This is a genomic window from Blastococcus sp. MG754426 (genome assembly GCF_021699055.1).
In the GTDB taxonomy this organism is placed as follows: domain Bacteria; phylum Actinomycetota; class Actinomycetes; order Mycobacteriales; family Geodermatophilaceae; genus Blastococcus.
This window is the reverse complement of the sequence record NZ_SSXC01000012.1, coordinates 1-54,282: the sequence shown is the minus strand read 5'-3', so window position 1 is coordinate 54,282 and position 54,282 is coordinate 1. Positions and strand designations below refer to the sequence as shown.

At 73.3% G+C, this 54,282-nt stretch carries 69 protein-coding genes and 2 pseudogenes; 60 read left to right on the top strand and 11 right to left on the bottom strand.

Annotated features, from left to right (window positions below; translation table 11 throughout):
- The first annotated feature begins 36 nt into the window (after positions 1-36).
- From fusA to truA, 35 genes and pseudogenes are all read left to right on the top strand, one after another.
- Positions 37-2,136: an elongation factor G gene (gene fusA, locus E9549_RS06950; RefSeq protein WP_236825801.1), complete on the top strand. Its 2,100-nt coding sequence runs from the start codon at positions 37-39 to the stop codon at positions 2,134-2,136.
- A gap of 93 nt (positions 2,137-2,229) precedes the next feature.
- On the top strand, positions 2,230-3,423 hold the full coding sequence (gene tuf, locus E9549_RS06945; protein ID WP_236825800.1) for an elongation factor Tu: 1,194 nt from the start codon (positions 2,230-2,232) through the stop codon (positions 3,421-3,423).
- A gap of 151 nt (positions 3,424-3,574) precedes the next feature.
- Entirely contained in the window at positions 3,575-3,880 is a 306-nt protein-coding gene (rpsJ, locus tag E9549_RS06940) for a 30S ribosomal protein S10 (protein ID WP_091929113.1), read from the top strand.
- A 15-nt stretch (positions 3,881-3,895) separates the two neighbouring features.
- Entirely contained in the window at positions 3,896-4,561 is a 666-nt protein-coding gene (gene rplC, locus E9549_RS06935) for a 50S ribosomal protein L3 (protein WP_236825799.1), read from the top strand.
- Positions 4,558-5,334, top strand: a complete 777-nt coding sequence (gene rplD / locus E9549_RS06930; RefSeq protein WP_236825798.1) for a 50S ribosomal protein L4 — start codon at positions 4,558-4,560, stop codon at positions 5,332-5,334. Before rplC ends, rplD begins: the two co-directional genes overlap by 4 nt.
- Complete coding sequence (gene rplW, locus E9549_RS06925) at positions 5,331-5,633, top strand: 50S ribosomal protein L23 (RefSeq protein WP_091929110.1); 303 nt, start codon at positions 5,331-5,333, stop codon at positions 5,631-5,633. The genes rplD and rplW overlap by 4 nt, the downstream gene beginning before the upstream one ends.
- Before the next feature lie 44 nt (positions 5,634-5,677).
- Complete coding sequence (gene rplB / locus E9549_RS06920; protein ID WP_236825797.1) at positions 5,678-6,511, top strand: 50S ribosomal protein L2; 834 nt, start codon at positions 5,678-5,680, stop codon at positions 6,509-6,511.
- A 23-nt stretch (positions 6,512-6,534) separates the two neighbouring features.
- On the top strand, positions 6,535-6,816 hold the full coding sequence (gene rpsS, locus E9549_RS06915) for a 30S ribosomal protein S19 (RefSeq protein WP_236825796.1): 282 nt from the start codon (positions 6,535-6,537) through the stop codon (positions 6,814-6,816).
- Positions 6,817-6,836: 20 nt separating this feature from the next.
- Positions 6,837-7,190, top strand: a pseudogene (gene rplV, locus E9549_RS06910) (50S ribosomal protein L22); the annotation flags it as partial.
- 113 nt (positions 7,191-7,303) lie between these two features.
- Positions 7,304-8,215, top strand: a complete 912-nt coding sequence (gene rpsC / locus E9549_RS06905) for a 30S ribosomal protein S3 (protein ID WP_236825795.1) — start codon at positions 7,304-7,306, stop codon at positions 8,213-8,215.
- A 3-nt stretch (positions 8,216-8,218) separates the two neighbouring features.
- Entirely contained in the window at positions 8,219-8,635 is a 417-nt protein-coding gene (gene rplP, locus E9549_RS06900) for a 50S ribosomal protein L16 (RefSeq protein WP_014377986.1), read from the top strand.
- Entirely contained in the window at positions 8,635-8,868 is a 234-nt protein-coding gene (rpmC, locus tag E9549_RS06895; RefSeq protein WP_236825794.1) for a 50S ribosomal protein L29, read from the top strand. The genes rplP and rpmC overlap by 1 nt, the downstream gene beginning before the upstream one ends.
- On the top strand, positions 8,865-9,155 hold the full coding sequence (rpsQ, locus tag E9549_RS06890) for a 30S ribosomal protein S17 (RefSeq protein WP_236825793.1): 291 nt from the start codon (positions 8,865-8,867) through the stop codon (positions 9,153-9,155). The genes rpmC and rpsQ overlap by 4 nt, the downstream gene beginning before the upstream one ends.
- Before the next feature lie 195 nt (positions 9,156-9,350).
- Positions 9,351-9,719, top strand: coding sequence for a 50S ribosomal protein L14 (gene rplN, locus E9549_RS06885; RefSeq protein ID WP_091929103.1), 369 nt, complete (start codon positions 9,351-9,353; stop codon positions 9,717-9,719).
- 35 nt (positions 9,720-9,754) lie between these two features.
- The gene (gene rplX / locus E9549_RS06880; protein ID WP_236825810.1) at positions 9,755-10,069 is read left to right on the top strand and encodes a 50S ribosomal protein L24; all 315 of its coding nucleotides are present in this window, start codon (positions 9,755-9,757) and stop codon (positions 10,067-10,069) included.
- A 35-nt stretch (positions 10,070-10,104) separates the two neighbouring features.
- The gene (gene rplE / locus E9549_RS06875) at positions 10,105-10,659 is read left to right on the top strand and encodes a 50S ribosomal protein L5 (protein WP_374201414.1); all 555 of its coding nucleotides are present in this window, start codon (positions 10,105-10,107) and stop codon (positions 10,657-10,659) included.
- A gap of 19 nt (positions 10,660-10,678) precedes the next feature.
- Positions 10,679-10,864, top strand: a complete 186-nt coding sequence (locus tag E9549_RS06870; RefSeq protein ID WP_091929101.1) for a type Z 30S ribosomal protein S14 — start codon at positions 10,679-10,681, stop codon at positions 10,862-10,864.
- A 167-nt stretch (positions 10,865-11,031) separates the two neighbouring features.
- Positions 11,032-11,442 (top strand): 30S ribosomal protein S8, encoded by a 411-nt coding sequence (gene rpsH / locus E9549_RS06865; protein ID WP_236825792.1) that lies wholly within the window; start codon positions 11,032-11,034, stop codon positions 11,440-11,442.
- A gap of 15 nt (positions 11,443-11,457) precedes the next feature.
- Positions 11,458-11,997, top strand: a complete 540-nt coding sequence (gene rplF, locus E9549_RS06860; RefSeq protein WP_236825791.1) for a 50S ribosomal protein L6 — start codon at positions 11,458-11,460, stop codon at positions 11,995-11,997.
- A complete protein-coding gene (gene rplR, locus E9549_RS06855; RefSeq protein WP_236825790.1) occupies positions 11,997-12,419 on the top strand; it encodes a 50S ribosomal protein L18 in 423 nt (140 codons plus the stop codon). Before rplF ends, rplR begins: the two co-directional genes overlap by 1 nt.
- 49 nt (positions 12,420-12,468) lie before the next feature.
- Positions 12,469-13,083: a 30S ribosomal protein S5 gene (rpsE, locus tag E9549_RS06850; protein ID WP_026857030.1), complete on the top strand. Its 615-nt coding sequence runs from the start codon at positions 12,469-12,471 to the stop codon at positions 13,081-13,083.
- 1 nt (position 13,084) lies between these two features.
- Positions 13,085-13,267, top strand: a complete 183-nt coding sequence (gene rpmD / locus E9549_RS06845; protein ID WP_236825789.1) for a 50S ribosomal protein L30 — start codon at positions 13,085-13,087, stop codon at positions 13,265-13,267.
- Between the two features lie 19 nt (positions 13,268-13,286).
- Complete coding sequence (gene rplO, locus E9549_RS06840; protein ID WP_374201415.1) at positions 13,287-13,724, top strand: 50S ribosomal protein L15; 438 nt, start codon at positions 13,287-13,289, stop codon at positions 13,722-13,724.
- Positions 13,725-13,854: 130 nt separating this feature from the next.
- Positions 13,855-15,165: a preprotein translocase subunit SecY gene (gene secY, locus E9549_RS06835; RefSeq protein ID WP_236825787.1), complete on the top strand. Its 1,311-nt coding sequence runs from the start codon at positions 13,855-13,857 to the stop codon at positions 15,163-15,165.
- Positions 15,165-15,779, top strand: a complete 615-nt coding sequence (locus E9549_RS06830) for an adenylate kinase (RefSeq protein WP_236825786.1) — start codon at positions 15,165-15,167, stop codon at positions 15,777-15,779. The genes secY and E9549_RS06830 overlap by 1 nt, the downstream gene beginning before the upstream one ends.
- A gap of 92 nt (positions 15,780-15,871) precedes the next feature.
- The gene (map, locus tag E9549_RS06825) at positions 15,872-16,675 is read left to right on the top strand and encodes a type I methionyl aminopeptidase (protein ID WP_236825785.1); all 804 of its coding nucleotides are present in this window, start codon (positions 15,872-15,874) and stop codon (positions 16,673-16,675) included.
- A 297-nt stretch (positions 16,676-16,972) separates the two neighbouring features.
- Positions 16,973-17,194, top strand: a complete 222-nt coding sequence (gene infA, locus E9549_RS06820) for a translation initiation factor IF-1 (protein WP_012950459.1) — start codon at positions 16,973-16,975, stop codon at positions 17,192-17,194.
- Between the two features lie 67 nt (positions 17,195-17,261).
- Positions 17,262-17,375, top strand: coding sequence for a 50S ribosomal protein L36 (rpmJ, locus tag E9549_RS06815; protein ID WP_012950458.1), 114 nt, complete (start codon positions 17,262-17,264; stop codon positions 17,373-17,375).
- 15 nt (positions 17,376-17,390) lie between these two features.
- Positions 17,391-17,771 carry a 30S ribosomal protein S13 gene (gene rpsM, locus E9549_RS06810; protein WP_091929092.1) on the top strand — a complete coding sequence of 127 codons (381 nt, stop codon included), beginning with the start codon at positions 17,391-17,393 and terminating at the stop codon, positions 17,769-17,771.
- A 99-nt stretch (positions 17,772-17,870) separates the two neighbouring features.
- Positions 17,871-18,278: a 30S ribosomal protein S11 gene (gene rpsK / locus E9549_RS06805; protein WP_012950456.1), complete on the top strand. Its 408-nt coding sequence runs from the start codon at positions 17,871-17,873 to the stop codon at positions 18,276-18,278.
- A 34-nt stretch (positions 18,279-18,312) separates the two neighbouring features.
- Positions 18,313-18,939 carry a 30S ribosomal protein S4 gene (gene rpsD, locus E9549_RS06800; RefSeq protein WP_236825784.1) on the top strand — a complete coding sequence of 209 codons (627 nt, stop codon included), beginning with the start codon at positions 18,313-18,315 and terminating at the stop codon, positions 18,937-18,939.
- Positions 18,940-19,082: 143 nt separating this feature from the next.
- Positions 19,083-20,159, top strand: a complete 1,077-nt coding sequence (locus E9549_RS06795; protein ID WP_236825783.1) for a DNA-directed RNA polymerase subunit alpha — start codon at positions 19,083-19,085, stop codon at positions 20,157-20,159.
- A gap of 140 nt (positions 20,160-20,299) precedes the next feature.
- Positions 20,300-20,647 (top strand): annotated as a pseudogene (gene rplQ, locus E9549_RS24455) (50S ribosomal protein L17); the annotation flags it as partial.
- A gap of 254 nt (positions 20,648-20,901) precedes the next feature.
- On the top strand, positions 20,902-21,276 hold the full coding sequence (locus tag E9549_RS06785) for a hypothetical protein (RefSeq protein ID WP_236825782.1): 375 nt from the start codon (positions 20,902-20,904) through the stop codon (positions 21,274-21,276).
- Positions 21,277-21,298: 22 nt separating this feature from the next.
- Complete coding sequence (gene truA / locus E9549_RS06780; RefSeq protein WP_255723792.1) at positions 21,299-22,165, top strand: tRNA pseudouridine(38-40) synthase TruA; 867 nt, start codon at positions 21,299-21,301, stop codon at positions 22,163-22,165.
- Between the two features lie 31 nt (positions 22,166-22,196).
- Here the strand turns inward: truA and E9549_RS06775 are convergent, their stop codons facing one another.
- Both E9549_RS06775 and E9549_RS06770 read right to left on the bottom strand, forming a co-directional pair.
- Positions 22,197-22,862 carry an NAD(P)-binding oxidoreductase gene (locus E9549_RS06775; RefSeq protein ID WP_236825780.1) on the bottom strand — a complete coding sequence of 222 codons (666 nt, stop codon included), beginning with the start codon at positions 22,860-22,862 and terminating at the stop codon, positions 22,197-22,199.
- Between the two features lie 10 nt (positions 22,863-22,872).
- A complete protein-coding gene (locus E9549_RS06770; protein ID WP_236825779.1) occupies positions 22,873-23,463 on the bottom strand; it encodes a molybdenum cofactor guanylyltransferase in 591 nt (196 codons plus the stop codon).
- Between the two features lie 40 nt (positions 23,464-23,503).
- Between E9549_RS06770 and fdhD the strand changes: the two genes are divergently transcribed.
- Both fdhD and E9549_RS06760 read left to right on the top strand, forming a co-directional pair.
- Positions 23,504-24,337, top strand: coding sequence for a formate dehydrogenase accessory sulfurtransferase FdhD (gene fdhD / locus E9549_RS06765; RefSeq protein ID WP_236825778.1), 834 nt, complete (start codon positions 23,504-23,506; stop codon positions 24,335-24,337).
- A gap of 105 nt (positions 24,338-24,442) precedes the next feature.
- Positions 24,443-24,889, top strand: coding sequence for an SRPBCC family protein (locus tag E9549_RS06760; protein WP_236825777.1), 447 nt, complete (start codon positions 24,443-24,445; stop codon positions 24,887-24,889).
- 151 nt (positions 24,890-25,040) lie between these two features.
- Here the strand turns inward: E9549_RS06760 and E9549_RS06755 are convergent, their stop codons facing one another.
- Genes E9549_RS06755 through glp form a run of 3 tightly spaced genes read right to left on the bottom strand, consistent with a single transcriptional unit; the run spans position 25,041 to position 27,216 of the window.
- Entirely contained in the window at positions 25,041-25,538 is a 498-nt protein-coding gene (locus E9549_RS06755) for a molybdenum cofactor biosynthesis protein B (protein ID WP_236825776.1), read from the bottom strand.
- Positions 25,535-26,008, bottom strand: a complete 474-nt coding sequence (gene moaC, locus E9549_RS06750) for a cyclic pyranopterin monophosphate synthase MoaC (RefSeq protein ID WP_308113090.1) — start codon at positions 26,006-26,008, stop codon at positions 25,535-25,537. Before moaC ends, E9549_RS06755 begins: the two co-directional genes overlap by 4 nt.
- A complete protein-coding gene (glp, locus tag E9549_RS06745) occupies positions 26,005-27,216 on the bottom strand; it encodes a gephyrin-like molybdotransferase Glp (protein ID WP_236825775.1) in 1,212 nt (403 codons plus the stop codon). Before glp ends, moaC begins: the two co-directional genes overlap by 4 nt.
- A gap of 51 nt (positions 27,217-27,267) precedes the next feature.
- Here glp and E9549_RS06740 point away from each other — a divergent pair, with 51 nt between their 5' ends.
- The 10 genes from E9549_RS06740 (at position 27,268) to E9549_RS06695 (ending at position 37,364) form a co-directional block, all read left to right on the top strand.
- On the top strand, positions 27,268-28,278 hold the full coding sequence (locus E9549_RS06740) for a PfkB family carbohydrate kinase (protein WP_236825774.1): 1,011 nt from the start codon (positions 27,268-27,270) through the stop codon (positions 28,276-28,278).
- Positions 28,271-28,756, top strand: a complete 486-nt coding sequence (locus E9549_RS06735) for a carbonic anhydrase (RefSeq protein ID WP_308113092.1) — start codon at positions 28,271-28,273, stop codon at positions 28,754-28,756. Before E9549_RS06740 ends, E9549_RS06735 begins: the two co-directional genes overlap by 8 nt.
- 146 nt (positions 28,757-28,902) lie before the next feature.
- Entirely contained in the window at positions 28,903-29,346 is a 444-nt protein-coding gene (gene rplM / locus E9549_RS06730) for a 50S ribosomal protein L13 (RefSeq protein ID WP_236825773.1), read from the top strand.
- Positions 29,343-29,762, top strand: a complete 420-nt coding sequence (gene rpsI, locus E9549_RS06725; RefSeq protein WP_374201291.1) for a 30S ribosomal protein S9 — start codon at positions 29,343-29,345, stop codon at positions 29,760-29,762. The genes rplM and rpsI overlap by 4 nt, the downstream gene beginning before the upstream one ends.
- 11 nt (positions 29,763-29,773) lie before the next feature.
- Positions 29,774-31,117 (top strand): phosphoglucosamine mutase, encoded by a 1,344-nt coding sequence (glmM, locus tag E9549_RS06720; protein ID WP_236825772.1) that lies wholly within the window; start codon positions 29,774-29,776, stop codon positions 31,115-31,117.
- Between the two features lie 79 nt (positions 31,118-31,196).
- Positions 31,197-33,074, top strand: coding sequence for a glutamine--fructose-6-phosphate transaminase (isomerizing) (gene glmS / locus E9549_RS06715; protein WP_236825771.1), 1,878 nt, complete (start codon positions 31,197-31,199; stop codon positions 33,072-33,074).
- A gap of 108 nt (positions 33,075-33,182) precedes the next feature.
- Positions 33,183-33,569, top strand: a complete 387-nt coding sequence (locus E9549_RS06710; RefSeq protein ID WP_236825770.1) for a holo-ACP synthase — start codon at positions 33,183-33,185, stop codon at positions 33,567-33,569.
- Positions 33,566-35,032, top strand: a complete 1,467-nt coding sequence (locus tag E9549_RS06705; RefSeq protein ID WP_236825769.1) for an NAD(P)H-hydrate dehydratase — start codon at positions 33,566-33,568, stop codon at positions 35,030-35,032. Before E9549_RS06710 ends, E9549_RS06705 begins: the two co-directional genes overlap by 4 nt.
- Positions 35,029-36,165, top strand: coding sequence for an alanine racemase (gene alr / locus E9549_RS06700; protein WP_236825768.1), 1,137 nt, complete (start codon positions 35,029-35,031; stop codon positions 36,163-36,165). The genes E9549_RS06705 and alr overlap by 4 nt, the downstream gene beginning before the upstream one ends.
- The gene (locus E9549_RS06695; RefSeq protein ID WP_236825767.1) at positions 36,165-37,364 is read left to right on the top strand and encodes an alpha/beta fold hydrolase; all 1,200 of its coding nucleotides are present in this window, start codon (positions 36,165-36,167) and stop codon (positions 37,362-37,364) included. Before alr ends, E9549_RS06695 begins: the two co-directional genes overlap by 1 nt.
- A 9-nt stretch (positions 37,365-37,373) precedes the next feature.
- Here the strand turns inward: E9549_RS06695 and E9549_RS06690 are convergent, their stop codons facing one another.
- Positions 37,374-38,060 carry a TIGR04222 domain-containing membrane protein gene (locus E9549_RS06690; RefSeq protein WP_308113094.1) on the bottom strand — a complete coding sequence of 229 codons (687 nt, stop codon included), beginning with the start codon at positions 38,058-38,060 and terminating at the stop codon, positions 37,374-37,376.
- A 45-nt stretch (positions 38,061-38,105) separates the two neighbouring features.
- Between E9549_RS06690 and E9549_RS06685 the strand changes: the two genes are divergently transcribed.
- From E9549_RS06685 to tsaD, 6 genes are read left to right on the top strand one after another with little or no spacing between them, the layout of a single operon-like run.
- The gene (locus E9549_RS06685; RefSeq protein WP_236825765.1) at positions 38,106-38,744 is read left to right on the top strand and encodes a uracil-DNA glycosylase; all 639 of its coding nucleotides are present in this window, start codon (positions 38,106-38,108) and stop codon (positions 38,742-38,744) included.
- Positions 38,741-39,193, top strand: coding sequence for a tRNA (adenosine(37)-N6)-threonylcarbamoyltransferase complex ATPase subunit type 1 TsaE (tsaE, locus tag E9549_RS06680; RefSeq protein ID WP_236825764.1), 453 nt, complete (start codon positions 38,741-38,743; stop codon positions 39,191-39,193). The genes E9549_RS06685 and tsaE overlap by 4 nt, the downstream gene beginning before the upstream one ends.
- A 44-nt stretch (positions 39,194-39,237) precedes the next feature.
- The gene (locus tag E9549_RS06675; protein ID WP_236825763.1) at positions 39,238-39,762 is read left to right on the top strand and encodes a GNAT family N-acetyltransferase; all 525 of its coding nucleotides are present in this window, start codon (positions 39,238-39,240) and stop codon (positions 39,760-39,762) included.
- Positions 39,763-39,768: 6 nt separating this feature from the next.
- Positions 39,769-40,404: a tRNA (adenosine(37)-N6)-threonylcarbamoyltransferase complex dimerization subunit type 1 TsaB gene (tsaB, locus tag E9549_RS06670; RefSeq protein WP_236825762.1), complete on the top strand. Its 636-nt coding sequence runs from the start codon at positions 39,769-39,771 to the stop codon at positions 40,402-40,404.
- The gene (gene rimI, locus E9549_RS06665; RefSeq protein WP_236825761.1) at positions 40,401-40,847 is read left to right on the top strand and encodes a ribosomal protein S18-alanine N-acetyltransferase; all 447 of its coding nucleotides are present in this window, start codon (positions 40,401-40,403) and stop codon (positions 40,845-40,847) included. The genes tsaB and rimI overlap by 4 nt, the downstream gene beginning before the upstream one ends.
- A complete protein-coding gene (gene tsaD / locus E9549_RS06660) occupies positions 40,844-41,878 on the top strand; it encodes a tRNA (adenosine(37)-N6)-threonylcarbamoyltransferase complex transferase subunit TsaD (RefSeq protein ID WP_236825760.1) in 1,035 nt (344 codons plus the stop codon). Before rimI ends, tsaD begins: the two co-directional genes overlap by 4 nt.
- 73 nt (positions 41,879-41,951) lie before the next feature.
- On the opposite strand, the gene E9549_RS06655 is transcribed toward tsaD, so the two are convergent.
- Complete coding sequence (locus tag E9549_RS06655; RefSeq protein ID WP_236825759.1) at positions 41,952-43,190, bottom strand: class I SAM-dependent methyltransferase; 1,239 nt, start codon at positions 43,188-43,190, stop codon at positions 41,952-41,954.
- A 195-nt stretch (positions 43,191-43,385) separates the two neighbouring features.
- Here E9549_RS06655 and groES point away from each other — a divergent pair, with 195 nt between their 5' ends.
- Together groES and groL are read left to right on the top strand one after the other, a co-directional pair.
- A complete protein-coding gene (gene groES, locus E9549_RS06650) occupies positions 43,386-43,694 on the top strand; it encodes a co-chaperone GroES (protein ID WP_014377938.1) in 309 nt (102 codons plus the stop codon).
- Between the two features lie 108 nt (positions 43,695-43,802).
- Positions 43,803-45,446 carry a chaperonin GroEL gene (gene groL / locus E9549_RS06645; RefSeq protein ID WP_236825758.1) on the top strand — a complete coding sequence of 548 codons (1,644 nt, stop codon included), beginning with the start codon at positions 43,803-43,805 and terminating at the stop codon, positions 45,444-45,446.
- A gap of 153 nt (positions 45,447-45,599) precedes the next feature.
- Here groL and E9549_RS06640 read toward each other — a convergent pair whose 3' ends face one another.
- Positions 45,600-45,899 carry a WhiB family transcriptional regulator gene (locus E9549_RS06640; RefSeq protein WP_236825757.1) on the bottom strand — a complete coding sequence of 100 codons (300 nt, stop codon included), beginning with the start codon at positions 45,897-45,899 and terminating at the stop codon, positions 45,600-45,602.
- 377 nt (positions 45,900-46,276) lie between these two features.
- Here E9549_RS06640 and E9549_RS06635 point away from each other — a divergent pair, with 377 nt between their 5' ends.
- Complete coding sequence (locus tag E9549_RS06635; protein ID WP_255714980.1) at positions 46,277-46,972, top strand: response regulator transcription factor; 696 nt, start codon at positions 46,277-46,279, stop codon at positions 46,970-46,972.
- A gap of 237 nt (positions 46,973-47,209) precedes the next feature.
- Here the strand turns inward: E9549_RS06635 and E9549_RS06630 are convergent, their stop codons facing one another.
- Positions 47,210-47,608: a DUF5319 family protein gene (locus E9549_RS06630; protein ID WP_236825755.1), complete on the bottom strand. Its 399-nt coding sequence runs from the start codon at positions 47,606-47,608 to the stop codon at positions 47,210-47,212.
- 137 nt (positions 47,609-47,745) lie between these two features.
- Here E9549_RS06630 and guaB point away from each other — a divergent pair, with 137 nt between their 5' ends.
- The 4 genes from guaB to E9549_RS06610 all read left to right on the top strand — a co-directional run bounded on the left by guaB (position 47,746) and on the right by E9549_RS06610 (position 53,146).
- Complete coding sequence (gene guaB, locus E9549_RS06625) at positions 47,746-49,260, top strand: IMP dehydrogenase (protein WP_236825754.1); 1,515 nt, start codon at positions 47,746-47,748, stop codon at positions 49,258-49,260.
- Between the two features lie 2 nt (positions 49,261-49,262).
- Entirely contained in the window at positions 49,263-50,390 is a 1,128-nt protein-coding gene (locus E9549_RS06620; RefSeq protein ID WP_236825753.1) for a GuaB3 family IMP dehydrogenase-related protein, read from the top strand.
- A 4-nt stretch (positions 50,391-50,394) separates the two neighbouring features.
- Entirely contained in the window at positions 50,395-51,957 is a 1,563-nt protein-coding gene (gene guaA, locus E9549_RS06615; RefSeq protein WP_236825752.1) for a glutamine-hydrolyzing GMP synthase, read from the top strand.
- A gap of 190 nt (positions 51,958-52,147) precedes the next feature.
- Complete coding sequence (locus tag E9549_RS06610) at positions 52,148-53,146, top strand: sodium:calcium antiporter (protein WP_236825751.1); 999 nt, start codon at positions 52,148-52,150, stop codon at positions 53,144-53,146.
- Between the two features lie 67 nt (positions 53,147-53,213).
- Here the strand turns inward: E9549_RS06610 and E9549_RS06605 are convergent, their stop codons facing one another.
- Together E9549_RS06605 and E9549_RS06600 are read right to left on the bottom strand one after the other, a co-directional pair.
- The gene (locus E9549_RS06605) at positions 53,214-53,507 is read right to left on the bottom strand and encodes a hypothetical protein (protein ID WP_236825750.1); all 294 of its coding nucleotides are present in this window, start codon (positions 53,505-53,507) and stop codon (positions 53,214-53,216) included.
- Positions 53,500-54,282: LiaF domain-containing protein (locus tag E9549_RS06600; protein ID WP_236825749.1), on the bottom strand; the 783-nt coding region annotated here is incomplete at its 5' end. The genes E9549_RS06600 and E9549_RS06605, both read right to left, overlap by 8 nt.

Sequence of the window (54,282 nt, the reverse complement as noted above, 5' to 3'; positions counted from 1 at the left end):
CACCCGCACACGGACAACCAGCAAGAGGGGTAAGGAATGGCCAGCAACGAGGCCCAGCTCGCCAAGACCCGCAACATCGGGATCATGGCGCACATCGACGCCGGTAAGACGACCACGACCGAGCGCATCCTCTTCTACACCGGTATCAACTACAAGATCGGTGAGGTCCACGACGGCGCGGCCACGATGGACTGGATGGAGCAGGAGCAGGAGCGCGGCATCACCATCACGTCCGCCGCGACGAAGTGCTCCTGGAACGGCTTCGACATCAACATCATCGACACCCCCGGGCACGTCGACTTCACCGTCGAGGTGGAGCGGTCGCTGCGGGTGCTCGACGGTGCCGTCGCCGTCTACGACGGTGTGGCCGGCGTGGAGCCGCAGACCGAGCAGGTCTGGCGCCAGGCGGAGAAGTACGGCGTCCCCCGCATGTGCTTCGTCAACAAGCTCGACCGCACCGGTGCCGACTTCTTCCGCTGCGTCGACATGATGGTCGAGCGCCTCGGGGCCAACCCGCTGGTGCTGCAGCTGCCCATCGGTGCCGAGGCCGACTTCATCGGCGTCGTCGACCTGGTCCAGATGCGCGCCCTCACCTGGCGCGGCGAGACCAAGATGGGTGAGGACTACGCGGTCGAGGAGATCCCCGCGGAGCTGGCCGACCAGGCCGCCGAGTACCGCGAGAAGCTCCTCGAGAACATCGCGGACTTCGACGACTCGCTCATGGAGGCCTACCTCGGTGGCGAGGAGATCTCGGTCGAGCGCCTGAAGGCGGCCATCCGCAAGGCGACCATCGCCGCGCAGGTCAACCCGGTGCTGACCGGTACCGCCTTCAAGAACAAGGGCGTCCAGCCCCTGCTCGACGCGGTGACCGACTACCTGCCCAGCCCGCTGGACGTCGAGGCGATCGTCGGCACGGCCATGGACGGCGAGACCGAGGTCCTCCGCCACGCCGACGAGGACGAGCCGTTCTCCGCGCTGGCGTTCAAGATCCAGACCGACCAGCACCTCGGCAAGCTGACCTACATCCGGGTCTACTCGGGCCGGCTGGACGCCGGGTCCCCGGTGCTCAACAGCACCAAGGACCGCAAGGAGCGGGTCGGCAAGATCTACCAGATGCACGCCAACAAGCGCGAGGAGCGCGAGGGCGTGGGCGCCGGCCAGATCGTCGCGGTCAACGGCCTCAAGCAGACGACGACGGGTGACACCCTCTGCGACCCGCAGAAGCCGGTGATCCTCGAGTCGATGACCTTCCCCGCTCCGGTCATCTCGGTCGCCATCGAGCCGAAGACCAAGAGCGACCAGGAGAAGCTCGGCACCGCGATCCAGAAGCTCGCCGAGGAGGACCCGACCTTCCAGGTCAAGCTCGACGAGGAGACCGGTCAGACCGTCATCTCCGGCATGGGCGAGCTCCACCTCGAGATCCTCGTGGACCGCATGCGCCGCGAGTTCAACGTCGAGGCCAACGTCGGCAAGCCGCAGGTGGCCTACCGCGAGACGATCCGCAAGGCCGTCGAGCGGTACGACTACACCCACAAGAAGCAGACCGGTGGTTCGGGCCAGTTCGCGAAGGTCCAGATCGCGATCGAGCCGCTCCCCATGGGTTCGGACTCCGCGACCTACGAGTTCGAGAACAAGGTCACCGGTGGCCGGGTGCCGAAGGAGTACATCCCCTCGGTCGACCAGGGCATGCAGGACGCCATGCAGTACGGCGTGCTGGCCGGCTACCCGATGGTGGGCGTCAAGGCGCTCCTCCTCGACGGCCAGTACCACGAGGTCGACTCCTCGGAGATGGCCTTCAAGATCGCTGGATCGATCGCCTTCAAGGAGGCCGCGCGCAAGGCCGACCCGGCCCTGCTCGAGCCGCTGATGGCGGTCGAGGTCACGACGCCCGAGGACAACATGGGCGACGTCATCGGCGACCTGAACTCCCGCCGCGGGATCATCCAGGCGATGGAGGAGCGCTCCGGCGCCCGCGTCGTCCGGGCCCTGGTCCCGCTGTCGGAGATGTTCGGCTACGTGGGCGACCTGCGCAGCCGCACCCAGGGACGGGCGAGCTACTCGATGGTGTTCGACTCGTACGCCGAGGTCCCGGCCAACGTCGCCAAGGAGATCATCGCCAAGGCGACCGGCGAGTAACCGGAATGCGGGCGGCTCCGCCCGCGCTCCCCGAGCACAGCCCGCAACCCCCAGAGCACGCACCACCTGCGTAACCACGAGGAGAGGAACCCAGTGGCCAAGGCCAAGTTCGAGCGGACCAAGCCGCACGTCAACATCGGCACCATCGGGCACATCGACCACGGGAAGACGACGCTGACCGCGGCGATCACCAAGGTCCTGCACGACAAGTACCCGGACCTCAACGAGGCGTCCGCCTTCGACCAGATCGACAAGGCGCCCGAGGAGAAGGCCCGCGGCATCACGATCTCGATCGCGCACGTCGAGTACCAGACGGAGAACCGTCACTACGCGCACGTCGACTGCCCCGGGCACGCCGACTACATCAAGAACATGATCACCGGTGCGGCCCAGATGGACGGCGCGATCCTCGTCGTCGCCGCCACCGACGGCCCGATGCCGCAGACCAAGGAGCACGTCCTCCTGGCCCGCCAGGTCGGCGTCCCCTACATCGTCGTCGCGCTGAACAAGGCCGACATGGTCGACGACGAGGAGATCCTGGAGCTCGTCGAGCTCGAGGTTCGCGAGCTGCTCTCCGAGTACGAGTTCCCCGGCGACGACGTCCCGGTGGTCCGCGTCTCGGCGCTCAAGGCGCTCGAGGGCGACGCCGAGTGGGGCGACAAGCTCATGGAGCTGATGAACGCCGTCGACACCGCGATCCCCGAGCCGGAGCGCGACATCGACAAGCCGTTCCTCATGCCCGTCGAGGACGTCTTCACGATCACCGGTCGTGGCACCGTCGTCACCGGTCGCGTCGAGCGCGGCATCGTCAAGGTGAACGAGGAGGTCGAGATCGTCGGTATCCGCGAGGGTTCGACCAAGACCACCGTCACCGGCGTCGAGATGTTCCGCAAGCTGCTCGACCAGGGCCAGGCCGGCGACAACGTGGGTCTTCTCCTCCGCGGCATCAAGCGCGAGGACGTGGAGCGCGGCCAGGTCGTCGTGAAGCCCGGCTCGATCACCCCGCACACCAACTTCGAGGGTTCGGTCTACATCCTCTCGAAGGACGAGGGTGGCCGTCACACGCCGTTCTTCAACAACTACCGTCCCCAGTTCTACTTCCGGACGACGGACGTGACCGGCGTCGTGACCCTGCCCGCCGGCACCGAGATGGTCATGCCGGGCGACAACACCGAGATGACGGTGGAGCTCATCCAGCCCATCGCCATGGAGGAGGGTCTCCGGTTCGCCATCCGCGAGGGTGGCCGTACCGTGGGCGCCGGGCGCGTCACCAAGATCATCAAGTAACACCCTGACGGGCGGCGGCCGGGGATCCGGCCGCCGCCCGGCCATGGGCTCCGGGCGCGCGACGCCGGAGCCACCCCCGGGTCGCCAGACCCACCGGGTCAGCAGACCCACTTGATCTTTCACAACCGATCGGCAGGAGCGAGAACAGGCGATGGCGGGACAGAAGATCCGCATCCGGCTGAAGGCCTACGACCACGAGGCCATCGACGCCTCGGCGCGGCGCATCGTGGACACGGTGACGAAGACCGGAGCGCGCGTCGTCGGCCCGGTGCCGCTGCCGACGGAGAAGAACGTGTACGCCGTGATCCGGTCTCCGCACAAGTACAAGGACTCCTTCGAGCACTTCGAGATGCGGACCCACAAGCGGCTCATCGACATCCTCGACCCGACGCCGAAGACGGTCGACGCGCTCATGCGCATCGACCTGCCGGCCTCGGTCGACGTCAACATCCAGTAAGGGCAGTCAGCAGACATGGCGAGCACATTCCGTGGTCTCCTCGGCGAGAAGCTGGGGATGACCCAGGTTTTCGACGAGAACAACCGCCTCGTGCCGGTGACCGTCGTCAAGGCGGGTCCGTGTGTGGTGACCCAGGTGCGCACCCCCGAGGTGGACGGCTACTCGGCCGTCCAGCTCGGGTTCGGTGAGATCGACCCGCGCAAGGTGAACAAGCCCGAGGGCGGGCACTTCACCAAGGCGGGCGTGACGCCGCGGCGCCACCTGGTGGAGCTGCGCACCTCGGACGCGGGGAGCTACACGGTCGGCCAGGAGCTGACCACCGAGGTGTTCGACGGCGTCGCGAAGGTCGACGTCATCGGCACCAGCAAGGGCAAGGGCACCGCCGGCGTCATGAAGCGTCACGGCTTCAAGGGCCTCGGCGCGGCGCACGGCACCCAGCGCAAGCACCGGTCGCCGGGCTCCATCGGTGGCGCCTCGACGCCCGGCCGGGTCTTCAAGGGCCTGCGCATGGCCGGCCGCATGGGTGCGGTCAAGACCACCACCCTGTCGCTGGTCGTCCACAAGGTGGACACCGAGCGCGGTCTGCTGCTGATCAAGGGCGCCATCCCCGGCCCGAAGGGCGGCCTCGTGCTCGTCCGTTCGGCCGTCAAGGGCGGCCCCGTGGGGAGTGACGACAAGTGACCTCATCGACCGAGACGCGCACCGACCGCCAGGTCGACGTCCGCACCCCGGCGGGGGAGACCTCCGGCAGCGTGACGCTGCCCGGTGAGCTCTTCGACGCCAGCGCGAACGTCTCCCTGATGCACCAGGTCGTCGTCGCGCAGCTGGCTGCCGCCCGCCAGGGCACGCACGCCACGAAGACGCGCGGCCAGGTCAGCGGTGGTGGCGCCAAGCCGTACCGCCAGAAGGGCACCGGTCGCGCCCGCCAGGGCTCGACCCGCGCGCCGCAGTTCGCCGGCGGTGGCACCGTCCACGGCCCGCAGCCGCGCAACTACGAGCAGAAGACCCCGAAGAAGATGAAGGCCGCCGCCCTGCGCGGTGCCCTCTCCGACCGGGCCCGCGAGGGCCGGGTGCACGTGGTCTCCGCGTTCGTCGACGGCGACGCCCCGAAGACGAAGGCCGCCCTGGCGACGCTCAAGGCCGTCACCCAGGCCGGGCGCGTCCTCGTGGTCCTCGACCGCGACGACGTCCTCAACTGGGTGAGCCTGCGCAACGTGCCCGAGGTCCACCTGATCGAGGCCGGTCAGCTCAACACCTACGACGTGCTCGTGTCCGACGAGGTGGTCTTCACCGAGACGGCGCTGGCGGAGTTCGTGGCGGGCCCGGCCAAGGGCAAGCGCTCCGGCGCCGACCTGCCCGACCTCGCCACCCACGAGACGCCGGGTGGCATCCCCTCCATCGCTCCCGCCGCCGGCGAGGGCACTGTCGAAGAGACCACCGAGGAGAAGGCATGAGCGTCCGCGACCCCCGGGACGTCCTGCTCGCCCCGGTCATCTCGGAGAAGAGCTACGGGCTGCTCGACGGCAACCAGTACACGTTCATCGTGCGCCCGGACGCCAACAAGACGCAGATCAAGATCGCGGTCGAGCAGATCTTCAAGGTGAAGGTCCTCGGCGTGAACACGATCAACCGCCAGGGCAAGCGCAAGCGCAGCCGCGGCGCGCAGATGGGCAAGCGCAAGGACACCAAGCGCGCCATCGTCTCCGTGGCTGCCGGCGACCGCATCGAGATCTTCGGTGGTCCCGGCGCCTGACGCGCCCGGACCGTTCGGACCAGAGATAGAGGACTGAGTCAGCAATGGCTATCCGCAAGTACAAGCCGACGACGCCGGGCCGCCGCGGCTCCAGCGTCGCCGACTTCGCCGAGGTCACGCGAGACCACCCCGAGAAGTCGCTGGTCCGACCGCTGCACGGTCGTGGCGGGCGCAACGTGCACGGGAAGGTCACCGCTCGCCACCAGGGCGGCGGGCACAAGCGCGCCTACCGGGTGATCGACTTCCGCCGGGCCGACAAGGACGGCGTGCCGGCCAAGGTCGCGCACATCGAGTACGACCCCAACCGCACGTCGCGCATCGCGCTGCTGCACTTCGCCGACGGCGAGAAGCGCTACATCATCGCGCCGGCGCGGCTCAAGCAGGGCGACACGGTGGAGTGCGGCCCCGCGGCCGACATCAAGCCGGGCAACAACCTGCCGCTGCGGAACATCCCGGTCGGCACCGTGGTTCACGCCATCGAGCTCCGTCCCGGTGGCGGCGCCAAGATCGCCCGCTCCGCGGGGACCAGCGTCCAGCTGGTCGCCCGTGAGGGCCGGTACGCGCAGCTGCGCATGCCGTCGGGCGAGATCCGCAACGTCGACGTGCGCTGCCGCGCGACCGTCGGCGAGGTGGGCAACGCTGAGCAGTCGAACATCAACTGGGGCAAGGCCGGCCGCATGCGGTGGAAGGGCAAGCGCCCGACCGTCCGCGGTGTCGCCATGAACCCGGTGGACCACCCGCACGGTGGTGGTGAGGGCAAGACCTCCGGTGGTCGCCACCCGGTGAACCCGAAGGGCAAGCCGGAGGGCCGGACGCGCAAGCGCAAGGCCAGTGACGCCCTGATCGTGCGCCGCCGGCGCACCAACAAGAAGCGCTGAGCGGGTAGAGGAGTCCGACAGATATGCCACGCAGCCTGAAGAAGGGCCCGTTCGTCGACGACCACCTGCTCGCCAAGGTGGACGCCCAGAACGCCAAGGGCACCAAGAACGTGATCCGTACCTGGTCACGCCGCTCGACGATCATCCCGGACATGCTCGGCCACACCCTCGCGGTGCACGACGGTCGCAAGCACGTCCCGGTGTTCGTCACCGAGGCGATGGTCGGGCACAAGCTCGGGGAGTTCGCGCCCACGCGCACCTTCCGCGGGCACGTCAAGGACGACCGCCGCTCGCGGCGGGGCTGACCAGGTAGAGAGAGATTCAGATGACTTCCCAGTTGGGACAGGAGGCGCCGGTCGCCCGGGCTACGGCCCGGTTCGTCCGCGTGACCCCCATGAAGGCCCGCCGCGTGGTGGACCTGATCCGCTACCTGCCGACCGACGAGGCCCTGGCGCTGCTGCGCTTCGCCCCGCAGTCGGCCAGTGAGCCGGTCGCCAAGGTCGTGGCCAGCGCGGTGGCCAACGCCGAGCACAACCTGCAGCTGGACCCGGCGGCGCTCGTGGTCAGCGCGGCCTACGTCGACGAGGGCCCCACGCTCAAGCGGATCCGTCCGCGGGCGCAGGGTCGGGCGTTCCGCATCAACAAGCGGACCAGCCACATCACCGTCGAGGTGAGCGAGGTGGCCAGCAGCGCCGTCCTCGCGCAGAAGTCGCGCAAGGCGCGCCGGGACACCGGCCAGTCGGGCCCGGCCACCCAGCAGTCCACCAGCAACACGAGGGGAGGGACCCGATAGTGGGTCAGAAGGTCAACCCGCACGGGTTCCGGCTCGGGATCACCACCGACTACAAGTCCCGGTGGTACGCGGACAAGCTGTACAAGGACTACGTCAAGGAAGACGTCGCGATCCGCAAGCTCATGTCCAAGGGCATGGAGCGGGCCGGCATCTCCAAGGTGGAGATCGAGCGCACCCGGGACCGGGTCCGCGTCGACATCCACACCGCCCGCCCGGGCATCGTCATCGGCCGCCGCGGCGCCGAGGCCGACCGCATCCGCGGGGAGCTCGAGAAGCTCACCGGCAAGCAGGTGCAGCTGAACATCCTCGAGGTCAAGAACCCCGAGTCGGACGCGCAGCTGGTCGCCCAGGGTGTCGCCGAGCAGCTCTCCAGCCGGGTCAGCTTCCGCCGCGCGATGCGCAAGGCCATGCAGTCGGCCCAGCGCAGCCCGCAGGTCAAGGGCATCCGGGTGCAGTGCTCGGGTCGCCTCGGCGGGACCGAGATGAGCCGGTCGGAGTTCTACCGCGAGGGTCGCGTGCCCCTGCACACGCTCCGCGCGAACATCGACTACGGCATCTACGAGGCCCGGACGACCTTCGGTCGCATCGGCGTCAAGGTGTGGATCTACAAGGGCGACGTCAGCGGCTCGCGCGCCGAGCGGGAGGCCCTCGAGGCCCTCGCCCAGCGTCAGCAGCGCCGTGAGCGCGCGCAGCGGCCCCAGCGCCGCTCGGGCTCCTCGGGCACCACCGCCGGTGGCACCGAGGCCGGCCGCGCCGCCGCCTCCACGACCGGCCCGGCCGTGGACACCGCCGAGAGCACCGTCGCCGCCACGTCCGGCGAGGTCGCTCCCGAGACGACCGTCGCCGAGGTCGCCGGCCCGGAGGCCACCGCGGCCGCCGAGACGACGGCCACCGAGAACACGGAGAGCTGAGCCATGCTCATCCCACGGCGCGTCAAGCACCGCAAGCAGCACCACCCGAGCCGCTCCGGCCGGGCCAAGGGCGGCACCGAGATCAACTTCGGTGAGTACGCCATCCAGGCCCTGGAGCCGGCCTACGTCACCAACCGGCAGATCGAGTCAGCGCGTATCGCGATGACCCGGCACATCCGTCGTGGCGGGAAGGTGTGGATCTCGATCTACCCCGACCGCCCGCTGACGAAGAAGCCCGCCGAGACCCGCATGGGTTCCGGTAAGGGTTCGCCCGAGTGGTGGGTGGCCAACGTCAAGCCCGGCCGCGTGCTGTTCGAGCTGTCCGGTGTCGCCGAGCCCGTGGCCCGCGAGGCCATGCGCCGCGCGATCCACAAGCTGCCGATGAAGTGCCGCTTCATCACGCGTGAAGGAGAAGTGTGATGGCCGCTGGTCTGACCGCTCCCGAGCTGCGCGAGCTCTCCGTGGACGAGCTCGCCTCGCGGCTGCGCGAGTCGAAGGAAGAACTGTTCAACCTGCGGTTCCAGGTGGCCACCGGCCAGCTGGACAACAACCGGCGACTGCAGACCGTCCGCCGCGACATCGCCCGGATCTACACGATCATGCGCGAGCGCGAGCTGGGTCTCTCGGTCGCCCCGAGCGAGGGTGTGGCATGAGCGAGACCCAGCAGTCGTCCGGCCCCGGCCTGGCCGGCCGTGGCTACCGCAAGGTCCGCGAGGGCCTGGTCGTCAGCGACAAGATGGAGAAGACCATCGTCGTCGAGGTCGAGGACCGCGTGAAGCACGGCCTGTACGGCAAGGTCATCCGCCGGACCAGCAAGCTGAAGGCCCACGACGAGCAGGGGGTCGCCGGCGTCGGCGACCGCGTGCAGATCATGGAGACCCGGCCCACGTCGGCCACCAAGCGGTGGCGGCTGGTCGAGGTCATCGAGAAGGCCAAGTAAGAGGCGACCCTCCGGGGTCGTGACGGGTAGGAGTACCCTGGACGACTGGCGCGCGCCTCGAGTGCGCGCCGCATCCCGGTACCCGCGCTTCGGACGCACCGGCGGCAGCAGTCGCCGGTGCGTCCGCACGCGGGTACCGGACAGCCGGTTCACCGTTCCGGCCCGGCTGTCACCACAAGTATTGGGGAGTAGGACGTGATCCAGCAGGAGTCGCGGCTGCGGGTCGCCGACAACACCGGTGCGAAGGAAATCCTCTGCATCCGGGTTCTCGGTGGCTCCGGGCGACGCTACGCGGGCATCGGCGACGTGATCGTCGGCACCGTGAAGGATGCGCTGCCGGGTGCCGGCGTCAAGAAGGGCGACGTGGTCAAGGCCGTCGTCGTCCGCACGGTCAAGGAGCGGCGTCGTCCCGACGGCTCCTACATCCGCTTCGACGAGAACGCAGCGGTGATCATCCGCGACAGCGGCGACCCGCGCGGCACGCGCATCTTCGGGCCCGTCGGCCGGGAGCTCCGCGACAAGCGCTTCATGCGGATCATCTCGCTCGCCCCGGAGGTGCTGTGATCATGGCTGCCGCCAGCAACGGCAAGACGCCGTCGATGAAGGTCAAGAAGGGCGACACCGTCCTGGTCCTGTCCGGCAAGGACAAGGGTGCCAAGGGGCGCGTCATCGCCGCCTACCCGAAGCTCCAGCGCGTGCTGGTCGAGGGCGTGGGCCGCGTGCGCAAGCACACCCGCATCAGCTCGAACCAGCGCGGCGCCCAGCAGGGCGGGATCGTCACGCAGGAGGCGGCCATCCACGTGAGCAACGTGATGGTGGTCGACTCCGAGGAGAAGCCGACCCGGGTCGGATACCGCAAGGACGAGGAAGGCCGCAGCATCCGGGTCTCGCGGCGCACCGGTAAGGACCTCTGAACCTCATGAGCGCACCCACCCGTGAGCTGCCCCGCATGCTCGCCCACTACCGCGAGACGATCGTCCCGGCGCTCCAGTCGGAGTTCGGCTACGAGAACGTCATGCAGATCCCGCGCCTGACGAAGATCGTCGTCAACATGGGCGTCGGCGAGGCCACCCGCGACGCCAAGCTGATGGACGGCGCGGTCCGCGACCTCACCGCCATCACCGGGCAGAAGCCGGCCGTCGTCCGGGCCCGCAAGTCCATCGCCCAGTTCAAGCTGCGCGAGGGCATGCCGATCGGCGCGAAGGTCACCCTCCGCGGCGACCGCATGTGGGAGTTCCTCGACCGTCTGCTGTCGCTGGCCCTGCCCCGCATCCGCGACTTCCGCGGGCTGAACGCCAAGCAGTTCGACGGCAACGGCAACTACACGTTCGGTCTGACCGAGCAGTCGATGTTCCGCGAGATCGACGTCGACAAGATCGACCGTCCCCGCGGGATGGACATCACCCTGGTCACCACCGCGACCAACGACGAGGAGGGTCGCGAGCTGCTCCGGCAGCTCGGCTTCCCCTTCGCCGGCCAGCCCGTCGTCACGACCGTCCGCTGAGCCGGGCAGGAGAGAAGAGATGGCCAAGAAGGCGCTGATCAACAAGGCGGCCCGCACCCCGAAGTTCAAGGTGCGCGGTTACACCCGCTGCCAGCGGTGCGGTCGCCCGCACTCGGTCTTCCGCAAGTTCGGCCTGTGCCGGATCTGCCTGCGGGAGATGGCCCACGCCGGGGAGCTCCCCGGCGTGCGCAAGAGCTCCTGGTGAAGTAGGCGGACCCGGCCGCCCCCACGACACGCTCCGCGCGTCGTGGGACCCGGCGGCCGGGCCGTTCCATCCCTTTCAGTAGCACCACCGATCGCCGAGAGGCCCGGCGCCAAGTCCCCGAGACCCGGCGCACGAGGAACCGCGGCGAGAGAGGCACCACTCACGTCATGACCATGACCGACCCCATCGCAGACATGCTGACGCGTCTGCGCAACGCCAACCAGGCGTACCACGACTCCGCGGTCATGCCGTCGTCGAAGCTGAAGACGCACATCGCCGAGATCCTCCAGCAGGAGGGCTACATCGCCGGCTGGCGCGTGGACGACGTCGACAAGGACGGCAACCCCTTCAAGCAGCTGGTGATCGACCTGAAGTACGGCCCCAACCGCGAGCGCAGCATCGCCGGGGTCCGCCGGGTCTCGAAGCCCGGTCTGCGGGTGTACGCGAAGTCCACCGCACTGCCCAAGGTCCTCGGCGGACTCGGCGTGGCGATCATCTCGACCTCGACCGGGCTGCTGACCGACAAGCAGGCGACCAAGAAGGGCGTGGGCGGGGAAGTCCTCGCCTACGTCTGGTAAGAGGAGCGAGCGAAGATGTCACGGATCGGACGACTCCCGATCGCCGTGCCCGGTGGTGTCGACGTCGCCATCGACGGTCAGACGGTCAGCGTGAAGGGCCCGAAGGGCTCGCTGAGCCACACGGTCGCCGCGCCGATCACCGTCGAGCGCGACGAGGACGGCACGCTGCGGGTGCAGCGCCCCAACGACGAGCGGCAGAACCGCGCCCTGCACGGGCTCTCGCGGACTCTGATCGCCAACATGATCACCGGTGTGACCGAGGGCTACACGAAGACCCTCGAGATCGTCGGTGTCGGTTACCGCGTCCAGGCGCGCGGCTCGGACCTCGAGTTCGCCCTGGGCTTCAGCCACCCCGTGCCGGTGAAGGCCCCCGAGGGCATCACCTTCGCGGTCGAGTCCCCGACCCGCCTGCGGGTCAGCGGGATCGACAAGCAGCTGGTCGGTGAGGTGGCGGCCAAGATCCGCAAGATCCGCAAGCCCGACCCGTACAAGGGCAAGGGTGTGCGGTACCAGGGCGAGATCGTGAAGCGCAAGGTCGGGAAGACGGGTAAGTGATGGCTCAGGCAACTGCTCCCACCAACGGGAAGACCGCCGGCGGCCGCAAGCCCGTCGGCACCGACATCAGCACGGCGCGCCGCACCTCGCGGCTCCGCCGTCACAACCGGCTGCGCAAGCGGGTCTCCGGTACGCCGGAGCGTCCGCGCCTGGTGGTCAAGCGCAGCTCCCGCCACATCCACGTGCAGGTCGTCGACGACACCGTCGGCCGCACCGTGGTGAGCGCGTCCACCATGGACGCCAGCCTGCGCGGGGCCGAGGGTGACAAGTCCGCCCTGGCCCGTCAGGTCGGCGCCCTGGTGGCCGAGCGCGCGAAGGCCGCCGGGATCACGGCGGTCGTGTTCGACCGCGGTGGCAACCGCTACGCCGGGCGCATCGCCGCGCTGGCCGACGGTGCCCGCGAGGGTGGGCTGGACTTCTGATGACCACCCACCCCACCAGCACGAGCGAGCAGATCGAGAGGGACGTCTGATGCCAGGACCACAGCGACGCGGCGGCGGCGCCGGCGGCGGCAACGACCGCCGGGACCGCCGTGACGGCGGGCGGGGCCCCGGAGGCGCGCCCGCCGAGAAGAGCAACTACATCGAGCGCGTGGTGGCCATCAACCGCGTGTCCAAGGTCGTCAAGGGTGGTCGGCGCTTCAGCTTCACCGCCCTGGTGATCGTGGGCGACGGTGACGGCACCGTGGGCGTCGGCTACGGCAAGGCCAAGGAGGTGCCCGCGGCGATCGCCAAGGGCGTCGAGGAGGCCAAGAAGCACTTCTACAAGGTGCCGCGCATCGCCAGCACCATCCCGCACCCGGTGCAGGGTGAGGCGGCCGCCGGCGTCGTGCTGCTCAAGCCGGCCAGCCCCGGTACCGGTGTCATCGCCGGTGGCCCGGTGCGTGCCGTGCTCGAGTGCGCGGGGATCCACGACGTGCTCTCCAAGAGCCTCGGTTCGTCGAACCCCATCAACATCGTGCACGCCACGATGCAGGCGCTGAAGGACCTCGTCCGCCCGGAGGAGATCGCGGCCCGCCGCGGTCTGCCGCTGGAGGACGTCGCCCCGGCCGCCATGCTCCGTGCCCGTGCGGGTCAGGGGGTCTGAGATGGCGCAGCTGAAGGTCACCCAGGTCAAGTCCGCGATCGGCACCAAGCCCAACCAGCGCCAGACGCTGCGCTCGCTGGGCCTGAAGAAGATCAACGACTCGGTCGTCCAGGAGGACCGTCCCGAGATCCGCGGGATGGTCGCGACGGTGCCGCACCTGGTCACCGTCGAAGAGATCAGCTGAGCAGGGGCACAACATGACTCTGAAGGTCCACCACCTGCGGCCGGCCCCCGGCGCCCACACCAAGAAGACCCGCGTGGGTCGCGGTGAGGGCTCCAAGGGCAAGACGGCCGGGCGCGGTACCAAGGGCACCGGCGCGCGGGGCACCGTCTCCGCGCGGTTCGAGGGTGGGCAGACGCCGCTGAACATGCGGCTGCCCAAGCTCTCGGGCTTCAAGAACAACAACAAGGTCGTGTTCCAGGTCGTCAACCTCGACCGGATCGCGGCGCTGTTCCCGCAGGGCGGTCCGGTCAACCCGGACACGCTGGCCGAGGCCGGCGCCGTGCGCCGCGGCCAGCCCGTCAAGGTGCTCGGCACCGGCGAGCTCGGCGGGGTCAAGGTCGACGTGCACGCGAACGCCTTCTCCGCCTCCGCGGCCGAGAAGATCGCCGCGGCCGGGGGCAGCACCACCCGCATCTGAACAAGGACCCCGTCCTCCCCGCCCTCCGCACGCCCAGGGCGGGTCCCGGGACGGGGCCACATCGGCCCGCCCTGCACTGATGCGGGGCGGGCCGATTGCTAACCTGACTCGACCGACAAGGGGAGGGCACGTGCTGCAGGCGTTCGCCGCGGCGTTCCGGACGCCAGACCTCCGGCGCAAGCTGCTGTTCTCCCTGGCGATCATCGCCATCTACCGGCTGGGGGCCGCGGTCCCCGGGCCGGGGGTCTCGGTCGAGGCGATCAACAGCTGCCTGGAGCAGGCCCAGGCGTCCGACCAGCGCGACCTCTACTCGCTGGTGAACCTCTTCTCCGGCGGGGCGCTGCTCCGGCTCTCGGTGTTCGCGCTGGGGATCATGCCGTACATCACGGCGAGCATCATCGTGCAGCTGCTGGTGGTGGTGATCCCGCGGTTCGAGCAGCTGAAGAAGGAAGGGCAGTCGGGCCAGGCCAAGCTGACCCAGTACACCCGCTACCTGACGATCGCGCTCGCCGTGCTGCAGAGCACCGGCATCATCGCGCTGGCCCGCAGCGGGCAGCTCTTCCCGAACTGCTCCGAGCAGATCATCCCGTCGGAGTCCATCTGGACGACCGTGGTCCTGGTCATCGCGCTGACGGCCGGCACCGCCCTGATCATGTGGCTCGGTGAGCTGCTCACCGAGAAGGGGATCGGCAACGGCATGTCCGTGCTGATCTTCACCTCGATCGCCGCGCGGATTCCTGCCGAGGGTGGCTCGATCCTGCAGACCCGCGGCGGCATCGTCTTCGCCGTCGTCTGCGCCTTCGCGGTCGTCATCATCGGCACCGTGGTCTACGTCGAGCAGGCCCAGCGGCGCATCCCGGTGCAGTACGCCAAGCGGATGGTCGGCCGGCGCATGTACGGCGGGACGTCCACGTACCTGCCGCTCAAGGTCAACCAGGCCGGCGTCATCCCGGTCATCTTCGCGTCGTCGTTGCTGTACCTGCCGCAGCTGGTCGTCCAGCTCCAGGGCACCGAGACCGGTGGCGTCCGCCAGTTCTTCGAGACGTACATCATCGACCAGAGCAGCCCGGTCCACATCGCGGTCTTCTTCGGCCTGATCGTCTTCTTCACGTACTTCTACGTGTCGATCACCTTCAACCCGGAGGAGCGGGCCGACGACATGAAGCGCTACGGCGGCTTCATCCCGGGCATCCGCCCCGGGCGGCCGACCGCCGAATACCTCCAGTACGTGCTGTCCCGGATCACCCTGCCGGGGTCGATCTACCTGGGCGTGGTCGCCGTCCTGCCGAACTTCTTCCTGGCCATCACGCAGGAAGGGCAGAACCAGAACTTCCCGTTCGGCGGCGTGGCCGTCCTGATCATGGTCGGAGTGGGGTTGGAGACGGTGAAGCAGATCGAGACGCAACTGAACCAGCGCAACTACGAAGGGTTCCTGAAGTAGTGCGCGTCGTCCTCCTGGGGCCGCCCGGAGCGGGCAAGGGCACCCAGGCGCAGATCATCGCCGGCAAGCTCGGTGTCCCGGCCATCTCGACGGGCGACATCTTCCGGGCCAACGTGAGCGGGCAGACGGAGCTCGGCCGCAAGGCCAAGGTCTACATGGACGCCGGCGACCTCGTCCCCGACGAGATCACCGTCGCCATGGTCAAGGACCGGCTGGCCGAGGCCGACGCCGCGGGCGGGTTCCTGCTGGACGGCTTCCCGCGGACCATCGCGCAGGCCGAGCAGCTGCGTGCCTCGCTGCAGGAGCTCGGGCACGGGCTCGACCGGGTGCTCGAGCTGGTGGTCGACGAGGAGGAGCTGGTCCGCCGGCTCTCCGGCCGGCGCATGCTCGTCGACGGCCAGATGGTCCAGCGCGACGACGACAAGCCCGAGACCGTCCGGCACCGGCTGGAGGTCTACCGGGAACAGACCGCACCGCTGTCGGGCTTCTACGAGGACGAGGGGCTGCTCGCGCGCATCGACGCGATCGGCTCCGTCGAGGAGGTCACCTCCCGCGCCCTGCGCGCGCTCGGCGCCGACACCGACGGCGAGGCCGGTCAGCCGGCCGCCGTCTGACCCTGGCGGTCGGGCGCGGTGGAGGAGCGACGCGGCGGATGACGGCAGGACTCCTCGGCCGTCTTCCGTTGCTCGCGAAGTGGAGTGGACGCATGATCCAGATCAAGACGCCGCACGAGATCGAGCTGATGCGCGGCGCCGGCCTCGTGGTCGCCGGTGCCATCGCCGCCGTCCGCGCGGCCGTCCGGCCGGGCGTGACGACCGGTGAGCTCGACGCGATCGCGGAGGACCACATCCGCAGCGCGGGCGCGGTGCCCTCGTTCCTCGGGTACCACGGGTTCACCGGGAGCATCTGCGCGTCGATCAACGACGAGATCGTGCACGGCATCCCGCGCAAGGACCGGGTGCTCGCTGCCGGCGACAACATCTCCGTCGACTGCGGCGCCATCCTCGACGGCTGGCACGGCGATTCCGCCGTGACGATGACCGTGGGGGAGCCCTCGGCCGAGGACGCGGCGCTCATGGCCGTCACCGAGCGGTCCATGTGGGCCGGGTTGGCCCGGGCGGTGGCCGGCGGCCGGCTGAGCGACATCAGCGCGGCCGTGGAGCAGGAGATCCGCCGGGAGCAGCACCCGTACGGCATCGTCGACAACTACGGCGGGCACGGCATCGGCACCGAGATGCACCAGGACCCGCACGTGCTCAACTACGGTCGCCCGGGGCGGGGGCCCAAGCTCGTCCCCGGGCTGGCGCTGGCGATCGAGCCGATGGTCACGGTCGGGGACCCGGCGACGGTGGAGCTCGAGGACGGCTGGACCGTCGTCACCAAGGACGGTTCGCGCGCCGCGCACTTCGAGCACACGGTGGCGATCACGCCCGAGGGCCCGTGGGTCCTCACGGCTGAGGACGGCGGCGTCGCCGGCCTCGCCCCGTTCGGGATCACCCCCCGCACCTGAGGAAGGACCCCGTCGCCCACGGGGACTGGCTGCGTTGGCCCCGGTCCCTGCGGCGGGGCCGGTCCGGCGCGTCGCCACCATCACTGCAGGGGCGGGTTGGTGACTCGTGGGGCAGCGGGGTACGATCCTCTGTGGCGCTAGCGCCGTTCCGTCGTCGTGCTGTGGCCGCATGACGCGGAGCGCCCTCTGCGAGAGCGCCTGCACCACCCGATCTGCAAACTCCGAGCGCGTCCAGCCGGGTACCGGCGTGGGCGTGGGAGGAACCAGTACCACCGAGTCAAGGAGTGCGTGTACGGCATGGCGAAGAAGGACGGGGCCATCGAGGTCGAGGGTCGCGTCGTCGAGCCGCTGCCCAACGCGATGTTCCGGGTCGAGCTGCAGAACGGGCACCGGGTGCTCGCCCACATCAGCGGCAAGATGCGGCAGCACTACATCCGCATCCTGCCCGAGGACCGCGTGGTCGTGGAGCTCTCGCCCTACGACCTGACGCGCGGTCGCATCGTCTACCGCTACAAGTGACCGCCGTGGACCCGCACCTCGTGCGGGGTCCCGGCACATCGATTTCGAGGAATGAGGGGCGGCACCGGTGAAGGTCCAGCCGTCGGTGAAGAAGATCTGCGACAAGTGCAAGGTGATCCGCCGGCACGGCCGGGTCATGGTCATCTGCGACAACGCCCGGCACAAGCAGCGCCAGGGCTGAGGGAGTACCTGAAACATGGCACGACTGGCTGGCGTCGACCTGCCCCGCGAGAAGCGGATGGAGATCGCGCTCACCTACATCTATGGCATCGGCAAGCACCACGCCAAGGAGACCCTGGCCGCGACGGGGGTCAACCCCGACCTGCGCGCCAAGGACCTCAGCGACGAGGACCTGCTGAAGCTGCGCGACTACATCGACGAGCACTTCCGCGTCGAGGGTGACCTCCGCCGCGAGGTGGCCGCCGACATCCGCCGCAAGGTGGAGATCGGCTGCTACCAGGGCCTGCGGCACCGCCGTGGCCTCCCGGTGCACGGTCAGCGCACCCGCACCAACGCGCGCTCGAGCAAGGGCCCGCGCAAGACCATCGCCGGCAAGAAGAAGGCCGGCAAGAAGTAAGCCGCGAGAGCGTGTCGTCGCAGAGCCCGTGAGGGGGGAGCGACGGGGCGCGCGCGTGCTGCCTCTCTAGGCCACGAAGAGAAGGAATCCCACAGACTCATGCCTCCCAGGGCTCGCGCCGCGGCTGGTGCCAAGAAGGTCCGCCGCAAGGAGAAGAAGAACGTCGCTCACGGTGCTGCGCACATCAAGAGCACGTTCAACAACACGATCGTCTCGATCACGGACCCGACGGGCAACGTGATCAGCTGGGCCTCCGCCGGCCACGTCGGCTTCAAGGGCTCGCGCAAGTCGACGCCGTTCGCCGCGCAGATGGCCGCCGAGAACGCCGCCCGCAAGGCGCAGGAGCACGGCATGCGCAAGGTCGACGTCTTCGTGAAGGGTCCCGGCTCCGGCCGCGAGACCGCGATCCGCTCGCTGCAGGCCACCGGCCTCGAGGTCGGGCAGATCCAGGACGTGACCCCGCAGCCGCACAACGGCTGCCGCCCCAAGAAGCGCCGCCGGGTCTGACCGGCCACCGACGAATCGAACGAGGTAGATAGACGTGGCCCGTTACACCGGAGCCGACTGCCGCCTGTGCCGGCGCGAGAAGATGAAGCTGTTCCTCAAGGGCAGCAAGTGCGAGTCCCCGAAGTGCCCGATCGAGATCCGGCCGTACCCGCCGGGCGAGCACGGCCGGGGTCGCAGCAAGGACAGCGAGTACCTGCTGCAGCTGCGCGAGAAGCAGAAGGCCCGCCGCATCTACGGCGTGCTGGAGAAGCAGTTCCGCGGCTACTACGAAGAGGCCAACCGCAAGACGGGCAAGACCGGTGAGGTCCTGCTGCAGATCCTCGAGTCGCGGCTGGACAACGTGGTCTACCGGGCCGGCTTCGCCGAGTCCCGCGACATGGCCCGCCAGCTGGTGCGCCACGGCCACATCCGGGTGAACGGCCGCAAGGTGGACATCCCGTCCTACCGGGTCAGCGAGAACGACATCGTCGAGGTCGCCGAGAAGTCGCGCACCATGATGCCGTTCGAGGTCGCCCAGGCCCGCGCCGGTGAGCGTCCCGTGCCGCCGTGGCTGGAGGTCATCAGCAGCCAGCTGCGCGTGCTCGTGCACGGCATCCCGGCCCGCCAGGTGATCGACACCCCGGTCCAGGAGCAGCTGATCGTCGAGCTCTACTCCAAGTAGCGGCTCGCCCCCAGGTGCCGGGATCAGCGGTCCCGGCACCTGGGGTCACGGCCCCGGCGGGCGGACAGATGCCCGCACGGAGCCAGCACCACCCCCTCACGGCGTCATATGGCGGGTGCCGGAGGACATGGAGGAGAAACGCAATGCTCATCGCACAGCGCCCCACGCTGACCGAGGAGACCATCACCGAGCAGCGCTCGCGGTTCGTCATCGAGCCGCTCGAGCCCGGGTTCGGCTACACCCTCGGCAACTCCCTGCGGCGCACGCTGCTGTCGTCCATCCCCGGTGCGGCTGTCACCAGCATCCGCATCGAGGGCACCCTGCACGAGTTCACCACCGTGCCGGGCGTCAAGGAGGACGTCACCGAGATCATCCTCAACCTCAAGGGCCTGGTCGTCAGCTCGGACTCCGACGAGCCGGTGACCATGTACCTGCGCAAGCAGGGCCCGGGTGAGGTGACCGCCGCGGACATCGCGCCGCCGGCCGGGGTCGAGGTGCACAACCCCGACCTGCACATCGCCACCCTCAACGGCAAGGGCCGGCTGGAGGTCGAGCTGGTCGTGGAGCGCGGCCGCGGCTACGTCCCGGCCCCGCAGAACAAGCAGCCCGGCCAGGAGATCGGCCGCATCCCGGTCGACTCGATCTACTCGCCGGTCCTCAAGGTGACCTACGCCGTCGAGGCCACCCGTGTCGAGCAGCGCACCGACTTCGACCGCCTCGTCGTCGACGTCGAGACCAAGCCGTCCATCGCCCCGCGCGACGCCATCGCGTCGGCCGGGTCGACCCTGGTGGAGCTGTTCGGCCTGCTGCGCGAGCTGAACGTCGACGCCGAGGGCATCGAGGTCGGGCCGAGCCCGGCGGAGGCCGCCGACATCGCGAACTTCTCGATGCCGATCGAGGACATGGACCTCACCGTCCGGTCCTACAACTGCCTCAAGCGCGAGGGCGTGCACACCGTCGGTGAGCTCGTCACCCGTTCCGAGGCCGACCTGCTGGACATCCGCAACTTCGGGGCCAAGTCGATCGACGAGGTCAAGATGAAGCTGGCGGCCATGGGTCTGGCGCTCAAGGACAGCCCGCCCGGATTCATCCCCACCTCGATCGAGAGCTACGACGAGGGGTACGAGACCGACGCCTACCAGGGCACCGGCGAGTACGCCGCGGGTTACGACCAGGCGCAGTACGACGACGGCTCCTACCAGGAGACCGAGCAGCTCTGAGGAACGGCGCAGCCGGGCGGTGGGGTGACCCGCCGCCCGGCAGCGCCGTCCGACGCGCAACACTGGACGACGCACCACAGACGCTTTGCACCACGGATGCAGCCGGCACCGAGCGCCCGGCCGCCTGAGGAAGGACCGACATGCCCACCCCCACCAAGGGCCCCCGTCTCGGCGGCTCGCCCGCGCACGAGCGGCTGATGCTGGCGAACCTGGCCACCTCGCTGTTCGAGCACGGGCGGATCACCACCACCGAGGCGAAGGCCAAGCGGCTGCGCCCGCTGGCCGAGAAGCTGGTGACCTTCGCCAAGCGCGGTGACCTGCACGCCCGTCGTCAGGTGATGACGACCATCCGTGACAAGGACGTCGTCCACACGCTGTTCGCCGAGATCGGTCCTCGCTACGAGAACCGCCCGGGCGGCTACACCCGCATCACCAAGGTCGGCCCGCGCAAGGGCGACAACGCCCCCATGGCGGTCATCGAGCTGGTCGAGGCCCTGACCGTGGGCCAGCAGGCCGTCGGCGAGGCCGAGCGGGCCCGCGGCACCCAGTTCGCCAGCGGCGCCGGCGCCGCCGCGGCGGCCGGGGAGGTCACCGCCGACGTCGTCGAGCCGACCGACTCCGCCGACTCCGTCGACAGCCCGGAGTCCGCCGACAGCGTGGACAGCGCCGACAGCCCGGACGAGGTCGTCGCCGAGGCGCCCGACGCCGACGCCGACGCCGACGCCGAGGGCACGGACGCCCGATGAGCGAGCCCCAGGACGTCCCGGGCGCGGGCGCGGCCGGCGTCTCCGCCGGTGGCGGCGACCAGGGGGCCACGTTCGAGGGTGAGACCACGGGCCCCGGCGGTGACACCTCGCCGGCGGTCACCGACGGCAGCGTGAGCGACGAGGCCCAGGAGGTCGTCACCGACCTCTACAACCCCGACGACGAGCGCCAGGACGACGGTGACGTGACGCCGCAGCCGCAGCGGGAGAACGCCGCCGTCGTGGAGGACCCGGTTCTCTCGCCGGAGGTGGCCCGCGCCGCCGCCGCGGAGGTCGAGGCCGCCGAGCTCGGCGACGCCGCCACGGCCAGCCAGCAGTACCAGGGCGGCGACGCCGCGCCCGACCCGCGATGACACTCAAGATCGCGACCGGTCGCTGACCACGCACCGGCACCAGGACGAGCCCGCCACCGGCCCCGGTGGCGGGCTCGTCCGTCTCCGGCTCGACCTGCAGTACGACGGCACCGGCTTCCACGGCTGGGCCCGCCAGCCGGCGGTGCGGACGGTCCAGGAGGAGCTGGAGCGCGGTCTGTCGACGGTGCTGCGCCGGGACGTCGACCTGACCGTCGCCGGCCGCACCGACGCCGGTGTGCACGCCACCGGACAGGTGGCGCACTGCGACGTGCCGGGGGAGCTCTGGGCCGAGCAGGCACCCAAGCTGGTCCGCCGGCTGCGGGGCGTGCTGCCGCCGGATGTCGCCGTCCGATCGGTCACCGAGGCGCACCCGGACTTCGACGCGCGGTTCGCCGCCCTGGCCCGCCACTACGCCTACCGGCTGACCGACGACCCGGCCGGGCCGTCGCCGCTGCGCCGCACCGACACGGTGGCCTGGCCCCGCCGCCTGGACGCGACCGCCATGGACCTCGCCGCCGGACTGCTGCCGGGCGAGCACGACTTCGCGGCCTACTGCAAGCGGCGCGAGGGCGCGACCACCATCCGCACGTTGCTGCGGCTCGAGGTGTCGCGCACCGACGACGAACCCGGTGTCGAGGTCGTCCGCATCGACGCCTCCGCCGACGCCTTCTGCCACTCGATGGTCCGCAGCCTGGTGGGCGGGCTCATCGCGGTCGGGGAGGGGCGGCGACCGCTGGACTGGCCGGCGAGCCTGCTCGAGCGCGCCGAACGCGCGAGCGAGGTGCCGGTCGCGCCCGCCCACGGGCTGACATTGCTCGCCGTCGACTACCCGCCGGACGCCGCGCTCGCCGCCCGCACCGGGGTCACCCGGGCCCGTCGGGACGGGTGAGGCCGCCAGGGCGGGCGTCACCCGCGGGCGGTCACGGCACCGAGGCGACCGCCTCGGGGATCGGTGTCCCGCCCGCGACGAGTTCGACCACCGCGCCGTCGCGGGGGTGGTCCAGGAACTCGAGCAGGACGGCCGCGACGTCGTCGCGCGGGATCTCGCCCCGCTCGACGTGCCGGTCGAGGGTGACCCGCCCCGTCCCCGGCTCGTCGGACAGCCCGCCCGGGCGGAGCACCGTCACCCCGAGGGCGGGGCGCGCCAGCAGGTCCTGCTCGGCGGCGAGCTTGGCGCGCAGGTAGGCGGCGAACACGTCGTCCAGGCCCTCGGGGGTGCCGCCCCCGGCCACGAGGTCGGTGCCCATGGAGGAGACCAGCAGGTAGGTCCGCACACCGGCCCGCTCGGCCGCGTCGGCGAGCAGCACCGCGGCGCCCCGGTCGACGCTGTCCTTGCGCGCGGCCCCGCTGCCCGGGCCGGCGCCGGCGGCGAAGACGACGGCGTCGGCACCCCGGACGACCTCCGCGACGTCGTCGACCGAGGCCGACTCCAGGTCGAGCACGGCGGGCATGGTGCCGTCGGCCTCCAGGTCGGCCCGGTGGTCGGGGTTGCGGACGAGACCGACGACGGTGTCGCCGCGGCCGGACAGCAGGCGGCCGAGGCGGCGGGCGACCTGCCCGTGGGCCCCGGCGATGACGATGCGCATGCCCCGGCCCCTACCCGGGTGGCCCGCCGGCTACCGCGCGGGCCCACGCCAACTGCTCGGGGGTGTCGCAGTCCAGCCACGGGCCGGGCCGGCCCGGCTCGACCGGCGGTGACCAGCGGTCGACGTCGAGCGCGGAGACCACGCGGTGCAGGGCGCGCGGGCCGGCCGGGTCGGTCACCGCGGTGCGGAGCGCGGCGGTGCGCCAGGCGCCGAGCAGGAACTGGTCCCGGCCCGTGTCGTCGACCACCAGCGCCCCGTCGCGGCGCACCCGCCGGCGCAGCTCCCGCACCAGGCCGGCGGTGAGGAAGGGGAGGTCGGCCGCGAGGACCACGACGGTGGGGGTGTGCACGTGCTCCAGCCCGGCGCGGAGCGCAGCCACCGGGCCTCCGCCGGGCGGGGCCTCCCGCATCAGCAGGACGTCGTCCGGGACCTCCTGCGCCGGCCCGACCACGACCCGGGGCCGCGCATCGGCCACCGCGTCGAGGACGGTGGCGAGCAGCGTCCGGCCCCCCACGCGCAGCTGCGGCTTGGCCTGCCCGCCGAGCCGCTCGGCCCGGCCGCCGGCCAGCACCACGGCCGCGTAGGGCAGCAGGGGGTCCACGCCGTCACGGTAGTTCCGCGGGATGGGTACCGTCGCCCGCGTGGGACGAGTCACCAGCCGCACCCCGGTGCTGCGCATCCGCGGTCCGCAGCGCAGCACCCGGCCCGACACGGTCGCCGCCGAGGAGCCGCTCGAGATCCGCCTGGGCGGCACCGCCCTCGCGATCACCATGCGCACGCCGGGCGACGACTTCGACCTGGTGCACGGCTTCCTGGCGACCGAGGGCGTCATCCACGGGGCCGACGACGTCGCCGGCCTGCGCTACTGCGACTCCGTGGACGCCGACGGCCGCAACACCTACAACGTCGTGGACGTCGACCTCGCGCCCGGCGTCCCGGTGCCCGACACCGGATTGGAGCGGAACTTCTACACGTCGAGCTCCTGCGGCGTCTGCGGCAAGGCCAGCATCGACGCCATCCGCACCAAGACCTCCTTCGACGTCGCGGCCGACCCCGTGGAGCTGCCGCTGGAGGTGCTGCTGGCGCTGCCCGACCGGCTGCGCGCCGCCCAGCAGGTCTTCGACAAGACCGGCGGCCTGCACGCGGCGGGGCTGTTCAGCGCGGACGGGGAGCTGCTCGCCCTGCGGGAGGACGTCGGCCGGCACAACGCGGTGGACAAGGTGATCGGCGACGGCGTCCGCGCGGGCCGGCTGCCGCTGGCCGGGCAGGTGCTGATGGTCAGCGGGCGGGCCAGCTTCGAGCTCACCCAGAAGGCGGCCATGGCGGGCATCCCGGTGCTGGCGGCGGTCTCGGCGCCGTCGTCCCTGGCGGTGGAGCTGGCCCGCGAGGTGGGCATCACCCTGGTCGGCTTCCTCCGCGGCGACGGCTGCAACGTCTACACCCGCACCGAGCGGCTCACGGGGGTCGGCGCCTGACGGATCGGCACGCCGCCTGCACGGGTGACGGCCCGCTCGGGGACAGTGCTGGGACGGCTCCGAGTCGTCTGGACGTCTCGTGCCGGCATGGGAAAGCTACGGCCCATGCAGTCCGTGGAGGCCGCGGCGGTGGTGCCGCTCAGCCCCGAGGAGACGTGGGACTTCTTCTGGAGGGACCCTCGGCAGACCGCCCGGTACCTGGCCAGCTCCGTCACCGTCGAGGACTACGAGGTCCGCGCCGACGGCACGCCGCGGTACCGGATGGTGCAGCGGATCGGCCCTCTGCCGGCGATGAGCTGGATCTCCGACTACCACGTGTTCGACCGCCCTCGACGCCACGTGAACCAGACGCTGGACTCCCCTCTGGGCGGCACGTTCTACGGCACCTTCGAGCCCACCGCAGAAGGCACGAGGGTGACGTGGCGCTGGGACGTCGAGCCGAAGAACCTCCTGATCCGCTCGCTGCTCCCTGTGCTCCGACCGGTTCTCGCCTGGTCGTTGCAGAGGGACTTGGACGCGTGGACCAAGGCGGCGGCCGACCTCCTGGCGTAGCGGTCGCGGTGCGCGGCCGGAGCGCCCGGCAAGCCGCAGTGGTGCACACGGGTGCCGTCCCCCTGCTGGTCCGGCTGCCGAACCGGGGACGCGCCCGGGGCAGCCGGGGACGGCCCCCGGCCGCCGCGCGGCCCGGAGGGCCGCGATGTGCTCAGTGGTCGCCGCCGCGCAGCTGGCTGACCACGTGGGGGAGCAGCGGCGCCAGGACCGCGAGCCCGTCCTTCACGCCGCCGGTCGAGCCGGGGAGGTTGACCACCAGGGTGCGGCCGGCGATGCCGGCGAGCCCGCGGGAGAGCACCGCCGTCGGCACCCCGTTCCCGGCCCCGTAGCGGCGCACCGCCTCGGCGATGCCCGGTGCCTCCCGCTCGATCACCGCGCGGGTCGCCTCCGGCGTCACGTCGGTGGGGGAGAGCCCGGTCCCCCCGGTGGTGACGACGACGTCGAACTCGGCGTCGACGGCGTTCCGCAGCACGTTCTCCAGCTCGGTGGCGTCGTCGGGGCGCACGTGGGGCCCCTCGACGTCGAAGCCGAGCGCGGCCAGGCCGTCGGCGAGGGCCTGGCCGCTGCGGTCGTCGTAGACGCCGGCGTAGGCCCGGTTGGAGGCGGTCAGCACCATCGCGCGGGCATCCGGCGGCAGGGCGGCGGTCACCGGGTCCACTCCCCGCTCTTCCCGCCGGTCTTGCGCAGCAGCCGGACGTCGGTGATCGCGGCCCGCGGGTCGACGGCCTTGACCATGTCGATCATCGTCAGCCCGGCCACGGTGACCGCCGTGAGCGCCTCCATCTCCACGCCGGTGCGGTCGGCGGTGCGGGCGGTGGCGGTGATCTCGACGGCGTCGTCGGCGACCTCGAGGTCGACGGTGACGCCGTGCAGCGCGATCGGGTGGCACAGCGGCACGAGGTCCGGCGTCCGCTTCGCCCCGGCGATGCCCGCGATGCGCGCCACCGCCACCGCGTCCCCCTTGGGCACCCCCTCGCCCCGCAGCAGGCCGACGACCTCCGGGCTGACCAGCACGCGGCCGGCGGCGGTGGCCTCGCGGGTGGTGACGCTCTTCGCGGAGACGTCGACCATCCGGGCCGCCCCGGACTCGTCGACGTGGGTGAGACGCGGCTCGCTCACTGCAGGGCTCCCTCGATCAGCACGACGTCCACGGAGGCGCCGGCGGGCAGTTCGGTGACGTCCTCGGGGACGACGACGAGGCAGTTGGCCCGGGCCAGGTGCGCGACCAGGTGCGAACCGGGGCCGCCGACCTGGGAGACCTCGCCGCCGTCGTAGCGGCCGCGCAGGAACTGGCGGCGGCCGGCGGGGGAGCGCAGCGGCCCGGTGAGCCGGGCCGGCGCCCGCAGCCGGTCGGGCGCGGTGTGCCCGAGGGCGCGGCGCAGCGCCGGCCGGACGAAGACCTCGAAGGAGACGAAGGCGCTGACCGGGTTGCCGGGCAGGGTGACCACCGGCACGCCGTCGACCGTGCCGGCGCCCTGCGGGCCGCCGGGCTGCATCGCCACCTTGCCGAACTCCACGGTGCCCAGCGCGCGGAAGGCGTCCTTCACGACCTCGTAGGCGCCGGCGCTCACGCCGCCGCTGGTGATCAGCAGGTCCGCCGTCGCCACCTCGGCGCGCACGGTGGCGAGGAACTGGTCGACGTCGTCGGGGACGAAGTGCAGCCGCCGCGGGACGCCCCCGGCCTCCTCCACCGCGGCGGCCAGCAGCGCGGAGTTTGACTCGTAGATCTGGCCGCGCGCGAGCGGCTGCCCGGGCGCGACCAGCTCGCTGCCGGTGGAGAGCACCAGCACCCGGGGGCGGCGCCGCACCACGAGCTCCGAGACGCCGACCGCCGCGGCCAGGCCCAGCTGGGCGGCGCCGAGCGGCGCGCCGGCGGAGAGCGCGACGGTCCCGGCGGCGATGTCCTCGCCCGCCGCCCGGAGGTGGCTCCCGGCCGCGGGCCGGTCGCGGATCTCCACGACGTCGGTGCCACCGTCGGTGAGCTCCACGGGGACGACGACGTCCGCGCCCGGGGGCAGCGGGGCGCCGGTCATGATGCGGTGGACGGTGCCGGGCGCCAGCGGGACGACGTCGGTGCGCCCGGCGGGGATGTCCTCGGCCACCGGCAGCCGCACCGGCCCGCCGTCCGCGTCGGCGAGCTCGGCCCACCGGCCCGCGTAGCCGTCCATCGCCGAGTTGTCGAAGCCGGGCAGCGGCACCTCGGCGACGACGTCACGCGCCAGCACCCGCCCGTGCGCCTCGGCCAGGGGCACGGTCTCCTCGGGCAGGGCGGGCAGCAGGGCGCTGACCGCCGCCTGGTGTTCCTCGACCGTGCGCACGGGGCACATCCTCGCCCATCGCCGCGCTCCCGACAGCGGCGGTGGCCGGGAGGTGCGGGCATGGCGGCGGTCGTCGTGCTGGGGCAGGTCGGCCGGGACCTGGTGCTGCGGCTCCCGGCGGTGCCGGAGGCCGGCGGCTCGGCCCCCGCCTCCGATCGCAGGGAGCTGCTCGGCGGGAAGGGGGCCAACCAGGCGGTCGCGCTCGCGCAGCTCGGCGTCCCGGTGGCGCTGGTCGGTGCGGTGGGGGACGACGCCGCGGGGCGCGACGTGCTGGCGCAGGCCGCCGCCGACGGCATCGACGTCTCGGGCGTGGTCCCGCGTCCGGGCGCGGCGACGGCGCTCCTGCTCGACCTGGTCGAGGACGGCGGCCGGCGGCGGCTGGTGGAGCACGTCCCGCCCGCGGTGCTGCTCACCCCCGCCGACGTGGCCGCGGCCGGCGGCGTGCTGGCGGGCTGCGAGGTGCTGAGCCTCCAGCTCCAGCAGCCGGGGGCGGCCGTGCGGGCGGCGCTCGGGCTGGCCCCGCCCACGGCGCTGGTGGTGGCCGACGGGGCGCCGGAGGACGCGCCCACGCGGGAGGCGGTCCTCGGCAGGGCGGACGTCGTCCGGGCCGACGCCGCCGAGGCCGAGCTGCTGGTGGGCCACCGGCTCTCCGGCCCCGACGACGCGCGGGACGCCGCCGCGCGGTTGCTCGCGGCCGGCCCCCGGCTGGTGGCGCTGGCGACCGGTGAGCAGGGCGACCTGGTGGCGTGGCGCGCCGGTCCGGCACCGGGGGTGGCGGCGGGCGTGGGGGAGGCCGACCCGGCCTGGGCCGACGGCGAGGTGCTCGTGCCCCGGCTGGGCGGGACGCCGGTGGACCCCACCGGTGCCGGGGACGCGTGGGTCGCGGCGCTCGTCACCGCGCTGCGTGGCCGGCGAGGGCCCGACGAGGCGGCGTGGCTCGGCGCCGCGGCGGCGGCCTCGACGGTCGCGCACGCGGGCGGGCGCCCGGCGCTGGACCCGGCGGTGCTGGCCGAGGTCGTCGCCCGGGAGCGCGACGGCGGCGGCTCCCGGTTATCGTCCGGTCGTGGCTGAGATCGACCGGATGCTCGAGGCGAACGCGGAATGGGCCGAGCGGTTCCCCGGCAGCAAGCCGGTGGCCCCGGCGCGGAAGGTCGCCGTCGTGGCCTGCATGGACTCCCGCATGCCCCTGTTCCCCCTCCTGGGCCTGGAGGTCGGTGACGCGCACGTCATCCGCAACGCCGGTGGCGTCGTCACCGAGGACACCGTGCGCTCGCTGACCATCTCGCAGCACCTGCTCGGCACCCGCGAGATCGTGCTGGTCCACCACACCGACTGCGGGCTGCAGAAGAGCAACGACGTCGACTTCGCCGACCTGGTGGAGCGGGAGACCGGCCGGCGGCCGCCGTGGTCGGCGCGCACCTTCACCGACGTCGACGCCGACGTGCGCGAGTCCATGCGCCTGCTCCGCGACTGCCCCTACCTGGTCTCGCACGAGGTGCGGGGGACGGTCTACGACGTCGACACCGGGCGGCTCCGCGAAGTGACCTGACCGAACGGCCGGGTGACGACGGGCCTTCGACTGGTATCGTGCTCGGTTGGCGCGTGTGCCGGCTGGTGCCGCGCGTGCAGATCCGTCTCCCGTGCTCGGCGAGGCGATCCCACCAGCCATCCCGACGACGACGGAGGACGCGCGCCGTGCGCACGTACACCCCCAAGCCCGGCGAGGTCGCCCGGGCCTGGCACGTCATCGACGCCACCGATGTGGTGCTCGGTCGACTGGCCAGCCAGACCGCGCAGCTCCTGCGCGGCAAGCACAAGCCCCAGTACGCCCCGCACGTGGACGTCGGCGACTTCGTCGTCATCGTCAACGCCGGCAAGGTCGCCCTCACCGGGTCCAAGCGGGACGACAAGCTCGCCTACCGGCACTCCGGCCACCCGGGTGGTCTCAAGACCATCAACGTGGGTGACCAGCTGCGCACCCACCCCGACCGCGTCATCGAGCGCGCCGTGAAGGGCATGCTCCCGCACAACACGCTGGGTCGGCAGATGCTGAAGAAGCTCAAGGTCTACGCCGGCCCGGAGCACCCGCACGCCGCGCAGCAGCCCCAGACCTACGAGATCAAGCAGGTGGCCCAGTGACCAGCGCACTGACCGTGACCGACGCCGAGGGGCGTCCGGTGCAGACCGTCGGCCGGCGCAAGGAGGCCGTCGTCCGCGTGCGGCTGCTCCCGGGCACCGGCCAGTTCAAGCTCAACGGCCGCTCCCTCGAGGAGTACTTCCCGAACAAGGTGCACCAGCAGCTCATCCGTGAGCCGTTCGTGACCCTCGAGAAGGCCGAGCAGTACGACGTCGTCGGCATCCTCAAGGGTGGCGGCGTCACCGGGCAGGCCGGCGCGCTGCGCCTGGCCATCGCCCGCGCCCTCATCGAGGTCGAGGCCGAGGACCGCCCGGCCCTCAAGAAGGCCGGCTTCCTTACCCGTGACCCGCGGGTCAAGGAGCGCAAGAAGTACGGCCTCAAGAAGGCCCGCAAGGCGCCTCAGTACTCCAAGCGCTGACCGGTACGTCCGTGGGTCGCCTCTTCGGGACCGACGGCGTCCGGGGTCGGGCCAACTCCGACCTCACGCCGGAGCTGGCCCTCTCGGTGGCACGTGCCGCCGCAGGCGTGCTCGCCGACCGCGACGGGACCTCGCGTCCCGTCGCGGTCGTCGGGCGCGACCCCCGCGCCAGCGGGGAGATGCTCGAGGCCGCGGTGGTCGCGGGCCTCACGAGCGCGGGAGCCGAGGTGCTCCTCGCCGGGGTCGTGCCCACCCCGGCGCTGGCCTGGCTGACCGGCCGCAGCGGCGCCGACCTGGGCGTCATGATCTCGGCCAGCCACAACCCGATGCCCGACAACGGCATCAAGCTCTTCAGCCGCGGTGGGCACAAGCTGCCCGACGCGGTCGAGGCCGCCATCGAGCGGACCGTCACCGCCGGTTCCTCCGACGGGCACCGCCCCACCGGCGGCTCGATCGGTCGCGTCAGCGCGCTGGCCGACGGCACCGACGCCTACGTCGAGCACCTGCTCTCCACCGTCGACCGGCCCCTGGGCGGGCTCTCGGTCGTCGTCGACGCCGCGCACGGCGCGGCCGCCGCGGCCGCGCCCGAGGTCTACCGGCGCGCCGGCGCGACGGTGCACGCCATCGGCTGCGAGCCCGACGGCTGGAACATCAACGACGGCGTGGGCTCCACGCACCTCGGCCCGCTGGTCGAGGCGGTCCGGGCGCGGGGCGCCGACATCGGGCTGGCCCACGACGGGGACGCCGACCGCTGCCTGGCCGTGACCGCCGACGGCGAGGTCGTCGACGGCGACGCCATCCTGGCGATCTGCGCGCTGGACCTGCACGAGCGCGGCGCGCTGAAGTCCGACACGGTGGTCGCGACCGTCATGAGCAACCTCGGGTTCCACCACACGATGCGCGACGCCGGCATCTCGGTGAGCACGACCGCGGTCGGTGACCGCTACGTGCTGGAGACCCTGCGAGCCCACGACCTCAGCCTCGGCGGTGAGCAGAGCGGGCACCTGGTGTTCCTGGAGCACGCCACCACCGGCGACGGCCTGCTCACCGGGCTGGCCCTGCTCTCCCGGATGGCCGGCACCGGCGCCTCGCTCGCCGAGCTCGCCTCGGTGGTGCAGCGGCTGCCGCAGGTGCTGGTCAACGTGCCCGTGTCCGACCGGCTCGCCGTCGCCGCGAGCGACGAGGTGGCCGCCGCGGTCAACGCGGTCGAGGCCGAGCTCGGCGACACCGGCCGGGTCCTGCTGCGGCCCTCGGGCACCGAGCAGCTGGTCCGGGTCATGGTGGAGGCCCCTACGCAGGACCAGGCCGACGCGGTCGCGCAGCGGCTCGCCGCCGTCGTCGCCGGGGTCGGCTGACCCGCCCGGCCTCACCCTTCGGGGCCGTGCGGACGCGCGCGGCCCGGGCGCCGGGCCGGTCCCCGGTACCCTCGGTCCAATGTGCGGCATCGTGGGATACGTCGGCCCCCAGGACGCTCTGGCCGTCGTGCTGGAGGGGCTGCGCCGGCTCGAGTACCGCGGGTACGACTCCGCGGGCATCGCCGTCGTCGCCGACGGCGCGCTGAGCTCGGCGAAGAAGGCCGGCAAGCTGGCCAACCTGGAGAAGGTGCTGGCCGACCAGCCGCTCCCGGCCGCGACCATCGGCATCGGGCACACGCGCTGGGCCACCCACGGCGGCCCCACCGACCGCAACGCCCACCCGCACGTCTCCGCCGACGGCGCGGTCGCGGTCATCCACAACGGGATCATCGAGAACTTCGCCGTGCTCCGGGCCGAGTGCGAGGCCGCCGGTGTGGAGTTCAGCTCCGAGACCGACACCGAGGTGGTCGCGCACCTGCTGGCCGACGCCTACACCGCGACGCCGGAGGGTCCCGGCCGGCTGGCCGAGGCGATGCGCGCGGTCTGCCGGCGGCTGGAGGGCGCGTTCACCCTCGTCGCCACGCACGTCGCCGAGCCCGACACGCTCGTCGCCGCCCGGCGCAGCAGCCCGCTGGTGGTCGGCGTCGGGGAGACCGCAGACGGCACCCCCGAGTACTTCCTGGGCTCCGACGTCGCCGCGTTCATCGGGCACACCAAGCAGGCGCGCGAGCTCGGCCAGGACCAGGTCGTCGAGATCGACCGCACCCGCGGTCTCACCGTCACCGACTTCGAGGGCACGCCGGCCGAGCCGACCGCCTACACCGTCGACTGGGACGCCGCGGCCGCCGAGAAGGGCGGCTACGACTGGTTCATGCTCAAGGAGATCGCCGAGCAGCCGCAGGCGATCGCCGACACGCTGCTGGGCCGGCTCGGCGAGGACGGCGAGCTCGTGCTCGACGAGGTCCGGCTGTCGGACCAGGAGCTGCGCGACATCGACAAGATCTTCGTCGTCTCCTGCGGCACGAGCTACCACGCCGGGCTGATCGCCAAGTACGCCATCGAGCACTGGACCCGGATCCCCGTCGAGGTCGAGGTCGCCAGCGAGTTCCGCTACCGCGACCCGGTGCTGGACCGCTCCACGCTGGTCGTCGTCATCAGCCAGTCCGGCGAGACGATGGACACCCTCATGGCGCTGCGGCACGCCAAGGACCAGAAGGCCCGCGTGCTGGCCATCTGCAACGCCAACGGCTCGACCATCCCGCGCGAGTCCGACGCCGTCCTGTACACCCACGCCGGCCCGGAGATCGCCGTCGCCTCGACGAAGGCGTTCCTCGCCCAGGTCGTCGCCTGCTACCTGGTCGGGCTGTTCCTCGCCCAGGTGCGCGGCGTCAAGTACGAGGACGAGATCGCCGCGATCGTCGACGACCTCCGGCAGCTGCCCGGCGCCGTCGAGCAGGTGCTCGAGCAGATGGAGCCGGTGCGGGCGCTGGGCCGGTCGCTGGCCGACGCGGGCACCATCCTGTTCCTCGGCCGCCACGTCGGGTTCCCGGTGGCGCTCGAGGGGGCGCTGAAGCTCAAGGAGCTCGCCTACATCCACGCCGAGGGGTTCGCCGCCGGCGAGCTCAAGCACGGGCCGATCGCCGTCATCGACCAGGGCACCCCGGTCGTCGTCATCGTCCCGTCGCCACGCAGCCGCAACTCGGTGCACGGCAAGGTCGTCTCCAACATCCAGGAGGTGCGGGCCCGCGGGGCGCGCACCATCGTGATCGCCGAGGAGGGTGACGACGACGTCGTCCCGTTCGCCGACGAGCTGATCCGCGTGCCGCGCACGCCCACGCTCATGGCACCCGTGGTGACCACGGTGCCGCTCCAGGTGCTGGCCTGCGAGATCGCCGACACCCGCGGCTACGACGTCGACCAGCCGCGCAACCTGGCCAAGAGCGTCACCGTCGAGTGAAGGACCCCGTCCTCCCCACCCTGCGCACGCTCAGGGTGGGACCCGGGACGGGGCCTGTCGCCAGGTGACCGATCGGCGGCGTGACCACCGTCCGGGCAGACTGGGCGGGTGATCATCGGGGTGGGCATCGACGTCGTACCGGTCGACCGCTTCGCGCAGTCGCTGACCCGGACGCCGGGGCTGCGCGACCGGCTGTTCACCGCCGAGGAGCAGCGCACGCCGTCGGGTGCCCCCCGGACCGGGGAGTCGCTGGCCGCCCGGTTCGCCGCCAAGGAGGCGCTGGCCAAGGCGCTCGGCGCCCCCGGTGACCTGCGCTGGCACGACGCCGAGGTGACCGTCGGCGCGCACGGCCGGCCGCACCTCGCCGTGCGCGGCTCGGTGGCCGGCCGGGCAGCCCAGCTCGGGGTCACCTCGTGGCACGTCTCGCTGAGCCACGACGGCGGCATCGCCTCCGCGGTGGTCGTCGCCGAGGGGCTGACCCGGGAGGCGCCGTGATCGACCTGCACACCGCCGCGGAGATCCGCGCGGCCGAGACCCCGCTGCTCGCCGCCCTGCCCGACGGCGCGCTCATGCAGCGCGCCGCCACCGGCCTGGCCACCGTCTGCCTGCGGCTGCTGGGCCGCCCGTACGGCGCCCGCGTCGCCGTCCTGGCGGGCGCGGGGAACAACGGGGGCGACGCGCTCTTCGCCGCCGCCCGGCTGGCCGCCCGGGGGGCGCGCGCGACCGCCGTCCTGCTGAGCCCCGACCGCGCCCACCCGGCCGCGCTCGCCGCCTTCCGCCGGGCCGGTGGTCGCACCGTCGACGCGGCGGCGGCCGGGCCGGTGCTCGACCGGGCGGACCTCGTGCTCGACGGGATCGTCGGCCTCGGCGGCTCCGGCGGGCTGCGGGAGCCGGCCGCCGGGCTGGTCGAGCGAGCGGCGGCGGGTCCGGCGCTGATGGTCGCCGTCGACCTGCCCAGCGGGGTGGACGCCGACACCGGCGCCGTGGCCGGGGCCGCCTTCCCGGCGATGCACACGGTCACCTTCGGGGCGGTGAAGCCCGGCCTCGTCGCCGGGGCCGGCCGCGGCCACGCGGGCGCGGTGCACCTGGTCGACATCGGGCTCGGGCCCCACCTGCCGGCGCCGTCGGCCCGGCAGCTGACCGACGCCGACGCCGCCGCCCGGCTGCCGCTCCCGGACGCCGACGACGACAAGTACTCGCAGGGCGTCGTCGGCGTCGTCGCGGGATCCGCCACCTATCCCGGGGCCGCCGTCCTCTGCACCGGGGCGGCGCTGCGCACGCGGCCCGGGCTGGTGCGCTACGCCGGGACGGCGGCCGACGGCGTCCGGGCCGCGTGGCCGGAGGCGATCGTCACCGACGGGCGCCCGGGGGACGCCGGCCGCGTGCAGGCGTGGGTCGTCGGACCGGGCATGGGCACCGGGGACGACGCCCGCAGCGTGCTGGCCGAGGTGCTCGCCACCGACCTGCCCGTGCTCGTCGACGCCGACGGGCTCACCCTGCTGGCTGCCGAGCCCGAACTGGTCCGCCGCCGGGCGGCGCCGACCGTGCTCACCCCGCACGACCGGGAGTTCGCCCGTTTCGGCGCCGAGCCCGGGGACGACCGGATCGGCGCCACCCGCCGGCTGGCCGCGGACCTGGGTGCCGTCGTCCTGCTCAAGGGCGACGCCACCGTGGTCGCCGACCCCGACGGCACCGTCTTCGTCAACGGCACCGGCACCCCGTGGCTGGCCACCGCCGGCACCGGCGACGTCCTCTCGGGGATCGCCGGCGCCCTGCTCGCCGCGGACCTGCCCGCCGTCGAGGCGACGGCGGTCGCCGCGCACGTGCACGGGCGCGCCGGGCAGGTCGCCGCGGCGCGCGGGCCGTTCGTCGCCGGCGACGTCGTCCGGCACCTGCCGGAGGCGGTCGCGCGGGTGCGCGGTACCGCGCCGGCCGGCCTGCCAGACTCGGGGGCGTGACGAACGGGACCGGTGCGGAGGTGGTCGTCGACCTCGACGCCATCGCGGCGAACACCGCGGCGCTGCGCGAGCGGGTGCGCCGGCCGCTGATGGCGGTCGTCAAGGCCGACGGGTACGGGCACGGGCTGGTGCCCGCGGCGCGGGCCGCGCTCGCCGGCGGCGCCGACCAGCTCGGCGTGGCCGTCGTGAGCGAGGCGCTGGCCCTGCGGGCCGCCGGCGTCACCGCGCCGGTGCTGGCCTGGCTGAACGGCCCGGGAGCCGACATCGCCGCCGCGCTGGCCGCCGACGTCGAGGTGTCGGTCAACGCGACCTGGGGCCTGGCCGAGGTGGTGGCCGCGGCCCGGGCGACCGGCCGGACGGCGCGCCTGCACCTGTTCGTCGACACCGGGCTCTCCCGCGAGGGCGCCCCCGTCGCCGAGTGGCCCGGGCTCGTCGCGGCCGCGGCCCGGGCGCAGGCCGACGGCGACGTCGTCGTCACCGGGCTGTGGAGCCACCTCGCCTACGCCGACGCCCCCACCCACCCGACCATCGCCGCGCAGGTGCGGGTGTTCGAGGAGGCGGTCGCGGTCGCCCGGGCGGCGGGGCTCACCGACGCGCGCCGGCACCTGGCCAACTCGGCGGCGACGGTCGCCCTGCCCGGCACCTGGTACGACATGGTGCGCCCCGGCGTGGCCGTCTACGGGCTGGACCCGCTGGGCGGCGACCCCGCCGCGCACGGGCTGCGGCCGGCGATGACGGTGCGCGCCCGCGTCGCGCTGACCAAGCGGGTGCCCGCCGGCGCGGGGGTCTCCTACGGCCACACCTACGCGACGACCGCCGAGACCACGCTGGCCCTGGTACCCGCCGGCTACGCCGACGGGGTGCCGCGGGCGGCGGGCAACGTCGCGCCCGTCCTCGCGGCAGGGGAGCAGCGGACCATCGCCGGCCGGGTCTGCATGGACCAGTTCGTCCTGGACGTCGGCGACGCCCCGATCGCCGCCGGGGACGAGGTGGTCCTGTGGGGGCCGGGGGACGGCGGGGAGCCGACCGCGCAGCAGTGGGCGGACGCCGTCGGCACCATCCACTACGAGCTCGTCACCCGCATCGGGGGCCGGTTCGCCCGCCGCTACGTCGGCTCGGCGGGGGCGGTCTGATGGCCCGGAGGCGCTCGCAGCCGGCCCGGCCCTCCGCCGGGCACCCGAAGGCGCGCGCCGCCGGCGTCGTCGGTGCCGTGGTGGGGCTGGTCGCCGCGGGCACCGCGGCCGGCGTCGCGCTGAGCCGCATCGCGGCCCGAAGGGTGCGCGCCGCCGAGCTCGGCCCGGCGGCGGAGGTGGCGACGGCGCTGGCCGAGAGCCGGCTCCGCCAGGTCGACCCGCTCGGCGCCGACGCGCGGCCGGCCGACCGCACCGCCCTCGTGCGCGCCGACGACGGCGTGCTCCTGTCGGTCGAGGAGATCGGCCCCCGCGACGCGCCGCTGACCGTCGTCTTCGTGCACGGGTACACGCTGTCGATGGCGTCCTGGGCGTTCCAGCGCCGGACGCTGGCGGCGGAGCTCGCCACCGGGAACGGGCACCGCCCGCAGGCCCGCCTGGTCTTCTACGACCAGCGCGGCCACGGTTCGTCGGGGCGCGGGGCCCCGGAGCACTCCACCATCGAGCAGCTGGCCCGCGACCTGCTGGCGGTCCTGGACGCCCGCGCGCCCCGGGGCCCGGTGGTCCTGGTGGGGCACTCGATGGGCGGCATGACGGTCATGGGGCTGGCCGCGCTGCGGCCCGAGCTGTTCGGCACCCGGGTGCGCGGCGCCGCGCTGATCTCCACCTCCAGCGGCAACCTCGCCGAGCTCAGCTTCGGCCTGCCCGAGATGCTCACCCGCCTGCGCGCCGCCGTGCTGCCGGTCGCCGCCTGGACGATGCGGCACCGGCCGACCTTCGCCGAGCGCACCCGCCGGATGGCGGCCGACCTGGTGTCGGCCGCGACGAAGGCGCTGTCCTTCGGCTCGTCCGAGGTGGACCCGGCGCTGGTGCGCTACGTCGACGCGATGATCGCGGGTACGCCGGTGGACGTCATCGCCGAGTTCTACCCGGCCCTGGCCGGTCTCGACGAGACCGGCCGCCTGGAGCCGCTGCGCCGGGTGCCCACGCTGGTGCTCACCGGCGACGAGGACACGATGATCCCGCAGGGGCACAGCGAGCTCATCGTCGAGCGGCTCGCGCAGACCGGGGAGAACGCCGTCGAGTACGTCGTCGTGCCCGGCGCCGGGCACATGGTGCTGCTGGAGCGGCCCGACGAGGTCAGCGGGGCGATCGCGGGCCTGCTCCGCCGGGTGGGTGCCGACGCCCGCACCGGCAGCTGACCGCGCGGTTCACGAGCCGCCGCCGTCACCACCGCCGCCGCCTCCGGCGTCGAGCCCGAAGCCGGCCGCGCCGCCCAGCGCGGTGTGCGACTGGTGCGCCCCGAACATCGCGCTGCCGCTCGCCGCGTCCCAGCGGCTCCGCCTGATCCGGCGGCCGATCTCGCCCGCGCTCAGCTGTCGCGGCGTCGGCCGCTCGAAGACGGCCGAGCGCAGCGCCGTGTCGGTCATCGCCGCACGTCCGTGCTGCGCGACCAGGACCGCGCTGCCCCCGTCGAGCGACGGGTCGGCGAGCGGCCCCCGGCGGAGGAGCGCTCGACCCGCCCGCGTCGGGGCCCACCGCCCCCGGCGGTGGAGGGATCGGCGGCGGAGCAGCCCGGCATCGGCGAGCCGCCGGGCGAGGCCGGTGATCCGGTCGTCGTTCACCGAGCGCCAGCGGATCGTGTCGACCGACCGGTGCCCGCGGGCACCCACCGCGTCGAGGACGGCCGCCTCGACCGGGTGCCGGCGGAACGCCTCCACCATGGACAGCTCACCGGGCGGGTGCACCCGCAACCGGCCGGATTCGACGAGGACGACGACGGCGGTGTCGACGACGCGCTCCCGCCCACCGGCGAGGAACGCGAACTCGTACAGGTCCAGGTCGGCCATGGCAGTTCCTCCGCGCCGGGGCGTCGTGAGCGCACGGTCGCACGCCACCGGTCCTCGGGGAAGGGTCCGAGGGCGGCTGGTTAGGGTGCGGGGGTGGCCGCTCCCCGTCCGCCCCGGCTCGACGCCGCCGCCGACGAGGTGGCCCGCGCCGCGGCGGCCGCACCCGACTGGGCGGCGCTCGCGGCCACCGCCCGGTCCTGCGTGGCGTGCCCCGAGCTGGCCACGGCCCGGCAGCACGTGGTGGTCGGGGACGTGCCGCACGCCGGCCGTCCCCGCTTCGTGCTGGTGGGCGAGGCGCCGGGGGCGACGGAGGACGAGACCGGCCGGCCGTTCGTCGGGAGGTCCGGGGCGCTGCTGGACCAGCTCCTCACCGAGGCGGGGCTGGACCGCGCGCAGGCCGCGGTGCTCAACGTGGTGAAGTGCCGGCCGCCGGGCAACCGCACCCCGAGGGCGCCCGAGGTGGCGCGGTGCAGCGGCTGGCTGCGCCGGCAGCTGGAGCTGCTCGGCAGCCCCGTCGTCGTCGCGCTGGGGCTCTCCTCGGCCAAGTGGTTCCTCGGGCCGCGCACCGTGCTGGCCGCCGTCCGCGGGCAGGCGCACGAGGTCGACGGCCGCGCCGTCTGGGCCACCTACCACCCGTCGGCCGCCATCCGCTTCGGCCCGAACGGCGCCCCGCGGGCCGGGCTGCTGGCCGACCTGACCGCCGTCGCCGGATCGCTCGAGGAGCAGGGGTGAAGCGCGAGCACGTGCTGCCGGGCCTCGCCGACACGCACGCCCTGGGCGAGGCGCTGGCCGGCCTCACCCGCCCCGGTGACCTGGTGGTCCTGGTCGGGCCGCTCGGCGCGGGCAAGACCGCCCTCACCCAGGGCATCGGCGCGGGGCTCGGCGTCCGCGAGCCGGTCACCTCGCCGACGTTCGTCATCGCCCGGGTGCACCGCGGCGGCCGCATCCCGCTGGTGCACGTGGACGCCTACCGGCTCGGCGGGCACGCCGACGTCGACGACCTCGACCTGGACGCCTCGACCGACGAGTCGGTGACCGTCGTCGAGTGGGGCCAGGGTCTGGTGGAGCAGCTGGCCGACGAGCACCTGGAGGTGCGGCTGGACCGGCGGGACGACGACGTCCGCACCGCCCTGCTGGTGCCGCACGGCGCGGGGTGGACCGCCCGGCTCGACGCGAGCTGAGGCCCCGACCCGCCACGGGGCTCGCCCCGGCTAGCCTCGCGGCCGTGGAGCGGCGGGTGCAGCTGGTCGCGCTGGGTGCGGTCGCACTGCGCGCCCTCGCCGACGGCGACCTGGCCGCGGCCGAGGCGGCCGCTCCCGTGCCGCTCAGCCCGTACCTCGCCGGGCCGGAGTGCCGCGCGGTGTGGCGGATCCGGGCCGAGCAGGTGGTCGCCGATCCGGGGAGCGCCCGCTGGATCACCCGGGTGGTCCACGACCCCGGGCGCGGCGTCTCGGTGGGCCGGGCGGGCTTCCACGGGCCGCCGGACGCCTCCGGCACGGTCGAGGTCGGCTACTCCACCGACCCCCGGTACCGGAGGCAGGGGTACGCCCGGGCGGCGCTGCGCGCGCTGCTGGCGGAGGCGGCCGCGGCACCCGGGGTGACGGCGGTGCGCGCGTCGGTGGGGCCGGCGAACACCGCGTCCCTGGCCCTGGTGCTCGCCGAGGGCTTCGTCGCCGTGGGGGAGCAGGTCGACGAGGAGGACGGTCTGGAGATCGTCCACGAGGTGGCCGCCGGCCCTCGCCTACGCTGAGCGGTCGTGCTGGTCCTCGCGCTCGACACCGCCACCCCGACGCTCGTCGCCGGCCTCGCGCGGTGGACCCCCGACGGCGGCGCGGAGGTGCTCGCCGAGCGCGCCGTGCCCTCGGGCACGAAGCACGCCGAGCTGCTGACCCCGGCGATCCAGGGCGCCCTCGCCGACGCGGGCCTCGCGCTGGACGACGTCGAGGCGGTCGTCACCGGGCTGGGCCCCGGGCCGTTCACCGGGCTGCGGGTGGGCGTGGTCACCGCCGCCGCGATCGCCGACGCCCGCGGGCTGCCGGTGGTCGGCGTCTGCTCCCTCGACGCGATCGGCAGCGGCGCGCGCACGGTGGTCACCGACGCCCGCCGCAAGGAGGTCTACTGGGCCGCCTACGACGACGCCGGCCGGCGGGTCGAGGGCCCCGGGGTGGTCCGCCCCGAGGAGTTCGGCCGAGGTGGGCCGTTCGTGGGCGACCCCGCGTTCGCCGAGCGGCTCGGCGGCCCGGTGACGCCGGCGGAGGTGACGACGGCGGGCCTGCTCCGCGCGGCCGCCGCGCAGCTCAGCGACCCCGGCTCGGCCGCGCCGCTGGTGCCGCTGTACCTGCGCCGCCCCGACGCCGTGCCGCCGACGTCGATCAAGGCGGTGACGCGGTGACCCGGCTGCGGCCGATGACGCTCGCGGACCTGCCCGCGGTGATGGGGCTGGAGGAGGAGCTCTTCGCCCCCGACACGTGGACCGCGGCGATGTACCGCGACGAGCTGTCCCGCACCGACACCCGCCACTACCTGGTGGCCGAGGACGACGGCGGGGTCGTCGGGTACGCCGGCCTCATCGCCTACGACGACGAGGCGCACGTGGCCACCATCGGGGTGACCGGGGCGCGGCAGGGCGAGGGCATCGGCGCGCGGCTGCTCGACGCGCTGCTGGCCGAGGCCGACCGGCGCGGTGCGCCGGTGGTGCTGCTGGAGGTGCGGGCGGACAACGAGACGGCGCAGGGGCTCTACCGTCGGCGCGGGTTCGCCGAGATCGGCCGGCGGCGCGGCTACTACCAGCCGAGCGGGCAGGACGCCGTCGTGATGAGGAGGGGGACGCCGTGAGCGAGCCGCTGGTCATCGGGTTCGAGACCTCGTGCGACGAGACCGGGGTGGGCATCGTCCGCGGGCACACCCTGCTCTCCGACGCGCTGGCCACCTCGATGGAGGAGCACGAGCGGTTCGGCGGCGTCGTCCCCGAGATCGCCTCCCGCGCGCACCTGGAGGCGATGGTGCCGACGGTGCACCGGGCGCTCGCGGAGGCCGGTGTGCGCGCCGCCGACGTCGACGCGGTGGCGGTGACCAGCGGCCCCGGCCTGACCGGCGCGCTGCTGGTCGGGGTCGCCGCCGCGAAGGCCTACGCGCTGGCGCTGGGCAAGCCGCTGTACGGGGTGAACCACCTCGCGGCGCACGTCGCCGTCGACGAGCTGCAGCACGGGCCGCTCGCCGAGCCGTCGATCGCGATGCTGGTCTCCGGCGGGCACAGCTCGCTGCTGCTGGTGCCCGACCTCGCCCAGGAGGTGCGGTCGCTGGGCCGCACCATCGACGACGCCGCCGGCGAGGCGTTCGACAAGGTCGCCCGCGTGCTCGGGCTGCCGTTCCCCGGCGGCCCGCCGATCGACCGGGCCGCGCGCGAGGGCGACCCGCACGCCATCGCCTTCCCGCGCGGGCTCACCGGCCCGCGCGACCCCGCCTACGACTTCTCCTTCTCCGGCCTGAAGACCGCCGTCGCCCGGTGGATCGAGGCCCGCGAGCGCGCGGGTGAGCCGGTGCCGGTGGCCGACGTCGCGGCCTCGTTCCAGGAGGCGGTGGCCGACGTCCTCACCGCCAAGGCGGTGCGGGCCTGCCGCGACCACGGCGTCGACCACCTGGTGCTCGGCGGGGGAGTGGCGGCCAACTCGCGGCTGCGCGCGCTGGCCGAGGAGCGGTGCGCCGCGGCCGGCATCGTGCTCCGGGTGCCCAGCCCCAAGCTGTGCACCGACAACGGCGCGATGGTGGCGGCGCTGGGTTCGCGGCTGGTCGCCGCCGGCGTGGCGCCGTCGGCCCCGGACCTCGGGGCGGACAGCTCGCTGCCGATCGACGTCGTCAGCCGCTGAGGCCCTCCGTCGAGATCGCGTGAACCCGGCGCTCCAGCGGCTCTGATGTGCCGAGATCACGCGATCTCGTGCGTCAGTCGGTGGTGACGTCGCAGACGAGTGCCGTCGGGGCGCCGGCGACCCGGGTGACGACGACGGTCGCCGTCCCGCCGCCGGGGCCGCGGAGCTGCCGGGCCAGGGTCTCCGGCTCGATCGCCGAGCCGCGCTTCTTCACCACGACGCGGCCCACCCCCCGCTCGCGCAGCAGCGCCTTCAGCTTCTTGAGGTTGAACGGCAGCACCGCGTGGACCCGGTAGGAGCTGACCCACGGGCTCAGGACCGGGCCGTCGGAGGACAGGTAGGCGATCGTCGGGTCGACGAGGGACGCACCGAGGTCGGCGGCCACCAGCGAGACCAGGCCCGAGCGGATGACCGCGGGGTCGGGCTCGTGCAGCCAGGCCCGCACCGGTCCGGCCGGGGCCGGCCCGGGGTCGGCGTCCGCGGTCAGCTCGTGCACCTCGCCGTCGCGGACGACGGTCGCCCGCCGCCAGGTGGCCGAGACGGCCGGGCCCCAGAGCAGCGCCTCGACGATCGACCCGCCGACCGACACCCACTCCGCCTCCACGCCGCCGGGCACCCGGTCGTGGTCCAGGCCGGGCGCCACCTTCACCACCGACGTCGGCACCCTGGCGAGCAGCTCCACGACGGTCGACCACGGCGGCGACCAGCGGTCGGGGTCCAGCAGCCGCCGCCCGCCGGCCCGCCGGGCGGGGTCCAGGACGGCGGCCCCGCACCCGGCCACCTCGCCACCGCGCGCTGCGGCCACGAGCTCCACCGCGTCGCCGGCCACCACCCAGACGTCGTCGGCGACCCCGAGCGCCTCGGCGTTCGCGGCGGTCAGCTCCCGGGCCACCGGGTCGACATCGACGGCGAGCACCCGGGCACCCGCGCGGGCGAGCGCGATCGTGTCGGTGCCCGCGGCGCACCCGAGGTCGGCGACGGAGTCGGCGCCCCCGGCCAGCAGCCGGGCCGCGCGCCGGGCGGCGAGCTCGGGCCGCCCGGCCTGCTCGAGGGTGTCGCCGGTGAACAGCATCCGGTCGGCGTCGGCCCCGAAGGCCGCCCGGGCCCGCTGCCGCTGCCGGGCGGTGCCCCACGCCGGGCCGGCGAGGTCGGTGCCCACCTCGGCGCGCAGCCGCGTCAGCGCGGCCACCGCGTCGACCCCCTCGGCCAGCAGCGCCGCCGCGCGCGCCAGCGCCGCCGTGCCCTCCGGCGTCGTCAGCGCGCGCAGCTGGCGCACCGTCTCGGCGGTCTGCTCCTCGGATGGCCGGTCCACCGGCACAGCGTGGCGCACGCGCTGGTCGGCGCCGACGTCACCCACCCCGGCGACCGGGTTGAGTGGCTGGCACTCTCCTGGGTAGAGTGCCAAACGACACGGGCTGGCGCCCGACCCCCGCGACGGCGGGTGCCTGACCTCGTGCCACAGCATCGAACATCCCTGCCGTCCGACACCGAAGGGGGCGTCACCGACGTGACGACCGCTACCAAGGTCAGCATCAAGCCGCTGGAGGACCGGGTCGTGGTCCAGGCCAACGAGGCCGAGACCACCACCGCTTCCGGTCTGGTCATCCCGGACACCGCCAAGGAGAAGCCCCAGGAGGGCACCGTCGTCGCCGTCGGCCCCGGCCGCATCGACGACAACGGCAACCGCGTCCCGCTCGACGTGAACGTCGGCGACGTGGTCATCTACTCGAAGTACGGCGGTACCGAGGTCAAGTACGCCGGCGAGGAGTACCTGGTGCTCTCCGCCCGCGACCTGCTCGCCGTCGTGGAGAAGTGACCGCAGGTCGCTAGCTCCACCGCGTAGCACCCCGACCGCCCCGGGCGACCCGAACTCGGGTCCCGGGGCGGTCGTCTTTCGCCCTGCACTGACTGATCGGAAGGGCCCATGGCCAAGATCATCAAGTTCAACGAGGACGCCCGCCGAGCTCTGGAGCGCGGTGTCGACAAGCTCGCCGACGCGGTCAAGGTGACGATCGGCCCGCGCGGCCGCAACGTCGTCCTCGACAAGAAGTTCGGCGCCCCCACCATCACCAACGACGGCGTCACCATCGCCCGCGAGGTCGAGCTCGAGGACCCGTACGAGAACCTCGGCGCCCAGCTGGCGAAGAACGTCGCCACCAAGACCAACGACGTCGCCGGTGACGGCACCACGACGGCGACCGTGCTCGCCCAGGCGCTGGTCCACGAGGGCATGCGCAACATCGCCGCCGGCGCCAACCCGATGGCGCTGGGCCGCGGCATGCGCGCCGCCGTCGACGCCGTGCACGCCGCCCTCGACGCCGCCGCCACCCCCGTGGAGAAGCGCGAGGCCATCGCCGGCGTCGCCACCATCTCCGCGCAGGACGCCGAGGTCGGCGAGCTGATCGGCGAGGCGATGGAGCGCGTCGGCAAGGACGGCGTCATCACCGTCGAGGAGAGCAACACGCTCTCCACCGAGCTCGACGTCACCGAGGGCGTGCAGTTCGACAAGGGCTACCTCTCGCCCTACTTCGTCACCGACCCCGAGGCGATGGAGGCCGTCCTCGAGGACGCCCTCGTGCTGCTCGTCAGCGGCAAGATCAGCGCGCTGGCCGACCTGCTCCCGCTGCTGGAGAAGGTGCTGTCGACCGGCGGCCGCCCGCTGCTGATCGTCGCCGAGGACGTCGAGGGGGAGGCGCTCTCCACCCTCGTCGTCAACTCGATCCGCAAGACCATCAAGGTCGTCGCGGTGAAGTCGCCCTTCTTCGGCGACCGGCGCAAGGCGTTCATGACCGACCTCGCCGTCGTCACCGGCGGCCAGGTGGTCAGCGAGGACGTCGGCCTCAAGCTCGACCAGGTCGGTCCCGAGGTGCTCGGCACCGCCCGGCGGGTCACCGTCACCAAGGACGAGACCACCATCGTCGACGGCGGCGGCACCTCGCAGGCCATCGGCGACCGCGTGGCGCAGATCCGCCGCGAGATCGACGCCACGGACTCCGACTGGGACCGGGAGAAGCTGCAGGAGCGGCTGGCCAAGCTGGCCGGCGGCATCGGCGTCATCCGGGTCGGCGCGGCCACCGAGGTGGAGCTCAAGGAGCGCAAGCACCGCATCGAGGACGCCATCGCCGCCACCCGCGCGGCGGTGGAGGAGGGCGTGATCCCCGGCGGCGGCTCCGCCCTGGTGCACGCCGCGAGCGCGATCGACGCGCTCTCGCTCGAGGGCGACGAGCTCACCGGTGCCCGCGCGGTGCGCACGGCGCTGGACGCCCCGCTGGTGCAGATCGCCGACAACGCGGGCTTCGAGGGCCGCGTCGTCGTCGCCAAGGTGCGCGAGGCCGGTGCCGGTCAGGGCTTCAACGCCGCGACCGGCGAGTACGGCGACCTGGCCGCGCAGGGCGTCATCGACCCGGTGAAGGTCACCAAGGCCGCGCTGGGCAACGCCGTCTCCATCGCGGCGATGGTGCTCACCACCGACTCCGCCGTCGTCGAGGCGCCGGAGGAGGAGGACGACCACGGTGCCGGTGGCCACCACACCCACGGTCACTCGCACGGCCACGGGCACAGCCACTGATCTCGGCGATGATCAGGTGACCTGATCGGGGCGCGTCCTCCCTCACCGTCTGCCGTGGGGAGGGCGCGCCACGGCGAGGGAGGACGTCACCGCACACGCGAGAGGGCCCGGTCCAGGAAACCTGGACCGGGCCCTCTCGGCGTTCGTGGGGGGCTACACCCCGGCGGCGACGGCGGCCGGCTCGGCGGCGATCAGCCGGGCCCGCTCCTCCTCGCTCATGCCGCCCCAGACGCCGTAGGGCTCGCGGACGGCGAGAGCGTGCTTGAGGCACGCGTCGATCACCGGGCACCGCGAGCAGACGGCCTTGGCCGCGGACTGCCGCCGCGCCCGGGCCGGCCCGCGCTCTCCGTCGGGGTGGAAGAAGAGGGACGTGTTCTCGCCACGGCAGGCGCCGTGGAGCTGCCAGTCCCAGACCTCGGCCACGGGCGTCGGGAGTCTGCGGATGTCGGCCATGTCTCCTCCGGGAACTCGGTAGAGCCGGAGGGGGCTGTCCGGCTGCAAGGGGCCCGGTGCCCTCGCCGTCCCACGTCCAAACACAGCCGATTCGCAACTTTTGCCCCGTGTGCGCTCCGTCACCTGGTCACCGAGGCGCTCACCCCCCGGGGTGAGGGCGTCTGTTCCCCCGCGGGGGAGTCGATCACTGTGGCTCCAGGTCGTGCTGACGTCCGGGATGGGGGAGCTACCCGGACCGGCTGCCCGACCGGCGCGGAGGTGGAGGGCCCACCAGGGCTCTCCACCTCCGGCGACGCCCGGCCGGGTGCCCTCCCGGCCGGTGGGGGGACCCGGCCGCCGGCCGGGAGGAGCGAGGAGCTGGCGTGATCGACGACAGGATGCGCGCACCGGTGCACGGCGCGACCGTGTGGGTGTACGACGAGCGACGGCGGGTCCGGGACGACGTCGCCTCGCGGCTGGTCGCCCTGCCCTTCGTCGGCCGGGTCGAGGTGGTCGGTGACGCGCAGTCGCTGATGGCCCGCCTGGCCACCCGCACGCCCGACGTCCTGGTCGTCGGGACGCAGCGCGCCGTCGACACGGGGCTCTCCGCCGCCACGCAGGCGCTGCGGTCGCACCCTGGCCTGCCGGTGCTCGTGCTCGGCGCCCCCGACGACGCCGAGAGCGTCCGGGCGGCCGTTGCCTTCGGGGCCCGCGGCTACCTGCGCTGGGACGCCAGTGCGATCGAGATGGGCCTGGGTCTCTCCCGCGTCGGGCTGCGGGCCGACGGCCGGATCCCGCAGCAGGCGACCGCGCCCGCGCCCGCGTGGAGCGGTGCCGCCCCGCTGGTGGGCTCCGCGCCCACCACGGTGCGCTCGACGGTGCGCGACGCCGCCCCGGCGGTGGCGCTGTCCATGCGCGAGATGCAGGTGCTCACCGGGATGAGCCAGGGCAAGAGCAACGCCCAGATCGGCCGGGAGCTCTACCTCTCCGAGGACACGATCAAGACCCACGCCCGCCGGCTGTTCCGCAAGCTCGGCGCGAAGGACCGTGCCGAGGCCGTCGCGACGGGCTTCCGCCGCGGCATCATGACCTGAGCGGTCGCCCGCCCGGCAGGTGCACACCGAGGGCCGCCTCCCGGACCGGGAGGCGGCCCTCGGTGCGTTCTGCGTCCGCCCCGTCGTGGCCGACCTCCGTGACATGGGGCCCTGGACGACCCCGCAGACCCCGACTTCCCGCATCTCGGCGGGAAGAGGCAGCACGCGGAGGCGCTCAGCGCAGCCGGGGGACGGCACGTGGCCGCGGTGCGGTCCGTGGGACCGCCGTGTCGCAGCTCAGTCGTCGCGGGCGTGGCGGCCGGTGCGCCCGCCGCTGGGCTCGTCCCGCTCGGCGAGCGCGGCGATCCCGTCGGCGTACCCGCTGGCGTAGTCCCAGCTGACGTAGTCGTCGGGGTTCGGGTCGAACGGGGGCTCGTGCCGGCCGGTCTGCCCCTCGTCGAGGAGCTGGCGCAGGTTGGCCTGCATCAGCGCCCAGTCGACGTGGTGCTCTTCCTCGCAGTCAGGGCAGTCGACCACGATGCCCTTGATGCCGGTCGGCTCGAGCAGGGTGCGGAAGACCTCGAGCTCGGCCAGGTCGTCGAGCACCCCGGCCCGCTCCTCCATCGTGAGCGGCGGAGGCGCTGGCCCGTCGGCCGGGCCGAAGTCCGGCCCGAAGGCGTCGTCGAACGGAGACACGGTCACACGGTAGCCGTCGAGCAGGCGGAGCACCGCCCCCTCCGGCCCGCCGCCTACGATCAGGGCCAGGTCCCGCGCGCCCGCGAGGTGTGTCGACCGGTGTCCGACCCGAACCGCGCCGAAGGGTGGCCGCGCACATGCAGCCCGACTCCGTGCCCGAGCTGCCGGCGAAGTTCGCCCGGCTCGGGCTCACCTACGACGACGTCCTGCTCGTGCCCGGGGCGTCCGACGTCGTCCCGGCCGAGGTGGACACCAGCAGCCGGGTGACCCGGCGGATCACGCTGGCGGTGCCGCTGCTGTCCAGCGCGATGGACACCGTGACCGAGGCCCGCATGGCGATCGCCATGGCCCGCGTCGGTGGCATGGGCGTGCTGCACCGCAACCTGTCCGCGGAGGAGCAGGCCGGCCAGGTCGACCTGGTCAAGCGGTCGGAGGCCGGCATGGTCACCAACCCGGTCACCTGCTCGCCGGACAACACGCTGGCCGAGGTCGACGCGCTGTCGGCCCGCTACCGCATCTCCGGCGCGCCGGTCGTCGACGACGGCGGCGTCCTGGTGGGCATCGTCACCAACCGCGACATGCGGTTCGAGACCGACATGAACCGCCTCGTGCGCGACGTCATGACGCCGATGCCGCTGGTCACCGCCCCCGTGGGGGTCGACCCGGACACCGCCCTCGGGCTGCTGTCCCGGCACAAGATCGAGAAGCTGCCGCTGGTCGACGACTCCGGCCGCCTGCGCGGGCTGATCACCGTCAAGGACTTCGTGAAGCGCGACCAGTTCCCGCTGTCCACGAAGGACGCCGACGGGCGGCTGGTCGTCGGTGCGGCGCTCGGCGTCGGCGAGGACGCCTACGAGCGCGCCGGGCTGCTGGTCGACGCCGGCGTCGACGTGCTCGTCGTCGACACCGCGCACGGTCACCAGCGCGCGGTGCTGGAGATGGTGACCCGGGTCAAGAAGGACTTCGGCGGCGAGGGCGGGCTGGAGGTCGTCGGCGGCAACGTCGCGACCCGCGCCGGTGCGCAGGCCCTCGTCGACGCCGGGGCGGACGCGGTCAAGGTCGGCGTGGGCCCCGGCTCGATCTGCACGACGCGCGTGGTCGCCGGTGTCGGCGTGCCGCAGATCAGCGCCATCTACGAGGCCTGGCTCGCCGCCGGCCCCGCCGGGGTCCCGGTCATCGCCGACGGCGGGCTGCAGTACTCCGGCGACATCGCCAAGGCCCTCGTCGCCGGCGCCGACACCGTGATGATCGGCGGCCTGTTCGCCGGGGTCGAGGAGGCACCGGGCGAGCTGGTCTTCATGAACGGCAAGCAGTACAAGACCTACCGCGGCATGGGCAGCCTCGGCGCGATGCAGAAGCGCGGCAACCAGTCGTTCAGCCGGGACCGCTACTTCGCCGACGACGTGCTCTCCGACGACAAGCTCGTCCCCGAGGGCATCGAGGGCCAGGTCCCCTACCGCGGCGCGCTCTCCGGTGTCGCCCACCAGCTCGTCGGCGGCCTGCGCGCCTCCATGGGCTACGCCGGGGCCGGCACCGTCGCCGAGCTCAAGGAGCGCGGGCAGCTGACCCGCATCACCTCCGCGGGCCTGGTCGAGAGCCACCCGCACGACATCCAGATGACCGTCGAGGCACCGAACTACCGGGGGCGCTGAGCATGAACGCGCGCGACACCGTCGACATCGGCCTCAACCGCTTCGCCCGCCGGGGCTACGACCTCGACGAGGTCTCCATCGTCCCCTCGCGGCGGACCCGGGACGTCGACGACGTCTCGACCGCCTGGCAGATCGACGCCTTCCGGTTCGGCATCCCGCTGGTGACCAGCCCCAGCGACGCCGTCGTCAGCCCGGCGACGGCGATCGCCGTGGGCCGGGCCGGGGGGCTCGGCGTCCTCAACGGCGAGGGCCTCTGGACCCGCTACGACGACCCCGCGCCCGTGTACCGCCGGATCGCCGAGGCGGCCGCCGCCGGCGCCCCGCCGGTCGCGCTGCTCCAGGAGGTCTACGCCGAGCCGGTGAAGACCGACCTCATCACCGCGCGGATCAAGGAGATCGGCGAGGCCGGCGCCACGACGGCGATCCGCATCTCGCCGCAGCACACCGAGCAGCTCGCGCCCGCAGCGCTCGCCGCCGGGGTGGACCTGCTGGTCATCCAGGGCACGATCGTCTCGGCCGAGCACGTGACCAGCCAGGGCGGTGCGCTGAACCTCAAGGAGTTCATCGCCGACCTCGACGTCCCGGTCATCGTGGGCGGCGCGGCGAACTACACCACCGCCCTGCACCTCATGCGCACCGGCGCGGCCGGCGTGATCGTGGGGGTCGGCGCCGACACCTACTCGACGACGGACGCCGTCATGGGCATCCGCGTACCGCTGGCCACCGCGATCGCCGACGCCGCCGCGGCCCGCCGCGACTACCTGGACGAGACGGGCGGCCGGTACGTGCACGTGATCGCCAACGGCCGGATCGAGACCAGCGGCGCGATCGCCCGCGCGCTGGCCTGCGGCGCCGACGCCGTCCAGCTGGGGGAGCCGCTGCGGATCGCCGCCGAGGCCCCAGCCGGGGGCGTGTGGTGGGACTCGGTGGCCGCCCACCCGCGGCTGCCGCGCGGTGCGACCTCGGCGCCGGTCGAGCCGGCGGGCTCCCTGGAGGACGTGCTGCTCGGCGCGGCGGAGTCCGCCGACGGGCGCACCAACCTCTTCGGTGCGCTGGCCCGCACGATGGCCAAGACCGGGTACTCCGACCTCAAGGAGTTCCAGCGCGTCGACCTCGTCGTCGGGGGCTGACCGCGTGGAGTTCCCCACCGTCCTCGTCGTCGACTTCGGCGCCCAGTACGCGCAGCTGATCGCCCGGCGCATCCGCGAGGCGGGCGTCTACTCCGAGATCGTCTCCTCGGACGTGCCGGCCGAGGAGATCATCGCCCGCAAGCCGGCGGCGATCGTGCTCTCCGGCGGCCCGTCCAGCGTCTACGCGCCCGAGGCCCCGCAGGTGGACCCGGCGCTGTTCGAGTCCGGCGTCCCGGCGTTCGGCATCTGCTACGGCTTCCAGGCGATGGCGGCCTCGCTCGGCGGCACGGTCGCCCGCACCGGCGACCGCGAGTACGGCGGCACCCCGCTCACCGTCACCACCGGCGCGCGATTGTTCGGGTCGCTACCGGTCGAGCAGAACGTGTGGATGAGCCACGGCGACGCCGTCTCGGCCGCGCCGCCCGGGTTCACCGTCACCGCCACCTCCACCGGCGCCCCGGTCGCCGCCTTCGAGGACGTCGACCGCAGGCTGGCCGGCGTGCAGTTCCACCCCGAGGTGCGGCACACCGCGCACGGGCAGACGGTGCTCGAGCACTTCCTGTTCGACATCGCCGGCCTCGAGCCGACCTGGACGATGAGCAACGTCGTCGACGAGCAGGTCGCGCTGATCCGCGAGCGGATCGGCGACCGGCGGGCGCTGTGCGCGCTCTCCGGCGGCGTCGACTCAGCCGTCGCCGCGGCGCTGGTGCAGCGGGCGATCGGCGACCGGCTCACCTGCGTCTACGTCGACCACGGGCTGATGCGCGCCGGGGAGACCGAGCAGATCGAGCGCGACTTCGCCGCCACCACCGGCGCGGACCTGCGGGTGGTCGACGCCAGCGAGCAGTTCCTCGCCGCCCTGGCCGGGGTCAGCGACCCGGAGGAGAAGCGGAAGATCATCGGCCGCGAGTTCATCCGGGTGTTCGAGCAGGCGGCCACCGACGTCGTCGCCGACGCCCAGGCGCACGGCGAGACGGTCGACTTCCTGGTGCAGGGGACGCTCTACCCCGACGTCGTCGAGTCCGGCGGCGGCAGCGGCACGGCGAACATCAAGAGCCACCACAACGTGGGTGGGCTGCCCGAGGACCTCACCTTCACCCTGGTCGAGCCGCTGCGGACGCTGTTCAAGGACGAGGTGCGCGAGGTGGGCCGGCAGCTCGGCCTGCCCGACCGGCTGGTGCAGCGCCAGCCGTTCCCCGGGCCCGGGCTCGGCATCCGCATCGTCGGCGAGGTCACCCGCGAGCGCCTCGACGTGCTCCGCGCGGCCGACGCCATCGCCCGCGAGGAGCTCACCGCGGCCACGCTGGACGGCGAGATCTGGCAGTGCCCGGTGGTGCTGCTGGCCGACGTCCGCTCGGTCGGCGTGCAGGGCGACGGGCGCACCTACGGCCACCCGGTCGTGCTGCGCCCGGTGTCCAGCGAGGACGCGATGACCGCTGACTGGACCCGGCTGCCCTACGACGTGCTGGCGAGGATCTCCACCCGGATCACCAACGAGGTCGAAGAGGTCAACCGCGTCGTCCTCGACGTGACCAGCAAGCCGCCCGGCACCATCGAGTGGGAGTAGGAGGACCCCCTTCCTCCCCACCCTCCGCAGGCTCAGGGCGGGGCCCTGGAAGGGGGCCGTTCCAGCACGTCACCGGGGCCGTTCCAGCAGCTCGCCCGGTGCGGTCGCGGGGCGGCGCGGTCCGTGGTGAGCTGGGGCCTTCGCCGGGTCGATGGGGACGGGGGCGCGGGTGACCGGGACGTGGCCACTCGTGCCGAGCGTGCTCGCCCTGATCGGCATGGGGCTGGTGATCGTGCTGGCCGGGGTGCGGCTGACCCGGGTGGCCGACTCGCTGGCCGAGCGCACCGGCATGGGGGACGCCCTCGGCGGCGCGTTGCTGCTCGGAGCCGTCACGTCGCTGCCCGGCATCGTGACCACGGTGACCGGGTCCCTCGAAGGGGACCCGGGGTTCGGCCTGGCCAACCCGGTGGGCGGCGTCGCCGTGCAGACCGGGTGGCTGGCCATCGCCGACCTGGTCTACCGCCGGGCCAACCTCGAGCACGCGGCCGCCTCGCTGGAGAACCTCCTCCAGGCGCTGATCCTGGTCGCGCTGCTGGCCGTCCCGGTGATCGCCTACGCGACGCCCGACCTCCGGCTGGGCTGGGTCCACCCGATCACGCTCCTGATCCCGGTCGTGTACGGGTACGGCCTCCACCTGCTCCGGCGGCTGCGGAAGTCGCCGATGTGGGAGCCCGTGCTCACCTCGGCGACGGAGAAGGAGGGCGAGGGGCCCGAGGCCAGCCACGCGCGGATGAGCTCGCTGTGGATGCAGCTGGCCGCCCTGGGCCTGGTGGTGGGTGTGGCCGGGTGGGTCATCGGCCGGGCCGGCCTCGGCATCATCGCCTCGACCGGGCTGCCGAGCACCCTGGTCGGCTTCACCTTCACCACGGCGATCACGTCGCTCCCGGAGCTGGTGGTGCTCGTGACCGCCGTGCGCATGGGCACGCCGACCCTGGGCGTCGGCAACATCATCGGCGGCAACACCTTCGACACGCTGATGATCGGGATGGCCGATGTGTTCTACCTGGCGGGCCCGGTCTACCGCGACGCCGGCGACCCGAGCCTGGTGCTCCTCGGTGGGACGATGCTCATGACGGCGGTGCTGGCCGGTGGGCTTGTCGTGCGCGACCGCAAGGGGATCGGCTTCGAGGGGTTCGTCATCCCGCTCATCTACGCGGCGACGGTGGGGTTGATCTACGCGACCGGCTGACCCCCCGGACGCGGCGAGGGCCCGGGAGCGGTCGCTCCCGGGCCCTCGCACCCCGCCCTCCCGCCGGTCAGCCCCGGCTGCGCGGCTTCCGCAGCTCCCGGACCAGCAGCGCCACCCCGGCACCGATCAGGAAGACCCAGAGCAGGGTGCCGTCGTCCAGGAGGGTGAACGGCAGGACGGCACCGACCATCGCCGAGAGCGCCAGCACGACGAACAGCACGCCCGGGACGAGGGCGACCAGGTCGACCCTGCGGCGGGGCTCCGGCGCCGGCCGGTCCTCCGTCTCCAGCGGCTGGACCATCTGCCACTGCTGCTCCTGCCAGGCCGTCGGCGTGGTCGGGAACTCGCTGTAGTCAGCCACGGGACACCTCCACCTGTCCGATACCGCTGTGGATTTCGAGCTCGATCTCGGGCTCGCCGTCGTCGGTCCACCGGGCCGAGCCGAGGCCGGCGTGGAAGCCGCCCCCGGTGCCGCTGTCGCCGAAGACGTCGACTTCCCCGACGCCCTGGTCCGCGGAGACCCGCACGTCGGCGGAGCGCGGGACGACCACCTCGACGTCGCCGACGCCGTGGTCGATCCGCACCTCGAGGGCCTCGTCGAGGTCGTCGAGGGGCACCTCGGAGAGGTCGACGACCAGGTCGCCGATGCCCCCGCTGTAGACCTCCCGGACGTCGGCGACCGACTGCGGGCGGTACGTGCGGTCGCCGATGCCGTTGCCGCCGGACGGCGCGGTCGTGACGGTCAGCAGCGCGAGGGAGAGGACCACCCCGAGGACGATCAGCCCGCCGCGCGCGATGCGGCCCCCGGTGACCGCGCCGACGACCAGGCCGGCGCCGACGACGAGCAGCGCCGTGGCGAGGAAGGCCGTCGGGCCGGGGTCCCAGCCGGTGATCCGGGACAGCAGCGCCAGCAGGCCCATGAGGATGAGCAGCCCGGCGATGGTGACGCCCGGCACCGGCGACCGCGGTCCGACGGGGCCGCGGACGCGGGCCCGCACCGCGGGCCGCCCGGACGCGGCGGGCTCGGCGCCGTCGGCGGCGACCGGCATGAGCAGCCAGAGCAGCAGGTACACCAGCACACCGGTGCCGCCGGCGGCGCCGAGCCCGCCGCGTCCGGGCGGCCCGCGGTGCGGGCC

Excerpts from the sequence above, each read along its gene's own strand:
- glp (WP_236825775.1), bottom strand. The coding sequence starts at position 27,216 with ATGTGCCCCGTGCGCACGGTCGAGGAACACCAGGCGGCGGTCAGCGCC.
- E9549_RS06785 (WP_236825782.1), top strand. The coding sequence starts at position 20,902 with ATGAGCGAGCCCCAGGACGTCCCGGGCGCGGGCGCGGCCGGCGTCTCC.
- rpsH (WP_236825792.1), top strand. The coding sequence starts at position 11,032 with ATGACCATGACCGACCCCATCGCAGACATGCTGACGCGTCTGCGCAAC.
- rplP (WP_014377986.1), top strand. The coding sequence starts at position 8,219 with ATGCTCATCCCACGGCGCGTCAAGCACCGCAAGCAGCACCACCCGAGC.
- rplB (WP_236825797.1), top strand. The coding sequence starts at position 5,678 with ATGGCTATCCGCAAGTACAAGCCGACGACGCCGGGCCGCCGCGGCTCC.
- E9549_RS06795 (WP_236825783.1), top strand. The coding sequence starts at position 19,083 with ATGCTCATCGCACAGCGCCCCACGCTGACCGAGGAGACCATCACCGAG.
- rplW (WP_091929110.1), top strand. The coding sequence starts at position 5,331 with ATGAGCGTCCGCGACCCCCGGGACGTCCTGCTCGCCCCGGTCATCTCG.
- infA (WP_012950459.1), top strand. The coding sequence starts at position 16,973 with ATGGCGAAGAAGGACGGGGCCATCGAGGTCGAGGGTCGCGTCGTCGAG.
- rpmC (WP_236825794.1), top strand. The coding sequence starts at position 8,635 with ATGGCCGCTGGTCTGACCGCTCCCGAGCTGCGCGAGCTCTCCGTGGAC.
- fusA (WP_236825801.1), top strand. The coding sequence starts at position 37 with ATGGCCAGCAACGAGGCCCAGCTCGCCAAGACCCGCAACATCGGGATC.
- rpsE (WP_026857030.1), top strand. The coding sequence starts at position 12,469 with ATGCCAGGACCACAGCGACGCGGCGGCGGCGCCGGCGGCGGCAACGAC.
- E9549_RS06695 (WP_236825767.1), top strand. The coding sequence starts at position 36,165 with ATGGCCCGGAGGCGCTCGCAGCCGGCCCGGCCCTCCGCCGGGCACCCG.
- rplF (WP_236825791.1), top strand. The coding sequence starts at position 11,458 with ATGTCACGGATCGGACGACTCCCGATCGCCGTGCCCGGTGGTGTCGAC.
- E9549_RS06740 (WP_236825774.1), top strand. The coding sequence starts at position 27,268 with ATGGCGGCGGTCGTCGTGCTGGGGCAGGTCGGCCGGGACCTGGTGCTG.
- E9549_RS06635 (WP_255714980.1), top strand. The coding sequence starts at position 46,277 with ATGCGCGCACCGGTGCACGGCGCGACCGTGTGGGTGTACGACGAGCGA.
- rpsM (WP_091929092.1), top strand. The coding sequence starts at position 17,391 with ATGGCACGACTGGCTGGCGTCGACCTGCCCCGCGAGAAGCGGATGGAG.
- E9549_RS06870 (WP_091929101.1), top strand. The coding sequence starts at position 10,679 with ATGGCCAAGAAGGCGCTGATCAACAAGGCGGCCCGCACCCCGAAGTTC.
- rplC (WP_236825799.1), top strand. The coding sequence starts at position 3,896 with ATGGCGAGCACATTCCGTGGTCTCCTCGGCGAGAAGCTGGGGATGACC.
- rplE (WP_374201414.1), top strand. The coding sequence starts at position 10,105 with ATGCTCGCCCACTACCGCGAGACGATCGTCCCGGCGCTCCAGTCGGAG.
- E9549_RS06640 (WP_236825757.1), bottom strand. The coding sequence starts at position 45,899 with ATGGCCGACATCCGCAGACTCCCGACGCCCGTGGCCGAGGTCTGGGAC.
- rpmD (WP_236825789.1), top strand. The coding sequence starts at position 13,085 with ATGGCGCAGCTGAAGGTCACCCAGGTCAAGTCCGCGATCGGCACCAAG.
- E9549_RS06775 (WP_236825780.1), bottom strand. The coding sequence starts at position 22,862 with ATGCGCATCGTCATCGCCGGGGCCCACGGGCAGGTCGCCCGCCGCCTC.
- E9549_RS06760 (WP_236825777.1), top strand. The coding sequence starts at position 24,443 with ATGCAGTCCGTGGAGGCCGCGGCGGTGGTGCCGCTCAGCCCCGAGGAG.
- glmS (WP_236825771.1), top strand. The coding sequence starts at position 31,197 with ATGTGCGGCATCGTGGGATACGTCGGCCCCCAGGACGCTCTGGCCGTC.
- groL (WP_236825758.1), top strand. The coding sequence starts at position 43,803 with ATGGCCAAGATCATCAAGTTCAACGAGGACGCCCGCCGAGCTCTGGAG.
- rpsK (WP_012950456.1), top strand. The coding sequence starts at position 17,871 with ATGCCTCCCAGGGCTCGCGCCGCGGCTGGTGCCAAGAAGGTCCGCCGC.
- rplR (WP_236825790.1), top strand. The coding sequence starts at position 11,997 with ATGGCTCAGGCAACTGCTCCCACCAACGGGAAGACCGCCGGCGGCCGC.
- map (WP_236825785.1), top strand. The coding sequence starts at position 15,872 with ATGATCCAGATCAAGACGCCGCACGAGATCGAGCTGATGCGCGGCGCC.
- rplX (WP_236825810.1), top strand. The coding sequence starts at position 9,755 with ATGAAGGTCAAGAAGGGCGACACCGTCCTGGTCCTGTCCGGCAAGGAC.
- rpsQ (WP_236825793.1), top strand. The coding sequence starts at position 8,865 with ATGAGCGAGACCCAGCAGTCGTCCGGCCCCGGCCTGGCCGGCCGTGGC.
- rpsS (WP_236825796.1), top strand. The coding sequence starts at position 6,535 with ATGCCACGCAGCCTGAAGAAGGGCCCGTTCGTCGACGACCACCTGCTC.
- rpsJ (WP_091929113.1), top strand. The coding sequence starts at position 3,575 with ATGGCGGGACAGAAGATCCGCATCCGGCTGAAGGCCTACGACCACGAG.
- guaB (WP_236825754.1), top strand. The coding sequence starts at position 47,746 with ATGCAGCCCGACTCCGTGCCCGAGCTGCCGGCGAAGTTCGCCCGGCTC.
- E9549_RS06620 (WP_236825753.1), top strand. The coding sequence starts at position 49,263 with ATGAACGCGCGCGACACCGTCGACATCGGCCTCAACCGCTTCGCCCGC.